The 57671-nt window shown below is 38.5% G+C and carries 57 protein-coding genes and 3 tRNA genes (2 of these 60 only partly in view); 44 read left to right on the plus strand and 16 right to left on the minus strand.

Translation table 11 applies throughout. The features are described from left to right. Positions 1–193: the 3' end of a hypothetical protein gene (locus IW22_RS09535; RefSeq protein WP_034726007.1), read on the plus strand. 2534 nt of this gene lie to the left of the window's left edge; only the last 193 of its 2727 coding nucleotides appear in the window; the start codon falls outside the window, past its left edge; its stop codon occupies positions 191–193. Between the two features lie 33 nt (positions 194–226). Here the strand turns inward: IW22_RS09535 and IW22_RS09540 are convergent, their stop codons facing one another. The 9 genes from IW22_RS09540 to IW22_RS09580 form a co-directional block, all read right to left on the minus strand. Continuing rightward, positions 227–724, minus strand: coding sequence for a low affinity iron permease family protein (locus IW22_RS09540; RefSeq protein WP_034726009.1), 498 nt, complete (start codon positions 722–724; stop codon positions 227–229). A 275-nt stretch (positions 725–999) separates the two neighbouring features. Continuing rightward, positions 1000–2229, minus strand: coding sequence for a PepSY-associated TM helix domain-containing protein (locus tag IW22_RS09545; RefSeq protein ID WP_051891173.1), 1230 nt, complete (start codon positions 2227–2229; stop codon positions 1000–1002). A 264-nt stretch (positions 2230–2493) separates the two neighbouring features. Then, positions 2494–3111 (minus strand): hypothetical protein, encoded by a 618-nt coding sequence (locus tag IW22_RS09550; RefSeq protein ID WP_034726011.1) that lies wholly within the window; start codon positions 3109–3111, stop codon positions 2494–2496. 18 nt (positions 3112–3129) lie between these two features. Next, on the minus strand, positions 3130–5304 hold the full coding sequence (locus IW22_RS09555) for a TonB-dependent siderophore receptor (protein ID WP_034726013.1): 2175 nt from the start codon (positions 5302–5304) through the stop codon (positions 3130–3132). A gap of 452 nt (positions 5305–5756) precedes the next feature. Beyond that, entirely contained in the window at positions 5757–6062 is a 306-nt protein-coding gene (gene rpsJ / locus IW22_RS09560; protein WP_002661363.1) for a 30S ribosomal protein S10, read from the minus strand. A 17-nt stretch (positions 6063–6079) separates the two neighbouring features. Beyond that, positions 6080–8197 carry an elongation factor G gene (fusA, locus tag IW22_RS09565; RefSeq protein WP_034726015.1) on the minus strand — a complete coding sequence of 706 codons (2118 nt, stop codon included), beginning with the start codon at positions 8195–8197 and terminating at the stop codon, positions 6080–6082. Positions 8198–8203: 6 nt separating this feature from the next. Beyond that, a complete protein-coding gene (rpsG, locus tag IW22_RS09570) occupies positions 8204–8680 on the minus strand; it encodes a 30S ribosomal protein S7 (RefSeq protein WP_034726018.1) in 477 nt (158 codons plus the stop codon). 23 nt (positions 8681–8703) lie between these two features. Beyond that, positions 8704–9117, minus strand: a complete 414-nt coding sequence (gene rpsL / locus IW22_RS09575; protein ID WP_002983146.1) for a 30S ribosomal protein S12 — start codon at positions 9115–9117, stop codon at positions 8704–8706. A gap of 204 nt (positions 9118–9321) precedes the next feature. Beyond that, positions 9322–10908 carry a hypothetical protein gene (locus IW22_RS09580; RefSeq protein WP_034726020.1) on the minus strand — a complete coding sequence of 529 codons (1587 nt, stop codon included), beginning with the start codon at positions 10906–10908 and terminating at the stop codon, positions 9322–9324. Between the two features lie 121 nt (positions 10909–11029). Between IW22_RS09580 and IW22_RS09585 the strand changes: the two genes are divergently transcribed. The 15 genes from IW22_RS09585 to IW22_RS09655 all read left to right on the plus strand — a co-directional run bounded on the left by IW22_RS09585 (position 11030) and on the right by IW22_RS09655 (position 23158). Continuing rightward, the gene (locus IW22_RS09585) at positions 11030–11506 is read left to right on the plus strand and encodes a Dps family protein (RefSeq protein ID WP_034726023.1); all 477 of its coding nucleotides are present in this window, start codon (positions 11030–11032) and stop codon (positions 11504–11506) included. Positions 11507–11599: 93 nt separating this feature from the next. Then, entirely contained in the window at positions 11600–12778 is a 1179-nt protein-coding gene (gene pncB / locus IW22_RS09590; protein WP_034726026.1) for a nicotinate phosphoribosyltransferase, read from the plus strand. Positions 12779–12832: 54 nt separating this feature from the next. Next, the gene (locus tag IW22_RS09595; protein ID WP_034726029.1) at positions 12833–13303 is read left to right on the plus strand and encodes a YciI family protein; all 471 of its coding nucleotides are present in this window, start codon (positions 12833–12835) and stop codon (positions 13301–13303) included. Between the two features lie 73 nt (positions 13304–13376). Next, positions 13377–13748, plus strand: coding sequence for a helix-turn-helix transcriptional regulator (locus IW22_RS09600; RefSeq protein ID WP_034726033.1), 372 nt, complete (start codon positions 13377–13379; stop codon positions 13746–13748). A 27-nt stretch (positions 13749–13775) separates the two neighbouring features. Continuing rightward, a complete protein-coding gene (locus tag IW22_RS09605; RefSeq protein WP_051891174.1) occupies positions 13776–14240 on the plus strand; it encodes a hypothetical protein in 465 nt (154 codons plus the stop codon). Positions 14241–14267: 27 nt separating this feature from the next. Beyond that, on the plus strand, positions 14268–14834 hold the full coding sequence (locus tag IW22_RS09610) for a cysteine hydrolase family protein (protein WP_034726037.1): 567 nt from the start codon (positions 14268–14270) through the stop codon (positions 14832–14834). A gap of 139 nt (positions 14835–14973) precedes the next feature. After that, the gene (locus tag IW22_RS24240) at positions 14974–15210 is read left to right on the plus strand and encodes a hypothetical protein (RefSeq protein ID WP_131401716.1); all 237 of its coding nucleotides are present in this window, start codon (positions 14974–14976) and stop codon (positions 15208–15210) included. A 370-nt stretch (positions 15211–15580) separates the two neighbouring features. After that, complete coding sequence (locus tag IW22_RS24245; protein ID WP_131401717.1) at positions 15581–15817, plus strand: hypothetical protein; 237 nt, start codon at positions 15581–15583, stop codon at positions 15815–15817. Between the two features lie 262 nt (positions 15818–16079). After that, a complete protein-coding gene (locus tag IW22_RS09625) occupies positions 16080–17684 on the plus strand; it encodes a GEVED domain-containing protein (RefSeq protein ID WP_034726042.1) in 1605 nt (534 codons plus the stop codon). Between the two features lie 126 nt (positions 17685–17810). Further along, on the plus strand, positions 17811–18566 hold the full coding sequence (locus tag IW22_RS09630) for a DUF5995 family protein (protein ID WP_034726044.1): 756 nt from the start codon (positions 17811–17813) through the stop codon (positions 18564–18566). A gap of 121 nt (positions 18567–18687) precedes the next feature. After that, the gene (gene rmuC, locus IW22_RS09635; protein WP_410492840.1) at positions 18688–20190 is read left to right on the plus strand and encodes a DNA recombination protein RmuC; all 1503 of its coding nucleotides are present in this window, start codon (positions 18688–18690) and stop codon (positions 20188–20190) included. A gap of 4 nt (positions 20191–20194) precedes the next feature. Next, positions 20195–20620 (plus strand): hypothetical protein, encoded by a 426-nt coding sequence (locus IW22_RS09640; protein WP_034726047.1) that lies wholly within the window; start codon positions 20195–20197, stop codon positions 20618–20620. Between the two features lie 18 nt (positions 20621–20638). After that, positions 20639–21487, plus strand: coding sequence for a LytTR family DNA-binding domain-containing protein (locus IW22_RS23635; RefSeq protein ID WP_051891175.1), 849 nt, complete (start codon positions 20639–20641; stop codon positions 21485–21487). A gap of 91 nt (positions 21488–21578) precedes the next feature. After that, positions 21579–22364, plus strand: a complete 786-nt coding sequence (locus IW22_RS23640) for a CPBP family intramembrane glutamic endopeptidase (RefSeq protein WP_051891176.1) — start codon at positions 21579–21581, stop codon at positions 22362–22364. Between the two features lie 26 nt (positions 22365–22390). Further along, positions 22391–23158 (plus strand): TrmH family RNA methyltransferase, encoded by a 768-nt coding sequence (locus tag IW22_RS09655; protein ID WP_034726050.1) that lies wholly within the window; start codon positions 22391–22393, stop codon positions 23156–23158. Between the two features lie 144 nt (positions 23159–23302). Here IW22_RS09655 and IW22_RS09660 read toward each other — a convergent pair whose 3' ends face one another. Beyond that, on the minus strand, positions 23303–23644 hold the full coding sequence (locus IW22_RS09660) for a hypothetical protein (protein ID WP_034726052.1): 342 nt from the start codon (positions 23642–23644) through the stop codon (positions 23303–23305). A 182-nt stretch (positions 23645–23826) separates the two neighbouring features. Here IW22_RS09660 and IW22_RS09665 point away from each other — a divergent pair, with 182 nt between their 5' ends. Both IW22_RS09665 and IW22_RS09670 read left to right on the plus strand, forming a co-directional pair. Then, a complete protein-coding gene (locus IW22_RS09665; protein WP_034726055.1) occupies positions 23827–25008 on the plus strand; it encodes a hypothetical protein in 1182 nt (393 codons plus the stop codon). Beyond that, the gene (locus IW22_RS09670; RefSeq protein WP_051891177.1) at positions 24992–25573 is read left to right on the plus strand and encodes a hypothetical protein; all 582 of its coding nucleotides are present in this window, start codon (positions 24992–24994) and stop codon (positions 25571–25573) included. The genes IW22_RS09665 and IW22_RS09670 overlap by 17 nt, the downstream gene beginning before the upstream one ends. Here the strand turns inward: IW22_RS09670 and IW22_RS09675 are convergent. Further along, a complete protein-coding gene (locus IW22_RS09675) occupies positions 25522–26097 on the minus strand; it encodes a 5-formyltetrahydrofolate cyclo-ligase (protein WP_034726058.1) in 576 nt (191 codons plus the stop codon). The genes IW22_RS09670 and IW22_RS09675 overlap by 52 nt on opposite strands. A 48-nt stretch (positions 26098–26145) precedes the next feature. Continuing rightward, a complete protein-coding gene (locus IW22_RS09680) occupies positions 26146–27516 on the minus strand; it encodes a rhodanese-related sulfurtransferase (protein WP_034726061.1) in 1371 nt (456 codons plus the stop codon). Between the two features lie 391 nt (positions 27517–27907). On the opposite strand from IW22_RS09680, the gene IW22_RS09685 reads away from it, so the two are divergent. The 15 genes from IW22_RS09685 (at position 27908) to pcaF (ending at position 44471) form a co-directional block, all read left to right on the plus strand. Next, complete coding sequence (locus IW22_RS09685; RefSeq protein WP_034726171.1) at positions 27908–29434, plus strand: trypsin-like peptidase domain-containing protein; 1527 nt, start codon at positions 27908–27910, stop codon at positions 29432–29434. A 257-nt stretch (positions 29435–29691) separates the two neighbouring features. Next, on the plus strand, positions 29692–30582 hold the full coding sequence (locus tag IW22_RS09695; protein ID WP_034726065.1) for an AraC family transcriptional regulator: 891 nt from the start codon (positions 29692–29694) through the stop codon (positions 30580–30582). 141 nt (positions 30583–30723) lie between these two features. Then, positions 30724–31845, plus strand: a complete 1122-nt coding sequence (locus IW22_RS09700; protein WP_034726068.1) for a muconate cycloisomerase family protein — start codon at positions 30724–30726, stop codon at positions 31843–31845. Between the two features lie 2 nt (positions 31846–31847). Continuing rightward, positions 31848–32138: a muconolactone Delta-isomerase family protein gene (locus tag IW22_RS09705; protein WP_034726069.1), complete on the plus strand. Its 291-nt coding sequence runs from the start codon at positions 31848–31850 to the stop codon at positions 32136–32138. Positions 32139–32170: 32 nt separating this feature from the next. Further along, positions 32171–33100: a dioxygenase gene (locus tag IW22_RS09710; protein ID WP_034726070.1), complete on the plus strand. Its 930-nt coding sequence runs from the start codon at positions 32171–32173 to the stop codon at positions 33098–33100. A 134-nt stretch (positions 33101–33234) separates the two neighbouring features. Further along, complete coding sequence (locus tag IW22_RS09715; RefSeq protein ID WP_034726073.1) at positions 33235–34584, plus strand: Rieske 2Fe-2S domain-containing protein; 1350 nt, start codon at positions 33235–33237, stop codon at positions 34582–34584. Between the two features lie 11 nt (positions 34585–34595). Further along, positions 34596–35081 (plus strand): benzoate 1,2-dioxygenase small subunit, encoded by a 486-nt coding sequence (benB, locus tag IW22_RS09720; RefSeq protein ID WP_034726074.1) that lies wholly within the window; start codon positions 34596–34598, stop codon positions 35079–35081. 12 nt (positions 35082–35093) lie between these two features. Continuing rightward, positions 35094–36104: a benzoate 1,2-dioxygenase electron transfer component BenC gene (benC, locus tag IW22_RS09725; RefSeq protein ID WP_051891178.1), complete on the plus strand. Its 1011-nt coding sequence runs from the start codon at positions 35094–35096 to the stop codon at positions 36102–36104. A gap of 40 nt (positions 36105–36144) precedes the next feature. Then, positions 36145–37506, plus strand: a complete 1362-nt coding sequence (locus IW22_RS09730; RefSeq protein WP_051891179.1) for an MFS transporter — start codon at positions 36145–36147, stop codon at positions 37504–37506. 16 nt (positions 37507–37522) lie between these two features. After that, on the plus strand, positions 37523–38308 hold the full coding sequence (locus IW22_RS09735) for a 1,6-dihydroxycyclohexa-2,4-diene-1-carboxylate dehydrogenase (RefSeq protein ID WP_034726077.1): 786 nt from the start codon (positions 37523–37525) through the stop codon (positions 38306–38308). A 12-nt stretch (positions 38309–38320) separates the two neighbouring features. Further along, a complete protein-coding gene (locus IW22_RS09740; protein ID WP_034726078.1) occupies positions 38321–39652 on the plus strand; it encodes a hypothetical protein in 1332 nt (443 codons plus the stop codon). Positions 39653–39670: 18 nt separating this feature from the next. Then, on the plus strand, positions 39671–41077 hold the full coding sequence (locus IW22_RS09745; protein ID WP_081873925.1) for an MFS transporter: 1407 nt from the start codon (positions 39671–39673) through the stop codon (positions 41075–41077). 4 nt (positions 41078–41081) lie between these two features. Continuing rightward, positions 41082–41861, plus strand: a complete 780-nt coding sequence (gene pcaD / locus IW22_RS09750) for a 3-oxoadipate enol-lactonase (protein ID WP_034726081.1) — start codon at positions 41082–41084, stop codon at positions 41859–41861. Positions 41862–41863: 2 nt separating this feature from the next. Next, a complete protein-coding gene (locus IW22_RS23995) occupies positions 41864–43210 on the plus strand; it encodes a 3-oxoacid CoA-transferase (RefSeq protein WP_034726083.1) in 1347 nt (448 codons plus the stop codon). A 52-nt stretch (positions 43211–43262) separates the two neighbouring features. Further along, positions 43263–44471: a 3-oxoadipyl-CoA thiolase gene (pcaF, locus tag IW22_RS09760; RefSeq protein ID WP_034726084.1), complete on the plus strand. Its 1209-nt coding sequence runs from the start codon at positions 43263–43265 to the stop codon at positions 44469–44471. Between the two features lie 338 nt (positions 44472–44809). Here pcaF and IW22_RS09765 read toward each other — a convergent pair whose 3' ends face one another. The 3 genes from IW22_RS09765 to IW22_RS09775 form a co-directional block, all read right to left on the minus strand. Then, positions 44810–45265: a hypothetical protein gene (locus tag IW22_RS09765; protein WP_034726085.1), complete on the minus strand. Its 456-nt coding sequence runs from the start codon at positions 45263–45265 to the stop codon at positions 44810–44812. Next, on the minus strand, positions 45265–45645 hold the full coding sequence (locus IW22_RS09770) for a RidA family protein (protein ID WP_034726087.1): 381 nt from the start codon (positions 45643–45645) through the stop codon (positions 45265–45267). Before IW22_RS09770 ends, IW22_RS09765 begins: the two co-directional genes overlap by 1 nt. 142 nt (positions 45646–45787) lie before the next feature. Beyond that, on the minus strand, positions 45788–48373 hold the full coding sequence (locus tag IW22_RS09775; RefSeq protein ID WP_034726090.1) for a putative LPS assembly protein LptD: 2586 nt from the start codon (positions 48371–48373) through the stop codon (positions 45788–45790). 53 nt (positions 48374–48426) lie between these two features. Between IW22_RS09775 and IW22_RS09780 the strand changes: the two genes are divergently transcribed. The 11 genes from IW22_RS09780 (at position 48427) to IW22_RS09830 (ending at position 57037) form a co-directional block, all read left to right on the plus strand. Then, complete coding sequence (locus IW22_RS09780) at positions 48427–49716, plus strand: N-acetylmuramoyl-L-alanine amidase (RefSeq protein WP_034726093.1); 1290 nt, start codon at positions 48427–48429, stop codon at positions 49714–49716. A gap of 58 nt (positions 49717–49774) precedes the next feature. Further along, positions 49775–49849 (plus strand) — tRNA-Glu (locus tag IW22_RS09785). 11 nt (positions 49850–49860) lie between these two features. Further along, positions 49861–50181: a hypothetical protein gene (locus tag IW22_RS09790; protein WP_034726095.1), complete on the plus strand. Its 321-nt coding sequence runs from the start codon at positions 49861–49863 to the stop codon at positions 50179–50181. 67 nt (positions 50182–50248) lie between these two features. Continuing rightward, positions 50249–50503 (plus strand): 30S ribosomal protein S20, encoded by a 255-nt coding sequence (gene rpsT, locus IW22_RS09795; protein ID WP_034726096.1) that lies wholly within the window; start codon positions 50249–50251, stop codon positions 50501–50503. A 10-nt stretch (positions 50504–50513) separates the two neighbouring features. Continuing rightward, positions 50514–50585, plus strand: a tRNA-Glu gene (locus tag IW22_RS09800). A gap of 100 nt (positions 50586–50685) precedes the next feature. Further along, positions 50686–50757 (plus strand) — tRNA-Glu (locus IW22_RS09805). Positions 50758–51170: 413 nt separating this feature from the next. Next, on the plus strand, positions 51171–52208 hold the full coding sequence (locus IW22_RS09810) for a helix-turn-helix domain-containing protein (protein ID WP_034726097.1): 1038 nt from the start codon (positions 51171–51173) through the stop codon (positions 52206–52208). 120 nt (positions 52209–52328) lie between these two features. Further along, positions 52329–53981, plus strand: a complete 1653-nt coding sequence (locus tag IW22_RS09815) for a serine hydrolase domain-containing protein (protein WP_034726098.1) — start codon at positions 52329–52331, stop codon at positions 53979–53981. A 187-nt stretch (positions 53982–54168) separates the two neighbouring features. Further along, complete coding sequence (locus tag IW22_RS09820; RefSeq protein ID WP_034726100.1) at positions 54169–54825, plus strand: FadR/GntR family transcriptional regulator; 657 nt, start codon at positions 54169–54171, stop codon at positions 54823–54825. Between the two features lie 55 nt (positions 54826–54880). After that, positions 54881–56086: an MFS transporter gene (locus tag IW22_RS09825; protein ID WP_034726102.1), complete on the plus strand. Its 1206-nt coding sequence runs from the start codon at positions 54881–54883 to the stop codon at positions 56084–56086. A 177-nt stretch (positions 56087–56263) separates the two neighbouring features. Then, complete coding sequence (locus IW22_RS09830; protein WP_034726104.1) at positions 56264–57037, plus strand: T9SS type A sorting domain-containing protein; 774 nt, start codon at positions 56264–56266, stop codon at positions 57035–57037. Between the two features lie 125 nt (positions 57038–57162). Here the strand turns inward: IW22_RS09830 and IW22_RS09835 are convergent, their stop codons facing one another. Further along, a protein-coding gene (locus IW22_RS09835) for a DUF5074 domain-containing protein (RefSeq protein ID WP_034726106.1) crosses the window boundary here: on the minus strand, positions 57163–57671 show its 3' end. The gene runs 1771 nt beyond the window's last position; the window shows 509 of its 2280 coding nt (coding positions 1772–2280); its start codon lies beyond the right edge, outside the window; its stop codon occupies positions 57163–57165.

Genomic DNA, 57671 nt, shown 5'->3' on the forward strand with positions numbered 1-57671 from the left:
TGAAAAGACTATTGATTATTCAGATCCTAAATATTCTGAAAAGGAGCAGGCTCACCAGACTGAACTGGATAATATCAGAAATGAGAAATACAGAACGTATTTTGCTCAGCTGAAATCTCAGTATGCAGATACGGAAACACTGAAAGGACTGTCAGGAAGCTGTAGTTATTTCGGGTACTTTCTGAGAAAATAATTTTCAACACTTACTAATATAAAAAAGGAATCATTACGATTCCTTTTTTTGTTGCTGTTTCTGAAGCCATTCTTCATGTTTATGTTTAAAAAAATCATGCTTATAATTCTGATTTCTTTTGGCGGCATCTATAGAATGTGAGGTGTGAATATCATCATCTTCTTCTGCAAAATCGGCGAGCTTTTCATAATAACAGTGAAGCTGATCCAGTTCTTTTTCTGTGAGGTCTTCAATATCAACAATTCTGTTGCTGGCTTTTTCATTGGCGGCTAGAAGTTCATTCAGCTTGATTTGTATCGCTTTGGAGTCTTTGTTCTGTGCTTTCTGAATTAAAAAAACCATCAGAAAAGTAATAATCGTAGTTCCGGTATTGATCACGAGCTGCCACGTTTCGGAATAATGAAAAACAGGTCCTGAAGCCGCCCATATCACGACTACGAGTACAGCTCCGATAAATGCATAGGAGCTCCCTGTAAATTTAGTTGCCCAATCTGAAAATTTTTCAAAAAGATTATTGTTCTTATGGCCCATGGTTTCAATTCTTTTAATGAATAAATGTATTGAATTAACTTGAATCGGGGATAAGAAAATTGTGGATATTTTTTTGATGGAAGATGGGAATTTGAGGATGGAAGTACTATTTCACGGTGAGTGTCTGTCTGTCTTTTGATGGATTTTTTGTTTTTTATCTCTCGCGGATTGGGCAGATGAGGCGGATTTTTTTATTCCGCTTATCAATATCCTTGACAAGATTTTCCATTACAATTGAAAGGAGCGGTAAAGCAGTTTAAAAAGCGGGCCGGATATTATTTTGACTTTGATAAACTTCCAGCTCCCATCTTCCCACTTCCTTTCTTAAACCTGTGCCACCAGATCAGAAATCCTGTCACGGGTAAAGAGCATCCAATCATTGAAACGATGAAATAGAGAATGACACTCGGCAGTCCCATGATTTCTCCTGTGTGGAGAGGTTTTGCTAAAGCGGTGAACTGTTTATTCAATGGTTTGTCTGAAAATAATTCTTTGGTTTTAAAAACTCCCGTTTTATCGAAGGTGATTTCATCCGGAAGCATCATGCCCAGGAAATTTTGGGTATTGGTCTTGATAACTACATAGCGTGGATTTTCTTTGTTGGGAAGTTCGATGCTGGTCACCGCTGTATAAGGAAGCTGTTTATTAGATAGCTCAAGAATCTTGTCTATAGATGCTGAAGCTGTGTTTTTAAGGTTCTTCTTTTCGTCCTGTTTCTGCAGCATATCTTTAAGGAGACCTCCGAAAGGATCATCACCGCTTTTCTCTTCGGCAATACGATCAATTGAGGAACCGCCTAAGCTGACAATAAGACCATTCTTTACCCAAGGATATGTGACATACAATCCTGTAACCGCAATAAAAAAAAGCATGAAAAAGGTATAGAAGCCCAATGTATTGTGCAGGTCGTAATTCACACGTTGAAATTTCGCTTTAAATTTTACGGTGAGTCCCTGCTTCAGGAACTTCAGTTTTTTGGGCAGCCATAGAATCAATCCGGAAATTAACAGTAAACAAAATATCAGGACAGATGCTCCAACAATCTGCCGTCCGGCATTTCCCATCATCAGGTTTCTGTGAATATCAAGAACAACTTCAAAAAAACGGTTGGCTCCTGTATCAGCCTGTCCCAGGATCTGCCCTGTATACTGATTGTAATACGAACTTTTATCAAGGTGGTTTTCACGGTAGGAAACGACATAGCTTCTGTTTTTACTGTCTGGAATGAGAAGTCCCGTAAGTTCTTTTCCGGTTTTCAGCAATCCGGCCTGGATCTGATCCGGAGTATGGGAAGTTTGCGAACCTGCAGTAATATAAACCAGGTCTTTATTGTAAAGGTCTATGATCTGATTTTTGAAAGCGTACAAACTTCCGGTAAGACACATCACAAACACAACAAGACTCGACAGAAGCCCCAGCCAAAGGTGGATGATCCACATCAGATATTTGATAAGGGATTCATTTTTTCTTCGTTTTCGGTAAAGACTTTTAAATAATGATTTCATTGAGTTTGGTGTACGGGTTTCGAGTTTTAGAGTTTGAGGGAGAGTTTGGTTGCTAGTTGTTAGTTGCCGGTTGGATGGTTTACAAAATTGATTATAAAAAGATCTCATGTCTGAAATCTGGCATCTTGGTTCTCGGTTCTTGAATCTCAAATCAATTATTCACTAATCCCTTTAACAGCAAAAACATTAAGACAGGAAATACTGCCTTAATGTTTTCTAATTAAAATTTGATATGAATGTTTCTTAGTTTTAAAGGAAGCTTAATTACTTTCTTCCCTTAAACTTAATATCTTTTACGATCTCTTCGAATTTCGTATAATGTTCCGGGGTAAGTGCGGTCTTGATCGCTGCTTTTCTCTGGGCATCAAATTTATCCCAGTATTCTTTAGCAAGATCATTGTTTCCGTGGTAGACATCGTGCGCATCGTTAAATGCTTTTTCGAATGCATCGTTGGCTGCATTCACTACTTTGAATTCATCTTCTGAAAGCTGGCCCTCAGTTTTGATTCTTTCAAGAAGTGCATTGTCATATCTCGGTCTTTTTCTTGAGTTTTCATCAACGAATTTGTTGAATCTTTCCATCTGGGTAGCATCAAGTACTTTGGCCATGTCAACAGACTGCTGTGCTCTCAGCTCTTCATTTTTGATTCCCAGTGCTACACGGTCCATATTTCCTCCCTGTGCTTTTGCTGCCTGGAAGTTCTGTTCCTGAAGGTCCTGGTATTTCTTAGTAATCTCGTCAAAGCTTTTCACCTGATCCGGGGTAAGCTGTACTTCAGTTTTGAACTGATTATAGTCGATTCCTTTCTTTTTGTCTCCTGAACATGCAACGGATATTGCAACAAGAGCAAAGGCTAAGAAGAATGTTTTTACGCTTTTCATAATGAATAAATTTGCTGATTAGAATTTATAGTTTACCTGTACGGCAAAGTTTCTCGGTTGAATCTGATCGATATAGCCCCCTCTGAAGTATGAGTTGTACCCTACGGAATCAAAAATATTGTTGAAGAAACCTCTCAGTCCCAATCCGTTTTTGAAAGTGTACCCGATCTGAGCATCTACAGTAGTATATTCCGGCATATTGAAAGGTTTTTCACCTGGTTGTGTTCCGTTTACGTGGCCATTGTCTGCATTGGTATACGTTTGCTTGAAATCATCAACTGGTCTTGTTCCTACGTAATAGATTCCTGCCCCCACATCAAGTCCTGTCAGAGCTCCTTCGTTAAATTTATAATTCAACCATGCATTCGCAGAATGTTTTGGAGTATTGATAGGAGCTGAACCATTTACAAATGACGGACTATCCTTATACTGAGCATCTACATACGCCCATCCTGTCATCACCTGAAGGTTTGGAAGAATTTTCCCAATCAATTCAATCTCCATTCCTTTTCTTCTTAATTCACCTGCCATTGCATAGATTCCTGTACTGTTTCCGTCTTTCAGAAGTTCATACGACAAGTTATCGGTGTTAATATCAAAGAATGTCACATTGAATCTTAATCTTTCATTCAGCCAGTCAGATTTAATTCCGGCTTCCCATTGTTTGGTTGTAGAAGCGCCTACAGTTCCACCTCCAGCTAATCGGTTATTAGAACTTCTCAATGCTGTGGTACTTGTATAGGAACCAAAGACGTTCATATTTTCAATAGGAGAAATCATAATTCCTAATGAAGGATTCCATGCATAATCTTTTTCCTTATCAGAACCGATTAATCTGCTGTAACGAAGTCCTAAATGGGCTTTAATATATTTGTTGAAAGTAATAACGTCCTGTGCCATTACTCCCATAGTAGGCGCTACTGCGTTAATAGCTTTGGCTGTTGCAAGGTCGATATTAACTCCTGCAGGAAGAATATTGCTTACTTCTTCAAGAACATTGATCTTATCGATAACTTTAGTAGCATCGTATGAAGTCGTGGTCACATTAGATTCTTTCCAATCGAATCCTACCTGGAAAGTATGTTTCATAAAACCAGTCTTCACATCTGCCCCGATAAAATCAAACTGAAAGACTTTGTTCAAATCTTCTCTGTCGGATCTGGTTAATGTTCTATTACGGAATTCAGTCGGGTTATTTCTATTTAGAGGCGCCAAAGCTGCACCAATAATCTCAGACTGATAAGATGAGCTCATGTAAGCTGCTCTTAACTTTAATTTTTCAGTAAGTTTTCTTGTTACCGTTGTAGAGAAATTGAAGGTTTCGATTTTTGCATTATCTGAAGCAAAACCAAGGAACTTTCTTCCCGGCATTCTGTATATGGCTTCCACATCTCCTTTGGCAAGGTTTACTGTTCCTCTGTCGGGCGTGGTATTGTTGTGCATATAATCCATCTCCACTACGATCTCCGTCTTATCATCAGGACGGAATGCAATAGATGGGTTTACATAAATACGGTCTGTATTGATAAATCTTCTGAAACTGTTGTTATCCTGGTAAGCAGCATTCAATCTTACAGCTACTTTCCCCTGAGAATCCAGAACTCTCTGGAAATCTGCTGTAGCTCTGTAAAAATCCCAGCTTCCATATCTGAAGCCAACATTGGTTTCGTTGATAAACTTAGGAACCTTCGTCACTACGTTGATAACACCTCCTGCAGAACCAAGTCCGTCACCGATTCCCTGCGTTACTGCAGCAGAACCTTTAATCACCTGAATACTTTCCACACCCTGCATGTCTGTAAGCATCGCTCCGGTACGGAAATCCGAATCCATCTGAACCCCGTTCTTTAAAACAGGTACTCCACGATACCCTCTGATAGACATACTTTCTCTTGTTCCTCCATAGCTTCCGAACTGGGTAACTCCAGGGATGTTTTTAGCAACATCTGTTACAGTCAGACCTCCAAGATCTTCAATTACTTTATAGGAGATCACGGAAATACTCTGGATCTGGTCTCTGGTTTTCAAAGGAAGTCTGGTAATGGCTTCAAGGCCTACCGGCTGTTTCTTTTTTTCACCAAATAATTCTACTTCATCAATCTCTTTTGATTTTTTAATAGAATCATTCACTTGCTGTGCGTTTACAAAAACCCCACCTAATACAAGCAGAGAAAAGGATACTACTTTATTCATCTGATAATTTTTTGCAAATTATTATTTTTAATGATTCTAAATAAATAAACACAGGTGACATATCTCACGTCGATATGACTAATCATTATCAGATTATAAATGAGTCTGCAGATGTGGTAGAGATCCTTTAACGATACCGTAGCATCATTAAAGGTACCGGGAAAAAGTGGACTTATGGGTGTAAAAGATGAATTGTGAATTGTGAATTTTGCTGCGCAAATGAATGGTGAATAATTGATTTAAGATTCAAGAACCAAGAGTCAAGATGCTAGATTTCAGATTTCAGACATGAGACTTTTAGGGAATGGTTTAGATTAAAGTTAAGAAACTTGAATGGTGAATTTTGCTTCGCAAGTGAATGGTGAAATTTTTAATAATACCTATAGTTTAAACAAAAAAAAATCCGTCCCTAAAAAGGAACGGATTCTTTTATATTGCAAAGTATGCAGTTATCACACTTTAATTTCAACGTCTACACCGCTTGGTAACTCTAACTTCATTAGAGCATCAACAGTTTTAGAAGAAGAAGAGTAGATATCCATCAATCTCTTGTGAGCTGATAATTGAAACTGCTCTCTAGCTTTCTTGTTTACGTGTGGAGATCTCAACACAGTGAAGATTCTCTTATTTGTAGGTAATGGAATTGGTCCGTTTACAACAGCACCAGTAGCCTTTACCGTTTTTACGATTTTCTCAGCAGACTTGTCTACCAAGTTGTAATCGTAAGATTTTAGTTTTATTCTGATTCTTTGTGACATTTCTTTAATTTAAAAAATTAACCTTTTGCTTTAGCAATGATATCTTCAGCAACGTTTTGAGGAGTTGCTTGGTACTTCTCTAATTCCATAGAAGAAGTAGCTCTTCCTGATGAAAGTGTTCTTAGAGTAGTTACATATCCAAACATTTCAGAAAGTGGAACAGAACCTTTGATTACAACAGCTCCGTTTTTCTCTTCCTGACCACTGATCGTACCTCTTCTCTTGTTAAGGTCACCAATGATGTTACCCATGTATTCTTCCGGAGTTACAACTTCCAGTTTCATAATAGGCTCCATAATTACTGGCTTAGCAGCACGTCCCGCTTCTTTAAATCCTAATTTAGCTGCCATTTCGAAAGAAAGTGCATCAGAATCCACCGCGTGGAAAGATCCGTCTTTAAGAATAACTTTAATACCTTCAACTTCGAAACCAGCCAAAGGACCGTTTTTCATTGCAGCTTTAAAGCCTTTTTCAATAGCAGGAACAAATTCTCTAGGAACGTTACCACCTTTGATCTCATTAATAAATTCAAGACCTATTTTACCTTCGTCAGCTGGTCCTAGTTCAAATACAATATCAGCAAATTTACCTTTACCACCAGATTGTTTTTTGTAAACTTCTCTGTGCTGAGCAACTCTTGTAAGATTTTCTTTGTATTCTACCTGAGGTTGACCCTGGTTAACTTCTACTTTGAATTCTCTTCTCATACGGTCTACAAGAATGTCAAGGTGAAGTTCACCCATTCCTGAGATAATCGTTTGACCAGAAGCTTCGTCAGTTTTAACCTGGAAAGTAGGATCTTCTTCAGCTAGTTTAGCCAGAGCGTTACCCATTTTATCCTGGTCTGCCTTAGTTTTAGGCTCAACAGCAATACCAATTACCGGATCAGGGAAAACCATCGATTCAAGAACGATTGGGTTTTTCTCGTCACACATTGTATCACCAGTTTTGATAGATTTAAAACCTACAGCTGCACCAATATCTCCTGCTTCAATATATTCTACAGGATTTTGCTTGTTAGCGTGCATCTGATAGATTCTAGAGATTCTTTCTTTATCACCTGAACGGGTGTTCAAGATATAAGAACCTGCATCAAGTCTTCCAGAGTAAGCTCTGAAGAATGCTAGTCTTCCCACGAACGGGTCAGTAGCAATCTTAAATGCTAAAGCTGCGAAAGGCTCGTCTACAGATGGTTTTCTTGTAATATCAAGATCTGTTCTTGGGTCAGTACCTTTGATATCATCTTTATCCAATGGAGAAGGAAGGTATTTACATACCGCATCCAACATAAACTGTACTCCTTTATTCTTAAATGAAGAACCACAAGTCATTGGGATAATAGATAAATCGATAGTAGCTTTTCTAAGAGCTTCGTTGATTTCGTCTTCTGAAATTGAATCCGGATCTTCGAAGAATTTCTCCATCAAAGTATCATCATAATCAGCAACAGCTTCAACTAATTTCTCTCTGTATTCCAGAACTTCAGCCTTCATGTCTTCAGGAATTGGCACTACTTCGAAAGTAGCTCCTTGTCCTGCTTCGTCCCAAACGATAGCTCTGTTTTTAATTAAGTCTACTACACCTTTGAAATCTTCTTCAGCACCGATTGGTAAAACGATTGGAACTGCGTTTGATCCTAACATCGTCTTAACCTGGTTTACCACGTTAAGGAAGTCAGCACCTTGTCTGTCCATTTTGTTTACGAATCCCATTCTTGCAACTTTGTAGTTGTCAGCAAGTCTCCAGTTTGTTTCAGACTGAGGCTCTACTCCATCTACTGCAGAGAATAAGAATACCAATCCATCTAATACTCTCAAAGATCTGTTTACTTCTACTGTGAAGTCAACGTGTCCCGGTGTATCGATGATGTTGAAGTGGTAAGACTTACTTTCAGGTAACATTTTACCTTGGTCAGTCGGGAAGTTCCAGTTACAAGTAGTCGCTGCAGAAGTAATGGTAATACCTCTTTCAGCTTCCTGCTCCATCCAGTCCATTGTAGAAGCTCCATCGTGAACTTCACCAATTTTGTGGTTTACTCCCGTATAGAATAAGATTCTTTCCGTAGTAGTAGTTTTACCAGCATCAATGTGCGCAGCAATACCAATATTTCTTGTAAATTTAAGATCTCTACTCATTTCTAATTAGAATTTAAAGTGTGAGAAAGCTTTGTTAGCTTCCGCCATTTTGTGAGTATCAGATTTTTTCTTGTAAGCAGCACCTTCTTCTCTTGAAGCGGCAACTACTTCATTAGCTAATTTCAAAGCCATAGACTTATCATTTCTTTTCTTAGAATAGCTAATTAACCATTTCATTGCCATAGAAATTTTTCTATCAGCTCTGATTGGCATAGGAATCTGGAAGTTAGCTCCACCTACTCTTCTAGAACGTACTTCTACGTGAGGCATAACGTTAGTTAATGCATCTTTCCAGATTTCAAGGGCTGTCTTTTCAGTTTCTCCTTTTTTAGTTTCTACGATTTCTAAAGCATCATAGAAAATTTTGAATGCGATTGACTTCTTACCGTCAAGCATTAGGTTGTTTACAAATCTAGTTACCAATTGATCATTAAACTTCGGATCTGGTAACAACGGTCTTTTTTTCGCTTTTGTCTTTCTCATTGCTTCTGTACCTTATTTAATGATTATTTTTTCTTTCCTTTTGCTGGTGCAGCAGCTGCCTGACCTGGCTTAGGTCTCTTAGCTCCATACTTCGATCTTCTCTGTGTTCTTCCATTTACACCTGCAGTGTCTAAAGCACCTCTTACGATGTGGTAACGTACTCCCGGTAGGTCTTTCACCCTTCCGCCTCTCACCAATACTATCGAGTGCTCTTGAAGATTATGTCCTTCGCCCGGGATGTAGGCGTTGACTTCCTTCCCGTTAGAAAGTCTTACCCTTGCAACTTTTCTAAGTGCAGAGTTAGGTTTCTTAGGAGTGGTAGTATATACTCTCGTACATACACCTCGTCTTTGTGGACAAGAATCAAGGGCAGCCGATTTGCTCTTCTTGGCAAGCGTGGCTCTTCCTTTTCTTACTAATTGTTGAATAGTAGGCATTTAATTGCTTTTTATTTTAGGGTGCAAAAATAGGAATATTTTTCCAATCTACAAAAACTTATAGAAAAATTAAAATCAAACACTTACACCAAAAAGACATTGCCCCTGAACGGCCAAATAACAGACCACCGATATACATTGAGAAAATGTGAAATTGGAAGGTGGTATTTATCTTATCAACTCTATATTAAATAATTGTAAAACTTATTCAATTATTTTCACATCTACATTTTTATTCCAGTCAAAGCTTTTTATATTCTGAATCAAAGCATTATGAATCTCAGGATTGATAGAATAAATGGTCACTTTGGTATCTCCCAGCACCGCATTTGCACCTCTAATTTCAAGTACAGCAGCCTTTTTCCAGTTGCTGGGAACGTGTCCGTCCAGCCAGCCTTCATATATAATAGCCAGCTGATAATGGTTCTGGGTAGAGTATTCAGTTAAAAACTTTTCAAACTTGGCATCTGTCCCATTTTTTTTAAGTTTAAAAGGAACCATCTCTGCTGAGCCTAATCCTGCGGTATCCAGCAAATGAATATCTGTAAAGTAACAGATGGCACCAATATCATTCGCTACCACTTTGGAACTATTGTAATATTTTTTCAGAAATCCTGCCGACTGAATCTGCTGTTCGTAAATATTGCGGCTTCCGGTAATAATTAGTGTATTGACGAGACTCATTTTCAAAACGAACACCATACCTATAAGTAATAAAAGAATGACAGCACTTCTGCTTTCTTTTAATAAATAAGCTCTGTTGACAAAAAGATTCTTCAACATAGGGATAATAACCATAGCAAAAGCTACAAGCAAATAGGCTTCGTAACGGTAAAAATTGGTAAACTGCCCAAAAGCTCCCTGAACAAATAAATTAATCACCAGCACAATCAGTAGAAAATTATGAAGAATGATTTCTCTGAAATTTAATTTATTCTTATAATCTTTAAAAATCAAAAGAACAGCCAAACAAAGCGGAAATAGTCCTGCCAAATAAAAGTAGGGCTTCAGTATTATTTTATTTAATACAATATTCTTCATCTGCAAAAGAAGATCTCCTGAAAAGTCAAATTTTGTCCCCTTTACAATCACAGAGTTTGGAAAATAATATCCTGTTTTCTGATAGGTAAAATAGGCAAATATGAGAAGGGGTATAAAGCCGGACAATAGTACGATAGCACTCTGCTTCCCTTTTCTCACCAAAAGAAAAACAAACGCAAGTCCGAGGAAATAGAACATACTTTCAAACCTGATCAGCCCCAACACCGCAATGGTAGCATAAAACCAAACTGAATACGGAGACTTTTCAAAATCAGCAGCCCTCCATTTTTCGAAACAATAAACATTGACCACTACGACCAGTACCTGAAGCACATGCTCCATTCCTGAAAAAACAAGCAAATGAACGGAACCAAAAAGAAGCGTAAAAAGACCGGCAAAAACAACAGATTTAGTTTCCTTAAAAAAATCCGAATAGTATTTGTTGAGAAAATAAATGAGTAGAAAAGCACACCCCAGATTAAAAATCAGAGGAATCAGCTGATGATTTCCAAAACAATAAATCAGTCCTGCTAAAACAAAAGTAAAAACCGGGGATGAAGAAGAAGAGGAAAAAGAATGTTCTGTTACACCCCACACGCCATGAAGCGCAAAATTCTTGGCCATTGCCAGATGAATATAAGCATCATCTAATATATAGGTGAAATTATTCTCCGTTTCAGAAAGCATGAACAGGATGTATACCAAACACATCCCGAAAAACACCGCTGCCGTTGTCAGTAAACTTTTCATTTCACTGCAATATTAATACTTCCAAACTATTTTAAAAAATTTTCTTATAGTTATCTTCTATTGACATTGAGGGCTTTTCGGCACAATATTTTCTAAATTTGTTAACATAAAAAATAAACGTATGAAAAATGCAAGCATTATCGGCTTAAAAGAGGCCGATTGTAAAAACATTTCAGAAAAATTAAATACCCTTTTAGCCAACTATTCCATATTCTACCAGAACACAAGAGGTTCACACTGGAACATCAAAGGAGATCAGTTCTTTACGCTTCACCCGAAGTTTGAAGAACTGTACAACAGCCTGGTATTAAAGATCGATGAGATCGCAGAAAGAATTCTGACATTGGGAGCAACTCCTGCCCACAATTATTCAGATTATCTGAAAGTCTCCACCATTAAAGAAAGTAAGGAAGTAAGCGATGGTACAAAGAGTGTAGAGAACATTCTAAGTTCATTTAAAGTGGTTCTGGATTTACAGAGAGAACTTCTTGATATTACAGATGCAGCAGGAGATGAGGGAACCAATTCTCAGATGAGCGACTACATCACGGAACAGGAAAAAGAAGTATGGATGTACAATTCTTATTTAGGGAAGTAACCAACAGAATTCCACTGATAAATAAAAAAATCGCCTTACATTTAGGCGGTTTTTATTTTAAATGATTATATTTGCGTTAAAATTACACATATTATGTACGACGTTCGATTAAACTCTATCCTGGATAACGATTTCTATAAAATAACGATGCAGAATGCGGTGGTAAAATTATTCCCAAGCTCCATTGTAAAATACGAATTCATCAACAGAGGAAAGCACCAGTTTCCGGAAGGATTTGCGGCAGCTTTAAAAGAAGCAGTGAATAAAATGGCCGAACTGAAACTGACCAAGGATGAAAAAAAATTCATGGCAAGAACCTGTCCTTATATAGACCTGCCCTACCTGGATTTTCTGGAAGGTTATCATTACGATCCGTCTGAGGTAAAAATTCATCAGGAAGGAAGTGAACTTTCCGTAACGGTGGAAGGGCTTTGGTACAGAACGATTCTTTGGGAAGTTCCTTTACTGGCTTTGATCAGTGAGCTGCACTACGAAATGAATCATATGGAAAGAGATTCCAATGAGATTGTGATGAACAGAACTTTGGAAAAAGCAGATTCACTGGCAAGACTTGGAGTTAATTTCGCAGAATTCGGGACCAGAAGAAGACATTCCTATAAAGTACAGAATCTGGTCATGGAAGCTTTAACGCAGAATAAAGAATCCACATTTATCGGAAGTTCCAATGTGCATTTTGCCATGAAGTTCGGGGTAAAACCAATCGGTACCCATGCGCACGAATGGTTTATGTTCCACGCAGCCGAATACGGATTCAAAATGGCTAATGAAATGGCTCTTGAACATTGGGTAGATGTTTACAGAGGTGATCTTGGGGTTGCTCTTTCAGACACGTATACCACTGATGTTTTCTTCCAGCAGTTTGACAAGAAGTTCGCTAAACTTTTTGACGGCGTACGTCATGACAGCGGTGATCCTTTGGAATTTGCAGACAAAACAATCGCACACTATAAAAATAACGGGATCAATCCTTTATTTAAATACATCATCTTCTCTGATGCTCTGAATCTTGAAAAAGTAGAAGAAATCACGAATTATTGCAGAGGAAAGATCGGCGTTTCTTTTGGAATCGGGACCAATCTGACCAACGATGTAGGCTTAAAACCTATGAATATCGTCATGAAACTGATTGGCGTACAGGCTCCAAACAAAGAATGGATCCCAACGGTAAAACTTTCCGACGAACACGGAAAATATACAGGAGATCCAAAAATGATTGAACTGGCTAAGGAATTTTTGAGAATAAAAGATTAGATTAGATTCTGGATTTCAGATTTCAGATAACAGACTCACCATAAAACCATTGCTATGAAATTAAAAATTTATGTATCCCTAAGTCTTTTAATGGCCATTGTATCTTTCGCCCAGGAAAAGAAAGCAGAAAAAGCAAAATTCAACCAGGAACTGGCAACCTCTCTGGGTGCAGATCAGTATGGTATGAAAGCCTATACCATTGTGATGCTTACCACAGGCAGCACAAAAATTGAAGACAAAGCCAAAATGGGCGAAGTCATGAAAGGTCATATGACGAATATCGGAAAGCTGGCAGATGAAGGGAAAATAGTGGTGGCCGGTCCGTTTTTAGAGAAGAACAAAGAAAACTACCGCGGTATGTTTATCTTCAATACAAAATCTAAGGAAGAGGCTGAGCAATGGGTAAAAACAGATCCCGCTGTGCAGGCTGGCGTTTTCAGTTATGAAATTTTCCCGTGGTACGGATCCGCTGCGCTGCCTTTATATTTGAAACATCATGAGGAAATATCTAAGGTGAATCCATAAGGACCTGTTCAAAAAATATTCAACAAATTTTGAAGGATCCAATTAATTTCACACTTTTGTAAAAAGACCTATTATGGAAAAAGAAAAATTACGCAGAGTAAGAAAACAAAAAGGCTTCACCCAACAGCAGATTGCTGATATACTGGCAACTGATGTATCCAACTACAGCAGAAAAGAGAGCGGTGGTGTAAAGATTATAAAAGAGGAATGGGAAAAAATTGCAAAATTTCTCGACGTTCCTTTGGAAGATATTTACCAGGAGGAAGAAGCCACTATGATCATAAATAATGAATATAATACGGTAAATGATCAGGCTGGTTTTTATAATCTAAATGGAAACAACACTAATAATTATAACATCCCAAACTCAGTAATAGATAATCTTCAGGACTATATTGCATTGCTGAAAGAGGAAATCGAAAAACTAAAAGAAGGCAAAAAATAAGCGTTAAATTTCTTTAAAAAGAAACAAATGGGCCTACTATCCAACATTCTATGGGCTTTTCAAAAGAAAGGCTACAGTAGCATTGAAGATTTCAATAAAGAAATCACAGACTACCAGACCCGTATTTTAAAAGAAAAAGCATCCTGGGAACCTTCTGCAATAGTCATAGACGCCCCTGAAATCAATGTTTCCTATGAAGCATGGATTAAAGGGAAAGAAGATATTGCAGATAATGAAACCATAATCGGTGATGAAAATGAGGCATTCAGCGAAGCCAATACTGACTACGGTATGTTTCAGGTGGAATTTTGTGCAAAACTGAAAGCAGCCAACGGAGCCAACTTTACAACTCTTGACCTGATGTATCAGCTACACAATCAGGTCAGCCAAAAAGAACTTGGTGACCATATCTTTTTTGAAGGACTCACAGCAGATGATAACGAAAAACAGGAAAATGACATCCCACTCTACCTTATGTACTTGGGAAGCTAATCTAATTTCTCTATAAAATCAACACCTATGAAACTTCGGGATAAAAAACCAGCCCTACTTTTAATTGATATTCAGAAAGGATTTCTTGATGAACAGTATTGGGGAGGAAACAGAAATAATAAATCAGCAGAAGAAATCAGTGGAAAATTATTAGAAAAATGGAGAGCATTAAACTTACCCATATTCCACATCAGACACAGCTCATTAAATCCTGATTCAAAACTGTATGAAACCCATACCGGATTTGAATTCAACGATGATGTACTTCCAAAAAACGACGAACCTGTCATTACAAAAAATGTCAATAGTGCTTTTATAGGAACCAATTTAAAAGAGCAACTTGACCAACAGCATATCAATTCTTTGGTTATTATTGGAATAACGACCAATCACTGCGTTTCCACCACCACAAGAATGGCAGGAAACTACGGATATGAAACCTATGTCATTTCAGATGCAACCGCAACTTTTGACAGAATAGGAATCCATGGAGAAAAGTATGATTCAGAATTAATACATCTGACCAGTCTCGCCAATTTAAATGATGAATTTGCCACGGTGTGGAGTTCAGAAAAATTATTAACCGAATTATAGAAAACTCAGGTCTCACTTAAAAAGATTCGATAAAAATTAATTAAATCATTATGTAACGTCATAGTGATTTAATTTTTTAGTACCTTAGGGGTTCATTTTCAGAAATATACAAATTAAAACCATCAAAAAAATTAATTCCATGAAAAAAACGAACCTATCCAAACTATCGAGAACGGAACTGAAAGAAGTATTCGGAGGAACACTGTATCCCGCACCATGTCCGGGAGGATGCCCTGGGGAAGCCATGATCAGATGTCCTGACGGCTCTACCACGATGACTAATTTTATATGCATGGGAAACAGATGCGAACCGGCCGCAATGTGCAAACCATTGGTCCTTGAGCCTTTTCCTGATCCGATTATCGTCACTCCATAATCTGACCAATAAAAATAAAGTGAGCTTTTCCGGTTCACTTTTTTTATGTTCAGATTGTCATGAAATTTTGATTTCAAATAACAAAACATCAGAATCAATAAGCAATTTATCCCGAACTCAGATTATTTAAATAATACTGAGGGAGTCTGAATGTGCTTCGATTCTATGAATATTTACATCGCTGCACCTACTTCAGTATTTCCATCTCAATTTCCCTATCCTTATCTATTACTCCTTATTCTAAACTGGAACTCACGCTGCACTAATAAAATAAATTAATATATAACAATACAGTGATTTAATTTTTCAGTACCTTAGGCCTTCATTTTCAGAAAAATATAAATTAAAACCATCAAAAAAAATTAATTCCATGAAAAAAACAAATCTATCCAAACTTTCGAGAACAGAACTGAAAGAAGTTTTCGGTGGGTATTTATATCCGGCACCATGTCCGGGAGGATGCCCGGGTGAAGCCCTGATCAGATGCCCTGACGGCTCCACTACCATGACTAATTTTATATGCATGGGAGGAGGATGCGCAGCGGCCGCGATGTGTAAACCATTGGTCCTTGAGCCTTTCCCAGATCCGATCATTTTCACACCGTAATTTGATCTACAAAAATCAAGTGAGCTTTGCGGCTCACTTTTTTATTTTCTAACTGGTAAAAATGAAAAAAGAATTAGTCAATACAGTCTTTGTCAAAAACTTCTTTTTTTATAGGAAAAAAAATCAGCATCATTTTTAGATCACCCATTCTAATAATATAAAATTCTCTATATTTACGACACAATAGACTGAATTTCAAATTAAATACCACATTTTGATTTCAATTATTTAAAATATTATTATATTAGTAAAAAATTATCCTATGAAAAAAACATTACTTTTGAGTTTTATGGCACTTGCAACTATGGGCAGTGCACAGATTTTAGTTACGGAAAGCTTTGAAAATGCAACCTATCCGGGGTTTGTAGTAAGTGGAGGGTATGCTGATGCACAGGGCACTACTTTCGGCACTTATATCAGCGGTGCGTGTGACGGTACGGTATCCATTGGAGCTGAGGCATATGGATCAAGTGTTGCCAACAGAACTATCAACTTAATATATACAAAACCAGCCAGTATTACTGCCAATGGTAAAAAAATCGATATTTCCTTTTCATACTCCACAAGTCCTTTCGATGCAACAAGTAGCATAGGAGGTACCATTACTACAGCTTACTCTACAGATGGAGGAACTACGTATCTGCCGGTTGGCTCACCAGTTACCTTAACGTCTGCAGCTCAAGCATGCGCAACATTTACAGGCACAATTCCAGAAAGTGCCAATGTAAACGGAAATTTCATGCTTCGTATTCAGACTGTAGGAACATCCGGTACTGCTTATGATTTTTACAGTTTTATAGATAATGTTAAAATCAAACAGGAAGTGACAGCACTTCCCGCCTGTACAACAATAAGTAGCCCGGTAAGCGGAGCAACTGGTGTTTCAGTACGCCCACAAATAAGCTGGGCAGCAACAGCAGGTGCAGAATTTTACAAAATAAAAATAGGAACTACTTCGGGAGCATCAAACGTATATACGGGAATTACAACCGGTACTTCATTCACGCCTCCATCTACAGAAGTACTTCCTCAAAATACACTTCTTTATGTTTCTGTAACACCAACCAACGCTATAGGTGATGCTACAGGATGTCCGGAAATCTCTTTCACCACAGGTGCCAATCCATATACACCTTATTGCGGATCTCTTGTTTCTAAACTTGGCGTATATCCTATATCCAATGTTGTTCTGAGCAATATGACCAATGCATCCAGCGCAACTGCCAATACAGGTGACGGTCATGAAAACTTCACCAGCAAAGTAGCCACTGTTACCAGAGGGACTTCTTATCCTATAACGCTTACAGGAACAGGGGTAACCACCAACAGATTTGGCTTTACCGTATTTATAGACTGGAACCAGAACGGAAGTTTCGCAGATGCAGGAGAAGCCTACTTCGTAACTTCAGATTTTGCAGGTTCTACAGGAAATACAGTAACTGTTAATAAAACTATTGCAGTACCAGCCACTGCAGCGCTTGGAAACACAAGAATGAGAGTGAAGTATCAGTTTAACAGCTCTACTACCAGTGTAAGAGCAGAGCTATCCAGCCCTTGTACTGATCTTAGCCAGGGACAGGCCGAAGATTACACCATTACTGTACAGAAAAATGTATTGGGAACTTCAGAAGTGAATGCTGACAACAAAGCCATCTCTCTATACCCTAATCCATTCAAAGACATTGTGAATATCTCTGACATAAAAGACGTGAAATCTATTGTAGTAACAGATGTTTCAGGCCGTCAGGTGAAAACAATGAAATCCAGCACAGAAATTAATCTTTCTGATCTGAGCGCAGGTCTTTACCTTGTTTCTCTTCACATGGAAGACGGAACAGTAAGAACTTTAAAAGCGATCAAGAAATAATATATCTTACATAAAATTCATTTTTAACATAAAGCGGCGGTATTTTATACTGCCGCTTTTATTATTCTGCCTATTAAGAAAAAATGAATCCGCTTTTCAGTATATTTAAGTAAAACTAAAAACAGTATGAAAACCATCGAAGAAGTTCTTAAAAAACTGGATGAGATCATCATCTGGAGCAAAGAAAACCAAAGCCCGGCTGGATATTTTGCCTGCACATACCGTATTATGACCGCACAGGTGCTGAAAGGAATTCAGCAAAAAAAATTTGAAGACAATCCAAGAATGGTCTCCTTAGATATTGCTTTTGCCCAAAGATATCTGGAAGCCTGGGACAATTACAGTAAAGGAAAAAAATGTACCCAATCCTGGTACACAGCTTTTGAAGCCACGAAAAATAAAAACCTTTTGATTTTACAGCATATTTTTCTTGGAATGAATGCCCATATTAATCTGGATCTCGGAATTTCCGCAGCCTCAGTAATGCCCTACCGGAAAATAAATCCTCTTAAAAAGGATTTTGAAAACATCAACACTGTGATCTCCTCGATCAATCAGCAGGTTCAGGACTCACTGAATACAATATGTTATCCCGTCAATCTTATTGACAAAATTTCCAATGGAAAAGATAATGCCGTTCTGGATTTTGCCATTTCCAAAGCAAGAGAAACTTCCTGGGCTACAGCAGTTATTGCATCTAACACACCCAACTTCCTCAGAGAATCAGTGATCCATATTGTAGATTATGCCGCCGCAAAAGTGGCAGCTCAGATTTTAAACCCTAAAATAATGACTCCAGCTTTAACGAAAGAGCTGAAAAAGTGTGAGAGCAATGATGTGGTAAAGAATATTGACATCTTATCTGGAACGAAAGTAGTTTAAAGCAAAAAAGATGAAGAACGAAAAAGAGAAGTACAACTACAGCATACACTAACTTCCCTCCTCCATCTTCCAATCCCTCATTTAAAGTATAAATTAATTTTTCTTTTTGTAATTTTGAAACATGGAGATGACCTATTTAATTATTGGATGTATTGCCGGCGGAGTTCTGGGAGCTGTTATTTTGTATTTTGCCTTAAAATCGTCTACGGTTTCAAGAAGTTCTTATGATGAGCTGAATAATCTGCATATCAAAACACATTCAGATCTGGAAAATCTTCAGCTGAAAGTTTATGAACTGAGCCAAAATATTGACAGGGAAAAAGAACAGAACCAATTACAGACCGACCTTCTGAATGATCTGAAAAATGAATACGCAAAAATTTCAGCAGAACATTCTTCTCTAAATTCTCAATTTTTAGAACAAAAGCAGCTCAATTCCAAACAGACTTCTCAAATAGAAACGCTGATCACTGAAAAGCAGCATATTTATGCTAAAAATTCTGAGCTTTCTGCTAAAAATGAGAGCATGCAGCATTCTCTTGATACCCAGAAGGAAGAAATTACCAAAATTCAGGATGAATCAAAGCTGCAGTTTGAAAATCTGGCCAATAAAATTTTAGAAGAAAAAACAGAGAAATTCACGACTCTAAATCAAAATAATTTAAAAAATATTCTGGACCCTTTTCAGGAAAAAATCGCTGATCTTAAAAACAGGGTAAACGAGGCCTACGAAAAGGAAAATAAGGAACGTTTCTCTCTTGCAGAAAAAGTAAAAGAACTGGCAGAACTGAACCAGCAGATCTCCGAAGATGCGAAAAAACTGACAAGAGCTTTAAAAGGGGAAAGCAAAACCCAGGGAAACTGGGGTGAAATGATCCTTGAAAGTATTCTTGAAAAATCAGGACTTGTTAAAGGAAGAGAATATTTCCTGGAACATGAGCTTCGTGATGAAGATAACAAAGCCCTCTTCTCTGAATTTTCAGGAAAGAAAATGCGCCCGGATGCCGTTGTAAAATATCCGGATGAAAGAAATGTGATCATTGATTCTAAAGTTTCTCTCACAGCCTTCACCGAACTGGTAGATGAAACCGATCAGGATGTGTACGCCATAAAACTCAGCCAACATTTAGGCTCGATCAAAAACCACATTCTGCAACTGAGCCAGAAGGCGTATGACGACTATGGAAAATCGCTGGACTTCGTCATGATGTTTATTCCCAGTGAACCCGCTTATATTGCCGCCATGCAGGCAGACCAGAATCTCTGGAACTTTGCATATGACAGAAGAATCCTTCTGCTCAACCCGAGCAATCTGATCACTTCTCTGAAGCTTATTGCAGATCTTTGGAAGCGCGAATATCAGAACAGAAACTCTATGGAGATTGCTGAACGTGGTGCGAAACTGTACGATAAATTTGTAGGTTTCGTGGAGAACCTTGAAAAAGTAGGAAAAAACCTTGATCAGGCTAAAAATGTTTACAATGATGCCTACAAACAGCTTTCCAGCGGTAATGACAATCTTGTGATCCAGACTCAGAAACTGAAATCTCTGGGTATTAAGAACAAAAAAGACCTGCCACAAAGTCTTATCGACAATGGCAATTTTTTAGAAACAGAAAACTAACCGCATGAAAAAAAGTCATATCATTTTAATCATCAGCGTGGCCGTTTTTGTAATTTCTCTGGCTTTGCCCGCAGTTTTCACACAAAAAGGCAGCGAGATGTATGGTCTTGCTCTTTTTATGTTGGGATGGGCTGATCTTTCCGGAGACGGAACTTCATGGCTGGCCAATCCTATTCTTCTTTTCTCCTGGATATTTTTATTAGTTAAACAACCGAAAATTGCCGCTTTTTTAGGCTTACTTTCTGTAGGGGTCGCGCTTTATTACTTTAGTGAAACTGAGATAACCGTTAATGAAGCAGGACATAAATCCTCTATTACGTCTTATGGTCCAGGATATTATCTTTGGCTATTGAGCTGTGTAACTATGTTTGTTGGCAGTTTACTACTCTTGCGTTCCAAACCGGATCCTCAGACCGGCTTGAAAAATTAACCCTTAAAGGTTCACGATATGTTTTCCTTTGCAGCCTATCCATTTCCCAAATCTGATTCTTACAAAGAGATTCTGGTGTCGTCAATGGTTGCAGGTCTGCTATTTTATATATTCCTGATTGTTTTTCAGCCTTTTGGAACAGAAAACTTCCATCATCAGTATAAATATCTGTTGCTTTTTCCCTATTCTCTCATCTTTGGAGTCGCTTTCTTTATTGGAGATCTCTGCATTATCCGTTTCAAAGACTGGAGCATTGGCCTCGAACTACTAAAACTGATCGGAATTTTTTTTTTAGCCTCTATCCTGTCTTATTTTTACAATAGTTTATTCATCAGCCATGTTAAACTGAGCTTCATCAACTATCTTTATATGTTTTTGTACTGCCTGGCATTGGGAATTCCTATTTCCACTATTTATATATTGTCAAGGTATATTTATTTAAAAAACATTCACGAAAAAACAGCAGATCAGGTCTCAAAAAAACTGGCTGAGCATCCTCAACCTACAGATCATAAACTCAATAAAACCCTTAATATATCTGCGAATAATATCAATCTGCAGTTCCCCGAAAACCATTTCCTCTGTGCACTGTCTATGGAGAATTACTGTTCGGTGTATTTTATAGAAAATGATCGGGTGAAAAAAGTATTGATCAGAATCGGTCTTTCCAATCTTCTGAATCAGGTTCAGACAGATTGTATAAAAAGATGTCACCGTTCATATATTGTCAATCTGGATCAGGTCAAAAACATTAAGGGAAACGCACAGGGTTACCGGCTTTTTCTTTCTGAAATTGATTTTGAAATTCCTGTTTCCAGAAGCTTTATTTCATTGATCATTCCCAAATTGAAAGATTTAAAGGTTTAACATTTGTGATCCGTCACTTTTTCTTTGTCATTGATCACTTTGATTTGGACAAGCTCATCACAAGGTGCAATTTTGTTCAAAATTTAAAACAATGAACAAGCTTATCTCCTTCTTTTTCTTTTTTATTTTCGGATTTTCCGTTTATTATTTCCTTGATCTCAATTACTTTAAGACCATACAAACCTTTGTTAAAGAAATATCGGGAAGCAAGGCCTTAGCTCATGTCGCAGCCTATTCTGTAACCCTTATCCCTTTGATCATTACTTTAAAAATTCTGTTTCCTAAAAAGAATATTACAGATCTTTTCTCAATGAATAAACCGGTCTCAAAAGGTTTTAGCCTGGCTTTCATAGGTACACTTCCTATGCTCGTAGGTTATTTCATCAATTTTAATCTGATAGACAGAATAGATATACAATCCCTGTTTATCAATACCATTTCATCTGCATTTTTTGAAGAGATTATTTTCAGGGCATTTCTTATCGGCATCCTTTACAGGTTTACCGGGCTGGGATTTATTACATCCGCATTATTCGGATCATTACTGTTTGCGCAGGTGCATTTATATCAGGGAAGCAGCATAACAGAACTTATTGAGATATTTCTCATCACATTTTTCGGCTCGGTATTTTTCTCTTGGGTTTATTTTGAGCTGGATTTTAATCTCTGGGCAGCCATATTTCTTCACATTTTTATGAATCTGTATTGGGAAATTTTTAATGTTTCGGAAAATGCATCAGGAAATCTGTTCGGAAATTCATTTAAGATTTTATCCATTCTGCTGGTTATAGCCATGATTATCTATAAAAAATATGAAGGTAAAATACCTTTTCAGATCACCGGAAAATTCCTTTTCCTGAAAACTAAACCGGCCTAATCACAAATTTTGCATAATTTTGCAGCATGTTGATAGAAAGTTTTCAAAACGATAAAATAAAAAATGTCACCAAACTTCTGGCTGACAACAGGTTTCGTAAAAAATCAAAGGTTTTTGTTGTAGAAGGGCAGCAGGAAAATGAAAGGGCATTACAGTATGATTTTGAACCCGTAGAGTTTTTTATCTGTGAAAACATCTTTAAAGGAAAGCTTCCTGAGAGCAAAATTCATCAGGTAAGTGAAAAAGTATACGAAAAAATCGCGTACAGAGGAAGCTCGGAAGGGATTATCGGGATTTATAAAACCAAAGATAATATGCTTTCGGCGTTTGTTCCTAAAGAAAACTCGACGGTCATTATTGTAGAGGGCGTTGAAAAACCTGGTAATTTAGGCGCAATCCTTAGAAGTTGTGAAGCTTTTGGAATAGATGCCCTGATTGTTGCAGATGGAAAAGCAGATTTTTATAACCCCAATGTGATACGCTCAAGTGTCGGATGTCTGTTCGGAATGGAAGTTTATGATGCGGAAAATGAAGAAACCCTTGAATTTTTACAGAAAAACAAATTCAATATCTACACGACTCTTATGGATGAGACTGCGGAAGATCTGTATAAAAGAGATTTTAAACAGCGTTCTGCGGTATTATTCGGAACTGAGCATTCCGGTTTAAGTGATTTCTGGGTTGGAAAAGGAAAAAATACCTTAATCCCTATGGCGGGAAGCATAGATTCATTAAACTTAAGTAACGCAGTAGCTATTACCTGTTATGAATCATTGAAGCAGAAGAAAGGATAGTAGTTGTAACGGAAAGGAAACTGGATGTTGCAAGAGGGAAGATTCTGAAAAGTTATTTATCTTCTGAATCTTCTTCATTATAAAGCATAAAAAAACCGTCTCACCAGGCGAAACGGTTCTTTTATTGTTAAGCTTAAGCTAGAATTATTTCTTAGCAGCGTCTTTAACTTCTTTAGCAGCATCTTTAGCAGCTCCTTTAGCAGCATCAGCAGCACCTTTAGCAGCGTCAGCAGCAGCTTCAGTTGTAGCTTTAGCAGCATCAGCACCAGCAGCAGTAGTTGCAGCAGCAGCGTCTTTAGTTGCGTTAACAGCAGTAGTAGCAGCAGAATCGATTACTTTAGCAGCAGAATCAGAAACTACAGCAGCAGAATCAGCTACGTTAGCAGCAGCAGAATCAGTTGCTCCTTCAGTAGAAGTAGCTTCAGTTTTTTTACAAGCTACTAGAGAGATTGCAGCGATAGCAGCTACGAATAATGACTTTTTCATAATAAATTAAATTTAATTTTGTTAATATTGTTTTTATAAATTTTCTTCTGTTCTGTTATTTGAACAAGACAAAGGTAGATCAGATAAGAAAGTTGTTTATGAAAAATAATTGTAATACATTTGTAAAATAGTTTTACAAATAAATAAAGCTGATAATCAACAATTTAATTATTTTATAAAAATTGACAGATTTAGATCTATTGCATTTTGAACAGCTCAAAAAAGACGTTCAGACCGAATATTTAAAAAGATCCACCCCTTCCCATGATGATATTTCAAAATGGAAGGGGATAGATATTATATATTTCCAGGAAGACCTTCGCAAAAAAGCCAAAGGCAACATCAGTGAAAAGTCATTTTACACCTATTTCAAAACTTCACCGGTTACCAAATTACCAAGAATTGACATGCTCAATTTATTGAGTATTTATGCAGGATACGAGTCATGGTACGACTTTAAAAAACAACATCTTTTTGCAGGAGAATTGCTGCTGGAAAATGAAGATCTTGAAGAGGAAGAAATCGCCGAATTGGAAAAAACAGTTTCCGAAGCCCCGGAAATTCCAAAAACTGAAATTCCAACCAAAAAAATCGAATTCCAGCCACAACAAAACACCGATTTACAAAAATCAAATACTGATAATCAACTAAATACACAAAATACAACCAATATATCTCAGGTAGAAATACAACCTCCGGTAACGAGAAAAAATTTCTTTAAAAAGAACGCCTGGGCTATTGTTACTTCTATTTTAGTTACCATTACCGGAATTCTTGGTTTCAAAGACACTCTATTTTCAAAAACTTATAAATATTGTTTTACGGACAAAGACCGTGGGGTTTCCGTGATCAACACCCTTGAAATAAGAGTGATCAAAGAAAACGAATCTCCGCTTTTCTATAAAATCAAACCCGGAGAATGTTTTTATTACTCGACTAAGGATAAAAACATCAAAATGCAGATCAGCGCTCCGTTCTACGAGTATCTGGAAGTCAACCGAAATCTTGAAAACGCTCCTGAAGAGGAAATGATCGAGCTGAAACCGGATGATTATAAGATGGCAGCCTATTATTTCTCCATTAAAGATGTAAAAGGTGGAAACCCGGAAGAACAGGTGGCATTAATCAAACAGAAAAGAAACCAACTGGAAAACCTGATCAGTAACAGCGCTGTTATTTACCAGGTGTACGACAACAAAACGTACGGCATAGAAAGACTTGATAAACAGAGATACATTACACTGGTAACCACCCCTACTACATCTCTGAAGAATCTTAATGTCATAGAGATGAAGAAAGACAGTAAAGGAAAAATCGTATCTATTAAATTTAAAATTGCATCCACAGATGAAGAGAATAAATAAGTTTTTAATTTTCGCAGTACTTTTTTTAGCATTTGTTTCCTGCAATAATAAAAAGACAGAAGTAAGCGATCTGGATAAACTGAGAAACAGCACCAATGTAAAAAGCTATCCGGCAGTACAAATGGACAGCATGCAGGCCATCAATTCCATTACGAAGCAGAAAGTGCAGGAACTTCTTGACCTTTCTACTTTATATTTGTCCGGCAACAGAAATACTGAAATAGATACCGTGATTTTCTCGCAGATGGAAAGCTATTTCCACAAACCGGATTCTGTGACGTTTAAAAAGCTTTTAAGAGAACTGGACAGCCTGAAAGTAAAATCTGTAAAGGTAAACAGCCTGAACGTCTACAAAGAATTCTATAAAAAGGACACACTGGATTATGCTAAATTCAATCTGGAATATTTTGATGCAAAAAATAAATCTCTGGGAACTTTTGAAAAAAATGCCCAATACATTTTGCTTTCAACCCCGATGATTAAAAAGGAATTTAAATTTTATTTCCTGGATTTCTATTCAACGCCGTTGAAGAAGGACAGTACTTCAGTAGGCGTCACCAAATAGTCTAAAGGAATATCATTCTCCCAGACATCGTCAATAGATTCGTCCGGATTAAAATAATTAGCACCAATCTTTTTGGATGCGGAAGAAATACTTTGGAAAAACCCGTCGTAAAAACCCTTTCCGTAGCCTACTCTATTTCCTTTATGATCACAATAAAGTAAAGGCGTGATCACAAAATCAAAATGAAGTTCTCCGGAATCTTCATTGGAAACAGGTTCGGAAATCCCCCAGCTGCTGGTTTCAAATACGGTGTTTTCAGTAATCTCTACTGCGATCAGATCATCTGAAACCACTTTAGGCACGAAAACACGGATGCCTTTTTCTAAAAAAGTATCAATAAATAACTTTGTGTCTATTTCATTGAACTTTTTGATAGGCACAAATACATGCACCTTCTGCCCTTTTTCAGGCTTGAAATAATCAAGAAAATGGTTTAATATTTTCTCAGATAACAGGAAAGCCTCATCAATTGACAAGGCTTTTCTTTTCTGCATGTATTTTTTTCTAAGATCAGCTTTTAGCATGACTCTATTATTTTTACTGAAATCAATTAATACAGGTTTGCTATTCTTCTATGCATTTTCAGCAGGCTTTATAATCTTATATAATTTGTCTGACAAACGGACTCTGAACGGAACTTCAAAAGTGATCTGATCTCCTTTCTGAGCGGTTTCACAAGGCCCTCCATCCACATAAATTTCGGTTATTGTAAATTCCTGCTCACCGGTTGTAGGTCCTGAAATCAAAACTTTATCCCCAATTGAAAGTTCTTTATTCTCAATTAAAAACTGTCCGATCTTCGATTTTGTATAATAATGTTCTGCCTTTCCAACCAATACTTTCTTGATGGCTATTTTCTGGCGGATGTTTTTTGTTTCTACTTTCGCTAAAGGTTTATCAGGTAAATCCCCTGAGTTTTTAAATTTCAAAGCATCGGATTTTCCTTTTCTGAAAACTTTATTTCCAACCTTTAATCCTTTTCTTAATTCTAACTGTTCAGCCAAAGGTAAATGGATGATCTCCTGGCATTCTGTAGAACAACAGTTTTCCATCGCTTCTTTACACTCATCACACTGAATAAACAATAAATGACAGGCATCATTGGAGCAGTTGGTATGGTTGTCACAAGGCTTGCCACATTGGTGACACTGCGCAATAACATCTTCTGTAATTCGCTCTCCTAAACGGTGGTCAAACACGAAGTTTTTTCCGATAAATTTACTTTCTATCCCTTCTTCTTTAATCTGGCGGGTATATTCAATGATTCCGCCTTCCAGTTGGTAAACGTTTTTGAAGCCCTGATGTTTGAAGTAAGCACTGGCTTTTTCACAACGAATTCCGCCTGTACAGTACATCAATAGATTTTTATCTTCTTTAAAATCCTGCAGCTGCTCGTTGATAATGGGTAAACTCTCTCTGAAGTTTTCCACATCAGGAGTGATAGCTCCTTCGAAATGTCCTACTTCACTCTCGTAATGATTTCTGAAATCAACCACAATCGTATTGGGATCTTCAAGCAGATTATTAAATTCCTGCGCCTTTAAGTGAATTCCTTTATTGGTTACATCAAAAGAATCGTCATTCAAACCGTCAGCAACGATTTTATGTCTGACTTTGATGGTCAGCTTTAAAAAAGAATAATCATCCTGATCCACCGCTACATTCAAACGGATGCCTTTCATAAAGTCGTAAACCTCCAGTGTATCGCGAAAAGCCTCAAACTGATCCGCCGGAACACTCATCTGAGCATTAATTCCTTCATGTGCCACGTAGATACGGCCAAGTGCATCAAGGGCGTTCCAGGCTATAAATAATTCGTCGCGAAATTTTTTGGGATCTTCAATTTTGGCATACGCATAGAAAGACAATGTAAGGCGTTCCTTACCAGCTTCATCAATAAGTTGAGCTCTTTCTTCTGCGCTTAAGGTGTTATACAGTTGCATGCTATAAACGTTTTAAGTGAGAAAAATATTTTTGCAAATATAAGGATTTTTCAATTGAATCATCCCGCTATGACATCAGTCATAGATAATAGGCAGAGATCAGTAAGTCGTCAAATCATAATGAATGAAGGACTTTCAGATAAATTGTCGTATCTTAATCATGACATTTTTACTGCTCTCAGGTTTACAAAATGTCACATTTTTCCTTTAATATTTTTTTAAGTTTTGTTAATACACAGGATCTAATTATGACATAATGCATAAAATGACATAATAGCCGTTAAATTTTAGTTAAAATTGAAACATAGCATGCTAATTGCTTACTTATTTAACATTAAATTTGTTTACGATAAAACAAAAAAAATCAATAAATAAAAAAGAAAGATATACAATGAAGAGTACTTTAAAAAAACTATTACCATTTGCAGTAGTGGGCGTTGTCTCAGGAGCTACTACCGTTGGGACATTACAATATTTCGGTAAGCATAACAATAATGCTGACCAGTCTTACTTCACCGCTGCGGCGCCTAACGCCTCATTCGTAGGAATGAATACAGCAACTGTGGGCGATGATTTCGTAAAGGCATCAAAAACGACCGTTCCGGCCGTAGTAACCATTAAAAATTATCAGAGCAGATCTACGAGCAGGGCTTCAGAACAGGATTTGTTTGATTTCTTCTTCGGAGATCCTTTCGGAGGAAGAGGACAACAGAGACAGAAGCAGCAGGCTCCGGACAATATGCCATCAGGAATGGGATCCGGGGTGATTATTTCACCGGACGGATATATCATTTCGAACAACCACGTGGTGGCAGGAGCGAATAAACTGGAAGTTGTTTTGAGCAACAAAAAGTCTTATATCGCAACGCTTGTAGGTACTGACCCCAATACAGATATTTCCTTACTTAAGATTGAAGAAAAGGGACTTCCTTATTTAAATTTTGCGAATTCAGACAATATTGAAGTGGGACAATGGGTGCTTGCCGTAGGAAATCCACTTGGATTGAACTCTACAGTAACAGCAGGTATTGTTTCTGCTAAAGGAAGAGGAATCGGGATCCTGGGAGGTCAGGGAAAAGCTACCAATCCAATTGAAAGCTTTATCCAGACCGATGCTGCGATTAACCCGGGTAACTCAGGAGGAGCGCTGGTAAACGTTAATGGTGATCTTATCGGGATCAACTCTGCGATTCAGTCTACTACAGGTTACTATCAGGGATATGGATTTGCTGTTCCGGCTAATTTAGCAAGAAAAATTGTTGAGGATATCAAGAAATTCGGAATTGTACAGAGAGGATTCTTAGGCGTTTCATCGTTAGACCTTTCCAGCGATCAGCAGGTAACGGCTTACAATAAGCAGTTTAAAACTACTCTTAAAGTAGGTTCAGGAGTTTATGTGACAGGATTTGGAGATAACAGTGGTGCTGAAGATGCAGGATTGAAAAAAGGAGATATCATCACTAAAATTGATACGTATGACATTACAGATTTCGCGGATCTTTCCATGTCTATCGGAAGCAAACGTCCGGGAGATAAAGTTCAGGTAACTTACTCAAGAAACGGTAAAGAAAGTACGACTACGGTAACGCTTAAAGACCAGAAAGGAGGAACTACGACCAGAACAAAAGCTGATCTGAGTGTCACTGAAAAAATAGGAGCTGACTTCGATCCGCTTACCGAAAAATTCAAAACAGAATACGGACTGAACAGCGGTGTAGTAGCTAAAAACGTAAGCGAAGGAAGCGAAATGGCTAAGATCGGAATTGTAGATAACTATATCATTATAGAGATCAATGGCAAGCCGGTGAACTCACAGAAAGATGTAGAAAAAGTACTGGATAAATACCAGGGGAATGTACAGGTGAAGTTTGTGGATGACTACGGAAGAATCTATACCAAAGGATTCAGAATGCCTTAATCAATATATAGAACTTTAAGTCTGTTCGGCAATAGCAAAGCGTCGGCCTCAAAAAATGAGGCCGACGCTTTGTCTTTTATATGGAACGCATAAAAATAAAGAGTTGAGATTAAATAATGGTCATTTGTATCTGAACTGATTTCCAATATCATATTGAGCAATACATCTCTGAGAGGGAGTATCTGCTTTCTTATAAACAAAATCCCGACATTATCATAAATTGTTATATTTACCCCAAACACAAAGATTAATTATTTATGAAAAATGTCGTCCGTACTTTTTTCGAGGGATTGTATGGAAAATCTAAAATTGAATTTGTAAAAGGTTTGGTCTACATCTATCCTTTCGGCGTTATCGGAAAGGAAAACAACAATAAGGTAAAACCTCATATCCACAACAACCAGTTTCAGATTTTTCTCATTACCGAAGGCTGTACCAAGCTGATATATGATGGAGAAGAAATTATGGTATCTGCCCCGGCCTTTATTACCGTTCCAAAAAATACAGAACATGGTTTTGAACATCAGACCCTCATGAAGGGATGGATCATCAGTATTTCCGATTCCATGGCAGAACATATGATCAAAAGACAGTCAGATGTTATCAATGCCATTGAAACTTTTCAGATGACTCCGGTTACAAAATACAGTGATGCAGAAACCGTATTTGAATCCATGCTTCAGTGTGTTGATGAATACTTCCAGGAAAACATGGGCAAACACTTAATGCTTGAATATATGATAGGTAAAATTATTGTACAGCTCAGTCGCCTCCATAAAGTCTCTCAGCAATGGACCATTAATAAGGATAATGCATCCGTCATTTATTTCAGAAGATTTTCACAGCTAATCCGTGAAAGTCATAACTATAAAAAAACCATCGAAGATTACGCCGGCGAGCTGAATATCACTACCGGGCATTTAAACAGAATCTGCTCCTGTGTCGCCAAACAGTCTCCCAAAGAGGTCATTATGGATTATTTCTTCACAGAAGCGCAGCTTTTATTAGCTGATATGGATAAAAGTGTCAATGAGATCTGCTACAGCATAGGTTTTGAGGATCCAAGCTATTTTTCCAGAATATTTAAAAAGAAAACCGGTCTTACTCCCAACGAGTTTCGAAAGAAAATTGGCTTCAAAAATAATTAACGCTTTTTTAACGTCAATGCAATATTTGTGACAGTAATAAATTAAAAGTCCTATTCCCGAAATAGGATTTCAAGGTAAGTTTGTACCCAATGTGAGCCAAAACCCACCAGGGCAATCAGCTACTTACTTTATAATTAATTTATGTCACAGATAAAAATTACCGGAGTAGAAACAGTCATTGTAGATCTCCCCACTATAAGACCTCATCACTTATCCATGGCGGTGATGCGAAGCCAGTCCATGGTGATAATCCGTATTTTTTCCACCGATGGTATTGAAGGAATTGGAGAATCTACCACCATTGGCGGAATTTCCTATGCTGACGAATTTCCGGAAGGAATCAAACTTGCAATCGACACTTATTTTACTCCGCTACTCATTGGACAAGATCCTGCCAAAATAAATACCATCATGGAGATTCTCGATAAAAAAATTTCCGGGAATCATTTTGCCAAGTCCGGAATTGAAACAGCTCTTTTGGATGCACAGGGTAAAAGACTGGGAGTTCCCGTTCATGAACTTTTTGGAGGAGCTATGCAGGAAACACTTCCTGTACTTTGGACACTTGCAAGCGGCAATACCGAAAAAGACATCGAAGAAGCAAAACATCTTATCTCCCAAAAAAAACATAACATTTTTAAATTAAAAATCGGCAGAAAAGACTGGAAAGAAGACGTTATCCATGCTTCCTCTATCAAAAAAGCACTGGGCATTGACATCAAAATAACGGTAGATGTCAATCAGGCCTGGAGCGAACAAACGGCCAGAAAAGCCATTGATCAACTTCAGGATGCCGGAGTTGATTTAATAGAACAGCCTTTGGCAAAATCCAATTTCGACGGATTGGCCCGTCTGACGTCTTATTTCGAAGTGCCGGTTATGGCAGATGAAGCCGTAGCGACGGTTCAGGATGCTTTTAAACTGGCAAAAATTCATGCCGTTTCCGTTTTCGCACTTAAAATTTCAAAATCCGGCGGTCTGACCAATATTGCAAGACAGGCAGCCATTGCTTCTGGAGCCGGTATTTCTCTTTATGGAGGTACTACTCTTGAAGGTACAATTGGAACAGCCGCATCCGCTCATATTTTCTCCACATTAACGAATCTGGATTGGGGGACTGAACTTTTCGGTCCTCTTCTCCTCACCGACGACATTGTGAAAAAACCCATCCAATTTGAAAATTTCAGTTTTGGAATTCCTTCGGGACCGGGACTGGGAATCGAATTGGATATGAATCAGATAGAAAAATACAAAAGAAAATAAATATGGTATATGTAATAGAAATGGATGTTCGCATCCCTGAAACATGGAGCGGGGAAAAGATCGCAGATTATATCACACGGGAAAAAGAAACCTCTCAGAAATGGCAAAAATCAGGAAAATGGATATATCTGTGGCGGGTTGCCGGAAAATATTCAAATATTTCAGTTCTCGAAGTCGAAAGTCCGGATGAGCTTCACAAAATTATAAGTTCGTTACCACTATTCCCTTACATGACCATAAAAGTCACCAGCATTACCAAACACCCGAATGCTGTAAAAGAACTATTGATTTAGCCTCATAAATCCTTAACAATAAACATAAAAACATGAATAGAATAGAAATTGACCAGATACTGAGCAAGATTCAGGCTACTGAAAAAGAAGGAGCGGGTAATCCGAGAGTGAAAGAAATCTTTAACCGTCTCCTGAGAGATTTATTTTATGCCATTGAAGACCTTAATATTACGGATACAGAGTTGTGGATGGCTTTAGATTATTTAAATAAAGCAGGAAGAGAAGGAGAATGGGGACTTTTGTATGCAGGAACAGGTTTAGAACATTATATTGATGAAAGGCTGGATTGGGAAGATGCACAGGCAGGTTTGATCCCAAAGACTCCAAGAACTATTGAAGGACCACTTTATGTGGCGGGTTCCCCGGAAACTCAATCTTTTGCACACCTGGAAACAGTTCCTGAAAAAGATGCCGAAAGACTGTATATGCAGGGATATGTTCTGGATGAGAGCGGTGCTCCGGTAGAAGGAGCTTTAATTGAAGTCTGGCATTGTAATTTAAAAGGGATGTATTCCCATTTCGATTCCACTCAGCCAGAATTTAATTTACGCCGTGCCATCCGCACCGGTAAAGACGGTAAATATCAGTTCAAATCATTTTTGCCGGTTGGATATTCCTGTCCTCCGGGAGGAAGCACAGATCTATTGATGACCGCTCTGGGAAGACATGGCTCACGTCCGGCACACATTCATTTTTTTGTGACCGCTCCAAAATTCAGGAAACTTACCACACAAATCAATATTGCAGGTGATCCTCTGTTAGGTCAGGACTTCGCTTTTGCAGACAAAGACGGATTGGTTCCTGAGATTACAAGAATCTCTTTGGAGCAGGCAAAAGAAAATGGGATGGATGAGCCTTACGCCAGTATTGATTTTAACTTCAATATTGTTCGTGAAAGAGACGGAATTGCTCTGGGTGAAAACCACAGAAAAAGAGCTTCTGCAGATCCTCAAAATGCATAAACGAAAGCTTCTGAAGTTAGCTTTCAGGAATTTCATTACTACTTTTTCCATCTGTTTAGAGTAGTATATCATCATACTGCACGTTGTCTTACTGTCCGAATTGAATTAAAGAATATTTTCATAAATCATTTACAATGAAAACATTAACCCAACAATATTTAGAAGAGCTTCTTGTACATGACAAGGAAGCTGGAATATACCAGCACAGTCGGGAATCTTTTACAAATCCTGACCTGTTCGAGCTGGAAATGAAATACATTTACGAAGGAAACTGGATTTACCTCGCCCATGAATCCCAAATCCCCGGAATCAATGATTATTTCACAACTTCTATAGGAAGACAGCCCATTGTCATCACACGAAACAAAGAAGGTGAACTGAATGCTATCATCAATGCCTGTACACATAAAGGAGCCATGCTTTGCCGGCACAAAAAAGGGAACAAATCCACTTTTACATGCCCTTTTCACGGCTGGACGTTTAGCAATTCCGGGAAGCTGCTGAAAGTAAAAGATCCGCGTGAGGCCGGCTATCCGGAACAGTTCAACTGTGAAGGTTCCCATGACCTGAAGAAAGTCGCCCGATTTGAATCTTACAGAGGATTTTTATTCGGAAGCTTATATCCTGATGTTCCTTCTCTACAGGACTATTTAGGGGAAACTAAAATCATCATTGACCAAATTGTTGATCAGGCTGAAAACGGACTGGAAGTATTAAACGGCAGCTCTACCTACGTCTACAACGGAAACTGGAAACTGCAGATGGAGAACGGTGCCGATGGCTATCATGTCAGTTCTGTACACTGGAATTACGTAGCTACAATGGGACGCAGAAATTATGAAAAAGAAGGTACTAAAGCTATAGATGCCAACGGATGGTCTAAATCCATTGGCGGAGTTTACGGGTACGAAAACGGGCACATTCTGCTTTGGACAAGAAAACTCAATCCGGAAGTAAGCCCGAACTATGCTTTAAAGGATCAGCTGCTGGAAAAATTTGGGGCCATAAAAACTGATTTTATGGTGAACTTCACCCGTAATCTTGGAGTATATCCGAATGTTTTCATTATGGATCAGTTTTCTACTCAAATCCGGGTTGTGAGGCCTGTTTCTGTAGACCAAACCGAAGTAACGATATATTGCTTTGGACCTAAAGGAGAACCTGCAGAAGAAAGAGCGACACGTATCCGTCAATATGAAGACTTCTTTAATGTAAGTGGAATGGGCACTCCCGATGATCTCGAAGAATTCCGTTCCTGTCAGATTGGCTACAAGGGTATCGAATTGAAACATAATGATATGAGCCGCGGAGCCGCACATTGGATAGACGGTCCCGACGATTATGCAAAAAAAATGGGTATGAATCCAAAACTCAGCGGAATTAAATCCGAAGACGAAGGTTTATTCATCATTCAGCACGAATACTGGCAGGACAGAATGAAAGAAGCTTTAAACAAAGAAAACAGCACTGCAGTAAACACCTAATAACCATACCAATGAGTGATATTAATAAAATACAAAACTTTCTATACTCGGAAGTAAGATTTCTGGATGACAAAGAATGGGATGAGTGGCTGAGACTGTATGATGAAGGATGCCGCTTCTGGATGCCAGCCTGGACAGATGAAGATCAGCTGGTAACCGATCCTTTTTCAGAAGTATCCCTTATTTTCTACCCCAACAAAGGTGGATTGGAAGACCGTATTTTCAGGATTAAAACAGAACGTTCCAGTGCCTCTATGCCAGAACCAAGAACCATTCACAATGTTTCCAATGTAGAGGTTATGGAGGAAAATGAAACTGAAATAAAAATCCGTTTCAACTGGAATACCCTGAGCTACCGCTATAAAACCGTGGATCATTATTTCGGAGTCTCTTTTTACACTTTAAAAAAAACAGAAGAATCCTTCCTGATTTCCGATAAAAAAATTGTACTAAAAAACGACTGTATCCGCCAGGTAATCGATGTTTATCACATTTAAAAACAAAAAATCATGCACAGTATAACTCTGAATTTTGAAGATGGATTAACCCGTATTATTGATTCCCTTCCTCATGAAACTGTTGCAGAAACAGCATACAGACACCGTTTGAACATTCCTTTGGATTGTGCCGACGGAGCCTGCGGGACCTGCAAATGTTTTTGTAAAACCGGAGATTATGACCCAGGAGATTATATCGAGGATGCGCTTTCCGACGAAGAAGCAGAAAAGGGATATGGCTTAGCCTGTCAAATGAGGCCTAATACCGATCTTGTTATTGAAATTCTGGCAAGTTCGGCAGCATGTAAGGTAGAAGTTCAGTCATACTCATCAATTGTAAAACAGGTGGAATTTCTCTCTTCCGAAGTAGTAAAACTTCAGGTGGAAACACTTGAAAAAATCGATTTTTTACCCGGCCAATACGTCAATATTGAAATTCCTGGTACAGGCTATACACGTTCCTATTCATTCAGTAATAAACCCGGACAAAACCTGGCAGAATTCATCATCCGATTGATTCCTGACGGCGTAATGAGCAGCTTTTTACGAAACGGAATCAATGCAGGCCAGAAACTCAGAATTAAAGGACCTTTGGGAAGTTTCTATTCCAGAGATCTTGTACGCCCTACTCTGTTTTTCGCAGGTGGAACCGGAATCGCTCCCTTTCTTTCTATGCTGGAAAGTATGAAAGAAAAAGGAAATACACTTCCTATCACTCTATTTTATGGAGCCACACTGGCAGAAAACGTTGTGGAAATAAACCGTCTTAAAGCTTTTTCAGAACATTTTCCACTGAAGATGTACACCTGTGTATCGGGTGAAGAGACCAAAGCATTCGCAAAAGGATATGTGAATCAATGGATCAATAAATCGGAGCTAGCCGAAGAAGATTACGACATCTATATCTGCGGACCCAATGCCATGGTAGAAGCAGTAAAGCAGTCTTTACATGAACATGATATACACCACTCCAATTTTTATTTAGAAAAATTTCTCCCTTCCGGAGAAACTATGACGAGTTAGGAATTCTTTGGAATTCAACAATCCATAAACCCCTTATATTATGAAAACAATTAATGTACAGGAGATCATTGATCAGGCAAGATTTAATGGTTTCCACAAACTCCTCGTGTTCTGGTGCTTCATTATGATCGTTTTTGACGTTTATGATTTAGTCGTATTCGGAGTCGTGCTTCCCGTATTAATGGAAGAATGGAACCTGACACCGGTGCAGGCCGGAGCCCTAGGAAGCTATGCTCTTTTCGGAATGATGTTCGGAGCTTTTATCTTCGGAGCCCTTTCAGACCGGATTGGACGTAAGATATGCATCGTTATCTGCATGCTTACATTTACCATTTTTTCCTTCCTGGTTGCCTTCTCAACAGGGCCAGCCAGCTTCGGGATCATGCGCTTTGTTGCAGGATTCGGAATCGGTGGCTTAATGCCCAATGCTGTGGCACTCATGACCGAGTATGCTCCCAAGAAAATAAGATCTTTACTGACGACTTTAATGTTCAGCGGCTATGCTGTTGGTGGAATCCTCGCTGCATGCTTAGGAATCTGGTTAATCCCCGATTATGGATGGAAGTCACTTTTCTACATTGGAACACTCCCTATTCTCCTGATTCCTTTGATCATCAAATCCATTCCGGAATCCATCGGGTTTCTGGTCATTAAAAACAAAAAGGACGAAGTTCAGAAAGTTCTGAAAAAGATCGAGCCCAATTTTATTCCGCATTCGGATGATCAGTATTATATCCCCGGTAAAACAGCGAAGGTAAATATCGGACAGCTGTTCAGCAATGGTCGGCTTATTAGTACCCTCATGTTTTGGATTACATTTTTCATGTGTCTGCTGATGGTGTACGGCCTTAATTCCTGGCTGCCTAAACTGATGACAAAAGCAGGCTATCCTTTAGGGTCCAGCTTATCCTTTTTGCTCGCTCTGAACTTCGGAGCCATGATTGGAGCTATAGGAGGAGGATGGCTGGGAGATAAATTTCACTTGAGAAAAGTGCTGATTATTTTCCTCTCCATTGCAGCCGTTTCATTATTTCTTTTAGGTTTTAAAGGAAGTACAATTGCGCTGTATGTACTCATTGCCATTGCAGGAGCTACAACCATTGGCACACAGATTTTACTTTACACTTACGTAGCTCAGTTCTATCCCATGGATGCCCGTTCAACCGGAATCGGGTGGGCCTCAGGAGTCGGTAGAGTCGGTGGAATTGTAGGACCGTTATTGGGTGGATATTTAATAAGCATGAATCTGCCGTTCCAGTACAATTTTCTGGTGTTTGCCATTCCGGGAGCTATCGGGGCCCTGGCCATCTGTTTCGTAAGTCTGAAATACGCATTCAAAAACAGTGTCCAAAGCAATGAACATCCAAACCTACAGACACAACCAGTCCATCCGAATACTTAAAATTAATATCAACAAAATGACTCGTTCGAACAGGTTTAAAGATAAAACGGTTATAGTGACCGGCGCAGCACAGGGAATCGGAAAATCCGTGGCATTACAGACAGCAGCAGAAGGGGGAAATGTAGTACTGGTAGACCGATCGGAATTGGTGAAGGAAGTTTTCGAAGAAGCGAAAAAATCCGGTTACAAAACCGCTTATTTCTTAGCAGATCTCGAAACCTTTCAAGGATGTTCCGATACAATGAAGTTTGCCGAAGAAACCTTTGGGAAAATAGATTTACTGATCAACAATGTAGGAGGAACTATTTGGGCAAAACCATATGCATATTATACAGAAGAAGAAATCATCAAAGAAATTCATCGCTCTTTATTTCCTACGCTTTGGGGATGCCGTGCTGTACTTCCCTATTTTCTAAAAAAAGGAAGGGGAAACATCGTCAATATTTCTTCCATTGCAACCCGGAGCATCAACCGCGTTCCTTACGCTGCGGCAAAAGGAGCCGTAAATGCGATAACAGCTTCTCTTGCTTTCGAATATGCATCTCATAACATAAGGGTAAACGCAGTGGCCACGGGAGGAACGGAAGCTCCTCCAAGAAAAATCCCCAGAAACCCGAAAGAGCCATCTGATCAGGAAAAAATATGGTATCAGCAGATTGTCGATCAGACCGTGGATTCCACTTTCATGAAACGCTATGGTACCATACAGGAACAGGTGAATGCTATTCTTTTTTTGGCTTCGGATGAGTCGTCCTACATCACAGGAACAGTGCTTCCGGTTGGAGGTGGTGATTTAGGGTAAAAAACAAACAATATGAAGACATTACAACGAATCAATATATCAATATTAATTCTGACTGCAACGGCGATGTGTGCACAGAATACACAGGAACCCAAAGTGGATTCCCTTGAAAAACGCAAAATAAAACCAATCGTACAGGAAATCCTGGGAGAACGTGAATCTGAATTTAAAATTTATGGATTCATCCGCCATGATGCAATGTTCGACACCCGGCAGATGGTGGATGTGCGTGAAGCTTCTGTTATCATGTGGCCGGCCGATGTCAAATACGACCAAAACAGAAAAGACATCAATGCAGCGTCTCAGTTTCATATGCTTTCGATATTGTCCAGAACCGGGATCAGAGCATCTGTTTCAAATGTTTTGGGAGCCAAATTAACAGGGGTTCTGGAAGGTGATTATTTCGGGAATGCAGAAACAGGAATCAACGAATTCCGGCTTCGTCATGCCTGGCTGACTATGGACTGGAAAAATACCCAATTAGGATTCGGACAGTTCTGGCATCCGCTTACCATTCCTGATGTTTTCCCGGGAACCGTTAATTTCAGCGGAGGAGCACCCTACATGCCCTACAACAGGAATCCGCAAATCCGTTTAACACAAAAATTAAGCGAGAAAGTAAAACTGGTTCTTGCTGTACTTTCCCAGCGTGATTTTACGGCCAATACCGCACCCTATATCAACAGCAGTATCCCGGCAGGACACGTACAGTTACAGTACAAATCTGATAAACTGTTTTTTGGAGTGGCAGGGCATTTTGAACACATTCGTCCGAAAACCAGCTCAGGAACATTAAACTTAGCGTCCAACGAACGGCTGAACAGTCTCACAGCAATGGCTTTTGCCAAAGTAATTACCGATCCCGTGACTATAAAAGCTGAAGCTACACTTGCCCAAAATGCAGGATCCTTCATTATGTTGGGAGGATATGTAGGCTATACTCCAAACGACGGGGGTCTGGAAACCTATAAAACAATGAATACTCAAGCCTATTGGATAGATATTGCAGGAAACGGAAAAAAATGGGTGCCGGGAATTTTTGCCGGATTTAGCCGGAACGGAGGTGTGAGAAATCCTGTTACAGGCAATGGACAGACAGCTCTTGCTTATGGGTTCCCGGCAGCTGTCACCGGCATCGGAGCAGGGAAAGGAAGCAGAACCATAAACCATATTTATCGGATTGCTCCAAGAATAGAATACAACCTGAAAAGACTGAAATTCGGCTTCGAGCCAGAATATTCTGTAGCAGAATGGGGCGATGGAGATTTTGACGGAAGAGCCACCAACAACGTAGAAAAAGCCGAAAACCTAAGATTCATTTTTGCGACAACATTTACATTCTAAAACATAAAATTGTAAGAGATGCATTTATCCCGGAATAGATTTTTCCATTTATTTATAGTACTTTTTGCCCCTTTACTTTCTGTGGTTGATGTCTACATTGTGAATATGGCACTCCCTGAAATTAAAGCGCAATATCATACGACCCATGGGATGACTGAACTGGTCATTAATTCCTATCTGGTAGGATACTGCGTATTCCTTATTACAGGTGGAAGAGCAGGTGATTTCTTTGGAAGGAAAAAAACATATGTGACCGGAATGTTTGCTTTCACCCTCTTTTCCGCACTATGCGGTTGGGCGCAAACCATAGATCAGCTTCTGTTTTACCGTTTTTTTCAGGGAGTTTCTGCAGCCATCATGATTCCACAGACTCTGGCGATTATCCAAATCGAATTCCGTTCTGCAAAAGACCGGGTCAAGGCATTTGGCTCGTTTGGAATTACCCTTGGCATTGCTTCCATTTTAGGCCAGTTTTTAGGCGGTTATTTTATTTCTACCACTTGGATGGAAGAAAGCTGGCGCCTGATTTTTTTGATTAATCTTCCTTTTGGAATTTTAAATATCCTGCTTGCCTCTTGTTTTTTAAAAGAAACCAGACACAATGAAAAAGGCAGATTCGACTGGTCAGGGGTTATTCTTCTTACCTTTTCTCTAAGTTTCCTGGTGTATGCGCTTACGATGATTCCGGAAGAAGGTTTAACCTCATTCATTATGACCCTGCTCGCTCTGTCTGCAATAGGATTCTACTTTTTTTGGAGAAATCAAAAAAGGAAAACAAACAATGAAGCCAATCCGTTGATGAATACCACTTTATTCAACATCAAAAGTTTCAATTTTGTGTTGCTCATCGTGCTTTTCTTTTTTGGAGCACACAATTCTTATTTACTGATGTGTGCCATTCAGTTTAAAAACACATTACATATATCTTCTCTAGCGGCTGCACAGTATTTTACATTTAATGGGATTGGCTTCTTGTTTTCCTCAATCATTGCATTTAAATATTTAAACAAATACGGAATTTCACTTTTGATTGGCGGATGTATGCTGATGCTTACCTCTGTCGTTTGCCAGATCTTTTCATTGGTGAATCCCGAAAATGCCGGCTACATTCCTCTTTTCATGTTTATTTACGGATTAGGACAGGGTACTTTATTGCCCTCTATTCTGAATTATGCATTGCGGAAAATTCCTTACGAATTCTCTGCTCTGGCAGGTGGTGTTTATTCTACGGTACAGCAATTTTCCTCTGCGTTGGGAATGTGCATCATCGGAAGCCTCTTTTTTTTCTCGCTAAATAACGGTTTCAATGCCTATCAGATCGGGATGGGAATGGTCGCCGCTTATTTGGCTGTAGTCGGAATTTTGCTTTACAGACTTTCAAAATTTAAGACAGTATCAGGTACTGCAAAAACCATAAACGAATAATAAAATGCCAACAATACCATTAAAAAATTTCGACTGCCATTATTCCCATGAATATTTCGGCCAGGAAGAAACCATTGTTTTTTCCAATTCTCTGGGATGCGATCTGAGTATGTGGGAAGAAAATATTGACATATTAAGTCATCATTTCAATGTGCTTCGCTACGATACGCGTGGACACGGAAAGAGTTCCATTAATCAGGATCATATTACCGTAAAAGAATTGGCAGAAGATGTTATCGGACTTTTGGATTATCTGAATCTGAAAAAAGTCATTTTCTGCGGTTTGTCAATGGGTGGATTAATCGGACAACATCTTGGAATTCATTATTCCAGTCGTTTTTCAAAAATCATTCTTTGTAATACTGCTGCTAAAATAGGAACCCGGGAAGGCTGGAGTTCAAGAATAGCACAGGTAACGCAACACGGGCTTTCCAGTATTCTGGATGGAACTGCCGAACGCTGGTTCACAGAAGAATACAGAGAGAAATATCCTGAGAAAATAAAAGAAATACTCCATGTTTTTTCTACAAATTCACTTCAGGGATATACTGCCTGCTGTGCAGCGGTAAGAGATGCGGATTTCCGTGAAGAATTACGCAAATTAGAAGTTCCGGCAATGATCATCAGTGGAACGAAAGATCTGGTTACAACGATAGAAGACGGTAATTTTTTACAGCGGGAAATTCCGGTATCAAGTCATGTTTCTATGCGGACAGCGCATCTTTCCAATAAGGAAAACCCTGAAGAATTTTCGAAATATATTATATTCATTTCAGAACATTAATTATGAAAACAGTACCACAAATTACTCTGGAAGAGGCGGTAAAGCTTGTAAAAGATGGCGATACGCTTTTGCAGGGCGGTTTCGGAATGACCGGAAATCCAGTTCACCTGATGCATGCTTTGGCAGAAACAACGGTTAAAAATTTAACGTTTATTGGAAACAACGTAGGCGAAGCGGGAATTGGAGGCGGAAGGTTATTAAGAAACGGGCAGCTCAAAAAAATGATCGGTTCGTTTTTCACATCCAATCCGGAAGCCGTGAAAGCAGCACAGGATGGTATCGTAGAATACGAATTACTTCCGCAGGGAACTTTAGCAGAAGCTTTGAGAGCAGGTGGTGCGGGAATCGGCGGTTTTTTCACCCCTACGTCTGCTGGAACTGAAATCGCAAGAGACAAAGAAACCAAAATTTTAAACGGAACAGAACAGGTTTTCATTCCGGGAATCCGGGGAAATGTAGCTTTTATTAGAGCTGCAAAAGCCGATACAGCAGGAAATCTGCAATATAGAATGACCGAGCAGAATTTTAACAGAGCCATGGCAACGGCGGCTGATCTGGTTATAGCCGAAGTAGAAGAAATTGTTCAGGTTGGAGAAATAGCACCTGAAAACATTCACACTCCCGGATCTTACGTAGATTATCTGGTTCAGGCTACTCTGACGTTGGAAGATCTGGGAAGTTCCGCAACGGTTTCTTCCAGCAAAAAAGTTTCGGAAACCCGGCTGAATATGGCAAAAAGGGCTTTAAAAGAACTAAAAAAGGGGGATGTCGTTAACTTAGGAATTGGAATTCCTACTTTAATTGCTGACCTGATTTCAGAGGATGACGGAATTATTCTCCACACTGAAAACGGAATGCTTGGTGTAGGTTCTACTCCAACTGATGGCGGTGGCGCAATGGATTATCCTGTAAATGCCGGAAAAGTTCCGGTTACCGCTTTAAAAGGAGCTTCTTATTTCGATTCTGCAGATTCCTTTGCTATGATTCGCGGAAAACATATTGATGTTGCGGTAATGGGCGGGCTCCAGGTTGATGAAGCGGCCAATCTTGCTAATTGGGCAGTTCCGGGCCAGCCTTTATTAGGGGTTGGCGGTGCGATGGATCTGGCTTCCGGTGCAAAAAAATTAATCATCACGATGATGCATAACGAAAAAAATGGAGATGCAAAAGTGGTTCCTTTCTGCGATCTCCCTCTTACCGCTTTAAAAGCTGTGGATATAGTTATTACAGATAAAGCTGTCTTTGAATTTATTGACGGGCAAATAACCCTCACTGAAATAATGCCGGGAGCAGAATTGGAAGATATCAGAGCTACCACCAGCGCGCAATTTGTGGAACAGCTATCATAAAAAAAAATAACAAAACACAATAAAGTATATGAAACCTGTAAGAGCATAAAAAATGAATAAAGAAGCTTATATAATAGATGGTATACGGACTCCAATTGGCAGTTTTGGCGGCACTTTGGGAGCTGTGCGTGCAGATGATCTTGCCGCACTGGTTATACAGGAACTCGTTAGAAGAAACCCTTCGGTCCCTAAAGATGCGGTGGACGATGTTATTTTAGGATGTCACAATCAGGGAGGTGAAGACAACAGAAATGTAGCACGAATGGCGAGCCTCCTTGCAGGTCTTCCCGTAACAGTTCCGGGAGAAACAGTGAACAGGCTGTGCTCTTCTGGAATGTCTGCCGTTATACACGCCAACAGGGCGGTTAAAGCAGGAGATGGTGATATTTTTATTGTGGGAGGTGTAGAACATATGAGCAGAAGTCCACTTGTGATTTCAAAATCTTCAAAAGGATTCGGTACAGATTTCAAAATGGAAGATTCTTCGTTTGGATGGCGTTTTATAAACCCTAAAATGAAAGAAAAATACGGCGTGGATCCTATGGGAATAACTGCGGAAAACTTAGCTGAGATGTACTGCATTTCAAGAGAAGATCAGGATATTTTTGCTTTAAATTCTCAACTTAAGGCCGCCGAAGCAAGTCAAAACGGAAGATTGGGAGAAGAGATTATGCCGGTGGTTATTCCTCAAAAGAAAGGCGAACCATTGATCTTTGATAAAGACGAATTTGTAAAAGCGAATTCTACACGGGAAGGTCTTGCAGGATTAAAACCAGCCTTCAAAGAGTTTGGAACTGTAACGGCAGGAAATGCCTCCGGACTTAATGATGGTGCGGCGGCTGTTTATATAGCATCAGGTGAAGCAGTAGAAAAATACAGTCTGAAACCTTTAGCCAAAATTGTCTCTTCCGCAGTTACGGGCGTTGAACCAAGAATTATGGGAATAGGTCCGGTTTCGGCAACACAGAAAGCATTGGAAAAAGCAGGTCTCAGGCTGGAGGATATAGGTATTATAGAGCTTAATGAGGCTTTTGCAGCTCAGGCGTTAGCCTGTATCAGAGCATTAGGACTGAAAGATAACGATCCAAGGATCAACCTCAATGGAGGAGCTATTGCATTAGGGCATCCTTTGGGAATGTCCGGGACAAGAATTACGTATACGGCAGCTTTGGAGATGTCTAAAAGAGATGTAAGATATGCATTAGCCACTTTATGTGTCGGGGTTGGACAGGGTTACGCCGTGATTCTGGAAAAAATGTAATAGAAACATCATTTTAATCAGGGTTCAGGATAAGACATTTTTGTTTTACCATTACGTAAGGAAGTCAGAAGCTCGAAGAGGGAAGTTATCTAAGTTTTGGCTAAAGCCTTCTTCAATCCGTATATCTTCTAAGCGGGCTTCAGCCCGCTTACTATTGAATCATAGGAAGCTATTCAGGAATATCCGGCCAGTGCATGAAGATGTTCAGCCCTCATAAGGATAAGGTAGTAATTGTCATCCGACCTTTTACGGTCTTGTCATCTTAATTTTCTTATCCCAAGCTCAGGGTAATATTGTAAGATAAAACGGGCTGCCTCAAAGATGAGACAGCCCGTTTCTTATTTGGTTTTGTTCATTTTCTCAGCGATCCTTTTCTTTTTGTTCCGTTCATAAATGACTTCTACGATCTTTCCTCCGATCCACGAGAACGGGAAAAATGTAAGGAAAATAGAAATCTTATAAAACGTAGGATGGTATGGAAATATAATAACATCCAGCATGGCAATGAAAAGCATGATGAAACCGATAAGAATCGCATAAGCCACCTTAGCGTACTTCACGATAAGAGCAGTAGCCACTCCTCCAATCGTAGATCCCAGCCCTGAAATAAACAGCAGAAATCCGAAAAACGCATTATCGTTTTTCATGCTGAAAAGAAATCTCTGCCAGTGCTCAAAAGGGGCAAAAGCTTCGAAAGTGATCCATTGCGGAAAAACCCTTATACCAAGAGTGATAATAAGCCCCGCTATACCAAGGCCTACCAGAACCGCAACTGTATTTCTAATAAAATTCATTAATCCTGATGTGCAATCATAGAAATTTCAATATCCACATTCTTAGGCAGACAAGAAACCTGTACTGTTTCACGCGCCGGGTAGCTGTTTGCATCAAGATATGAAGCATAAATATCATTCATTACAGCAAAATCATCCATGCTCTTAAGGAAGATGGTGGCTTTTACTACATTTTTAAAGGTCATTCCGGCTTCAGTAAGGATCGCCTCAAGGTTTTTCATTACCTGATGTGTTTCCTTCTCAATTCCCTCTACCAATTTACCAGTTGCAGGATCTACAGGAATCTGTCCGGAAATATATAAAATTCCGTTGGCCATATTAGCTTGTGAATAAGGACCGATTGCTGCAGGTGCATTAACTGTGTTGATTATTTGTTTCATATATGGGTATTTATTTTTTCAAAAGTCATATGCCATCACTATTTACGGTATTCGTTTGTTAACAGATTCCGTTAACAGTGATTTCATTGAATTTATTTTGGTTGCAAATATAAAATTTATATTTACAATAGTCAATCTGATATTAGAAAGGTGCGTTAGGTTGTGTAAAACTTCTGTCTTTGTACTTCAGTGCATCACTTAAGATATTGGCTTTGATACCGATAAAGAAGTCATATACTTTATACTGTCCGAAAGGCACCCAGTTAAAGTTGATCGTAAAACTTCGCTGGTCTCTTGAGAATCCGATTCTGGTATACGCCAGATCTTTCGTCACCAAGTCAAAATGCGTACTTCCGTTGATATTCCAGTAAGGCGTAAGCTTAATACTACCATCCAGACCTACAGAAGCAATTTTGGTTCCAAGTAAGGAAGTTCCCTTTGAATAGGCATAGTTTGCATTGATATTTAAAGTCCAGGCCTGATCGAAATGGGCATAATTATCATCATCAAAATAATAATTTTCATTCCTCACTTCTCCTTTTGCAGGATACTTTTTAGCATAATCTGTTTTCTCGCCGAAAATCTCGCTGCTCAAAGGATAAGAAAGCTGTACGTTGAATCCCTGTACACTGAAATGACCGAACTCTTCCGTTCTTATTCCCTGGGTAGCACCCGGAGCAAAATCAATTCTATAAGGATCCAGTGAAAGACTGGTGTTTACGTTTAACTTATTATTAAAGAAAGAAGACTGTCCGTTGATACTGAATACAGACCACGGGTGATCTTTTGCAGCAAAGTTGTAATTCCCTGACAAGCTAAGGGATTCGAAGATTTTAATTTTCTTCACTCCCGTAGAGTCACTTTTAGACTTCACCTTCATTTCAATATTGTTCCCGATATTGAAACCTAAAGCTCCCACTACTCCACTTGACGGGCTTCCCACAATTCCTTTATCAAAAATAGAATAAGGGGTCAAAGCACCTTCCGCATTATAATAGCTTTTATAGTATCCGAAACCGGGGCTTGAAAAATCCGGTGAATAAGTAAAGCTAAGACTCGGTGTCATCATGTGTCTTACCGCTTCAATGGCAGCTCCTTTTTTGAATTTCAGCATTCCGTAAAGAGTGGTCTGAAGACTGGCAGAAGTAGAGAAAGTAGAATATCCTGCAATATTTTTCTGAACTTCATCTACATCAACCGTTTTTATCGGATCGTAGTATCTTTTAAGGGTTTTTGTCGTTAATGCGTTGTCAATATTGGCACTTAAACTGAATGTGAAATATTTCGCTACCGTTGTATTGGTTCCTAAGGCAATATTATTTTTAAGACCTGTCTGCATTTTATCCCACATCGCCTTTGTAAAAAGCTCATTTTCCTGGGTACTTGCAAAGTTGGTCAGGTTGAAACCTGTATTCACCGTAATATTCTCAAGAAGTCCCTGTCTTACCCCTGTTTTAGATTTAAACAAATAAAACTGATTGATCGCTACGTTCATCTGAGGAAGACGAAGATCCGCCAGTCCGGTGGCAAAGTTTTGAGCGTATGATGCAGATCCTGTAATCGTAATCGGCAGTTTCAAAAATCTTTTGGTTATCGTTACCGCTGAATTCTGCTGGGTGTTCAGAACGTTCTGATTGAAAATATAATTATTGTTCAGGTTATTGTTGTAAAACTTCGTACTTACGATATCTACGGAAGCACTGAAAGTCAGGAAAGGGTTGGATTTTGAATCCTGAGTGTGCGTCCAAGCAATTCTGTACGTACTGTTTTTGGTATAATCATCAAGCCCTTTGATTCCACGTACCATGGTCCCGACGTCTGCTGTAAACGTCCCGGAATACCGGTATTTTTTCAGATAGTTCATCTGCGGCCGTATGTTCCAGCTTCCTTTGGTGTAAATATCGGCAAGCACCTTAAGGTCGAAATGTTCTCCTATCGGCTGATAATACCCCAGCCCGTTGAGGAAAAACCCGACATCTTCCCTTTCCCCGAAACTCGGGATCAGGATACCAGCAGCCCTCTTGTCTGAAAACGGAAGGATCGCAAACGGCAAAATCAAAGGAGTGGGAACCTTTTCGATATACATCTGGATAGGTCCGGTGACGATCTGTGATTTATTTTTAGTCTTGATCAGCTTGATATTGGAGGCACGCATAAAATAATCCGATGCCGTATCTTTTTTCTTGATATAATACTCATCCGTCGTATAATCTGCGTTCCTCATCGCGAAGACAGAATCGTTATACTTTTTTGTTTTCTGTGCGGTGATGACCCCTTCGTTTTCTTCGGTTCTCGCATTAAATGCAATAGCCTGCTTCGTTTTGGTATTGTAGCTGAACTCGTTGGTTTCGTATTTTTTTCCCGCCTGAGTAGTAATTACAGGCTCAATAATCTTCCCCAGAGAATCTTGTTTTCCACGGGCATAGATGAGACTTTTATTGTCGTCGATAGAAATATAATCCGCATCAATCTGCATATCCTGGTATTTTACCTGGGCATTTTTGTTGAGGAATGTCATTTTCTTTGGGATGTCTCTTCGCTGATCATCCGCTTTTGTGCGGAGAATATCATCTAAAGATTCCTTTTTTACAACAATGGTATCCTTTTTGGAAATAGTATCATTAACCACATTTTTAGGCAATTTTTCAGGTGTTTTCTGTGCTAAAAAATTGTTAAAAATTAGGATAATTAAAATTTGTAATATATTTTTGAGGACGGTTTTGGCCAATTTTGTTCTATATAATTAAGGCTCAAAATTAATATAATTTTTAAAACTGTAAGATGCACAACCAAAATTTTAAAATAATTTTATCATTTCTCCTTATTTTTTCGAGCACTTTAATATTTTCGCAAAAGAAGTTTACGATCGTTTTAGATGCTGGTCATGGGGGAAGTGACCATGGAGCGAACCGATCTTATGCAGACATTGGAAGGGTTGCAGAAAAAGACGTTACGCTTGCCGTTACCTTAAAAGTAGGGGCAATGTTGGAGAAAAACAGAGATTTCAAAGTAATATACACCCGTAAATTTGACGAATATCCTTCTCTTTCGGACAGAACCAACCTGGCGAACAGAAGTAAGGCCGATCTTTTTGTATCAATTCACTGTAACTCTTCGCAGAGACCTACCGCTTACGGAACTGAAACCTATGTACAGGGACCCAATCAGAACGACGAAAACCTGGAAGTAGCCAAAAGAGAGAACGACGTGATCTTTCTGGATGAAAAAGACAGACAGACCTTCGGTTCTTATAACCCAAGCTCTCCGGAATCTCTTATCGCGCTGAAACTGCAGCAAAATAAATATCTGGAGTCCAGTTTACTGCTTGGCGGATTGGTGGAAGATAATTTCGTGAATAAAGATAAAAGATTTTCAAGAGGGGTTTTCCAGAAAAACCTTCACGTTCTCCGTATGAATGCCATGCCTTCCGTACTGATAGAGACCGGATTCATCAACCATCCTGAAGAAAGTCACTATCTGGCCTCCGAAAAGGGTCAGAACGAAATCTCAGAAAGTATCTACAACGCCATTATCGATTATAAGAAAGCGATTGACCGAAAAACAGGAGGTTCATCCATGGCTGTAAAAAAACCTGAGCCTGAAAAGCCTGCAGAGTCTCCTCTCAAAAATGATTTCAGAATTTTACTGCTGAGTTCACCTGTAAAATACAATGATGGAGATCCTGCTTTAAAAGGTCTAAACTATATTCTCCCTCTAAAAGATAACGGCCAGTACAAATATTATTACGGGGTTACCAACATGGCTTCCGTAAAAGACATCAATTTAAAAACAGCAAAAGATGCAGGGTTTAGAAATGCGTATGCCGTAGGATTTATGCCTAATCAAAAACTGCTTTCAGGCTACTATACTATTGAGGTTTACACGGGCGAAAAGCTGAACGGAAACTCATTTATCTTACAGACACTGAAGGATGTAGAACGAAATAAAGAGAACGGAGTTTTCTATTATACGTATGGAAAAGTATTCACTTTAGAGGATGCCGTAAAGCTCCAAAAAGACCTTGAAACCAAGGGAATCAAGAATACGATTATTCAAAAAGTTTTTAAATAATTTGAAAAATAATTTTGAAGTTAAAAAGTTAATCATTACTTTTGCAACCTCAAAATTTGGCCTATTCGTCTAGTGGTTAGGACTCAAGGTTTTCATCCTTGCAACAGGAGTTCGATTCTCCTATAGGCTACCAAATTTGATATCATGCCGGATTTAAAAATACAAGAAGCTAAACTTCTTTTTAAGAAAATCCACTCTAACCCAAAAAGTTACGATTTACAAATCAATGAAGACGGGATTACAGGCAGGGATGATAAAATAAGTTTCAGACTTTACAGGACTGGAGAAAGGGTCGCCTTTGAAGTAACAATTGATGGACTTACCTTCACCAACACGACTGGAGAATGGAACAACGCAATGATTATGTTAAGTAGCACAATCAAGAAATTAGAACGAGAACAAGAGAATTTAAAAATAGAACAAGCAATAGATAAACTCAGAAAATACCTGTCAGAAGAAAATTGAAAAATTTTAAAAATAAATTTGGCAGATTAAAAAAAAGTTTATAGTTTTGCACTCACATTTGAACGATATGGCAAATCATAAATCAGCACTAAAGAGAATTAGACAAAACGAAGTTAGAAAAGTTCGTAACAGATACTACCACAAAACTGCTAGAACAGCAATCAAAGTTTTGAGAAATGAGGAAGATAAAGCTTCAGCTACTGAGCAACTTCCAAAAGTTATCGCTTTATTGGATAGATTAGCTAAGAAAAATATCATCCACAAGAACAAAGCTGCTAACTTGAAGAGCAAATTGACAAAGCACGTTAATAAATTAGCGTAATAGTATAGTTGGCCCGTTCGTCTATCGGTTAGGACCTCAGATTTTCATTCTGGTAAGAGGGGTTCGATTCCCCTACGGGCTACAAAACTTAATCACTACTAACCGGGTGATTAAACTAAGAGTTGAAACTTATAAAAACAAAACACTAACCCTGTAGGTATTTTATTTACAGTTTGGTAGATGGCCCGTTCGTCTATCGGTTAGGACCTCAGATTTTCATTCTGGTAAGAGGGGTTCGATTCCCCTACGGGCTACTTAACAACAAAAAAACTCTGGTATTTTTATCAGAGTTTTTTTGTTGTTTAATGTTAATGAGTCACTTGGATAAGCTTTTCAGGTAATATCGGATCAATTTCAAAACCTGGGGAGCAAGCTTTTTAACATTAAGATCTTAAAAGAGCGTGCTTAAAGAACTTAAAAAAAAATCAATTTATTGATTTCTTCATTCATAACAATAAGCATACTGCTTAAATCCTTAATGTTTAAATTAAGAAATAAACTAAAGTTTATTGAGGTTAAGAAAATTAAGGTCAATTTTAAACAGACTATTATAGGTTTGATTGTATTTATTTTACTACCAAAGTTTTGTAATTGCCTGCTTGATCTGCATATTAATTCTCAGAAGAGAAAGTATAATTTGTAGTTTTGTAGCATTCAAAATAAAAACATGGCATTCATTAACGATTTAGGTAAGATTATTGTTTTTCTGTTTTTACTGTTAAGTGTTTTTCTGATTACTGCAAAATCTGAAAGAAAATTGCCTGATTATTTATTTGCTGCTTTTCTTCTTGCATCTGTGATAGATTTTTCCGGCCTGTTCCTATCGCCTCCCGAATCTAAAATAATCAAAGGAGGAAAACTCGCCAGCGTTCTGCTGCAGATGCCTCTGTATTATTTATATGTCAACTCGGCCTGTTATTATAATTTTAAACTTCAGAAAAAACACCTTTTGCATGGGCTTCCGTTTTTATTCGTTTTTTGCTTCTTCAGCGTTACAGGAATTTCAGAACAGGGTTACAAAGTATTTGATGTGATCTCTATCATTCAATATTACTTTTATATCATTGCTGTATTTGTTTTGTTGAGAAACTTCAGAAAATTATATCAGGAAAATTATTCCAGCAATCATCATCTTACCTATAAATGGCTGATGCAAACCACTGTCCTTTTTCTGATAGGAAATATCTTTGTTCTTATCCGAGGTTTCGTTGGAAACGATAGTCCTATCTATAATTACTTATTCACCTTTACCTCCGTTTTTGTCTTATTTGTGATCACCTGGTTTGTGCTGAATGCTTTATACCGGCCTAATCTCTTTGCGGGAATCAATAAAGACCTGGTTCCTGTACAATCTGATAATGAAGTAAAAGAACAACCGGAGCAATTGAAAAGTCTTCTCCAATTCATGGAAACTGAAAAGCCCTATTTGGATGATAAACTGACATTGCAGAAATTAGCAGAACAGATTAGCTTACCCGAAAAGCAATTGTCGCTTTTGATTAACCAACATACCGGAAAACATTTTTTCGACTTTATCAATGAGTTCAGAATTAATGATGCCAAAACTCTTCTGAAGGAACAATCGCAACTAACCGTACTGGAAGTATTGTACGAAGTGGGTTTCAACTCAAAATCGTCATTTTATACGGCGTTTAAAAAGGAAACCAACTTAACCCCTACTGATTACAGAAAATCAATCATTTAATAGTGTCCGATTTTAAGTCGGACTATTTTTATGTTTTAAAATCAGTCCGGTTTCCGATAGTCGGATGTTTTTCTTACTGTAAATTTTCAGATTTGCTTCATCATTTAAAAATTAAATCAAATGAAGCTATCAATCCAATGGGCATTGTTCCTTTTTACTTTATTGAGTTCCGGACCATGCTCCGCCCAATCCAGACCAACTGATCCGATCAGAAGAACAGACTCTCTGCTGAATGTCTATCAACAGGAAAATGAGCCGGGAATGGCCATTGCCATTATAAAAGACGGAAAAGTAATGTATAAGAAAACCTACGGACTGGCTAATCTGGAAAACAAAACTCCGATCACAGATTCCACGGCGTTTAATATAGCCTCCGTTTCCAAACATTTTACCGCATTTATTACTCTTTTAGCTGAAAAGAAAGGAAAGCTATCCTTAGATGATGATATCAGAACTTACTTACCGGAACTGAAGCATCTGCCTCATAAAATTACGATCCGTCAGTTAGCCAACCATACCCACGGATTACCCAATTTTTCTGAAATAAAAAAGCTTCAGGGTTTTGGAGATGAATTTAAAGTGACCAATGAAGAAGGAGTACAAACTCTTCTGGGCATTAAAAGCATCAACTTCTCTCCCGGAGAAAAGTACCAATATAACAATACAGGCTTCACACTCCTCGCTGACATTCTCCACAGAATTTATAAAAAGGATTTTAACGAAATCGCAAAGGAATATATTTTCAATCCTTTGCACATGAAAAATACGATAGCATTAGACGATCCTGATAAAATCATTCCCAATGTGGCAGAATCTTACCGCCCAAATGGTAATACTTTTCTAAAGTTTCCTATTGCACAAATGGTGGATGGCTCATCCAATATTTATACAACGCTGAATGATTTGAGTCAATGGGCTATCAATTTTCAAAATCCAGTGCAGGGAAGCCATGAGCTCTACAATACAATGCAAAAAAATACTGTACTCAATACGGGCAAAACCATAGAATACGGATTGGGTCTGCAAACTGAAAAGTATAAAGGCTTAGACATTATATTTCATGGTGGTGGTACAGTCGGCTATCGTGCCTATATCCTACATGTTCCTTCACAACAGTTTTCTATTGTCATGTTAGGCAACAAGCAGGGCTTTGAAGGTTTGCAGATTGTGTATCAATTGGTAGATTTCTTTCTCAAAGACCAAGAAACACTTCCTCCGTTACCGCAAAAAACAACTTATACTCCTGCTGAGCTTAAGAAATTTGAGGGAGTGTATGAATTCAGTCCTGGAAATTTTCTTGAAATATCTACGGAAGGGAAAGACCTATCTGTAGGAACCTATAACCGAAATGGTAAGGAACCGCTTCAGATCATCGGTGACGGAAAATTTAAAATTACCTCTATTCCTACAGCAAGCTTAACCTTTCATAGCGGATCGGTTACCCTTAGAATTGCTGATTTCACCTATACTGCAGAAAAGATAAAGTTGAATCCTCCTAAATCTGATAAATTGGTTTTAAACAAATTAATTGGTTTTTACAGAAATGAAGAATTTAATACAACCTATCAACTAGTCGTTGAAAATAATAAGTTGATAGCCAAACATCCTTTGAATGGTGATATTGAACTCCATCCGTTAACTCCTATCAGCTTCTACTCCACAACCGATTATTTCGGACAGCTAGATTTTAAGTATAACCAAAATAATGAAGTCACTGAATTTATGTTATCGGGATCTAATCTTTTTAATATTGAATTTAAAAGAATAAAATAGTTTTATCTTCCTTAACTACTGAGGTTATTTTCAGTGTTTAACCATGTTAAGGTTTTGAACCTTGACATGGTTTGCTGAACTACTCATCCATCGTATCCTTTTTCAGGTAAATAAAATCCTTTTAGAATTTATGATTAAATATTTAAAAAAAGTCATACCTTTGCATTCATCAGATGATAAGATGTTTATGCAAATTCAAAGAAAATCATTAGCTCAGGAAGTCGCAGAGAGATTAATTCAGGGGATTACCAATGAAGAATATGCTGTTGGTGATAAACTTCCGATTGAACCGGAACTGATGAAAATATATGGAGTCGGCCGGTCCAGCATCCGTGAGGCTATAAAAATTTTATCGATAAAAGGAGTTCTGAGTGTACAGCAAGGTGTGGGTACCTTTGTAACTTCTAAAAATATTCAGGAATCACTGGAAGACCAGATCAATAATGCGGAATTCAATGAAGTTTATGAAGTTCGCTCTCTGTTAGATTCAAAGATTGCAGCGAAAGCGGCTACTAACCGAAGTGAAAAGGAACTGGAGACGATTAAAATGTACCTGGACCTCAGAGATCGGTTTGCAAAAGACAACCAGGCACTGGAATGTTACCAGGCAGACATTAATTTTCACATATCTATTGCCGAAGCCTGTGGCAATACCCTTTTGAAGGAAATCTACCGCATTGCCAGTAAGCATATTCTCAGAACTTTTGAAGCCAGTCACAATAACAATACAGACTCTTTCAAACTTTCTCAAAAAATACATACTGATCTTTATACTGCTATTGAAAATAAAGATTCAGACACGGCTGCGCGTATTGCTCAGCTCATTGTTGAAAAAGTATATTAAATATTAAATTTATAATCAAATTCATCAGATGACCTGACGAATTAAAGACAACATTATGGAAAAGGTACAGACACAAACTATTGATACCACTAAAATTGTTTATCCTATTTTATTTATGATCAGTTTTTCACATTTGCTGAATGATCTGATTCAATCTACGATTCCTTCATTATATCCTATTCTGAAAGGCGAATTCAGTTTATCCTTTGCACAGATCGGAATCATTACGCTGGTGTTTCAGCTTACGGCATCTATTTTACAGCCGTTTGTTGGAATTTACACGGATAAAAAACCCAACCCAAGATCTTTAGCTATAGGAATGGGCCTGTCAATGGCCGGTTTATTACTTCTGGCAGCCGCTCATCAATATTATGTCATTCTGATTGCCGTTGGACTGATTGGGATGGGATCTTCTATTTTCCATCCTGAAGCTTCGAGGGTTGCTCAACTCGCATCCGGCGGTCAAAAAGGACTGGCTCAATCGATCTTTCAGGTGGGTGGAAATTCGGGAAGCGCTATCGGGCCTTTACTGGTTGCATTAATTATACTTCCTTTGGGACAGGGTTATGTTGCACTTTTTGCGATTGCTGCTTTTATAGGAATCATTGTTTTGTGGAGAATCGGAAACTGGTATGCAGAAAGGTTATCCCTTAAGAAATCAGCGAAACATCCGGATAATATTATTGATATCCAGCTGTCCCGCAAAAAGGTAATTTTTTCTATTACCATCCTATTGGCTTTGGTATTTTCCAAATACATCTATCTGGCATCCATGACCAATTATTTTACATTCTTTCTGATTGATAAGTTTCATATTTCGGTGCAGGATTCCCAGCTGTATTTATTCATGTTTCTTGCCGCAGTGGCGATAGGAACTATTCTGGGCGGAAAACTGGGCGATAAATACGGAAGGAAAAAAATCATTTGGGCTTCTATCTTAGGAGCAGCGCCTTTCACACTTTGTCTTCCCTATCTTCCTTTGGGATGGACCATTGTATTTGCTGTTTTAATAGGATTAATTATTGCATCTGCGTTCTCTGCCATATTGGTTTACGCTACCGATCTTATGCCCAACAAGATTGGATTGGTGGCCGGATTATTCTTCGGGTTTATGTTTGGGATGGGAGGAATTGGGTCTGCTGTTTTAGGAGCTGTAGCCGATGATACCGGAATTGAATATGTATTCAGAATCTGCGCATTTTTACCTCTGATCGGGATCATAACCGCTTTCTTGCCTAATATAAAAGGACGAAAAAAATAAGCTGGAAATAAAGATATAAAAACATATGTACGGATTTCAGATCAAATTATTTTCTGATAATCAACATGTTCAACATTAAGGAATTATTATATATTTCACATTTTATAGAGATAATATTGTATACATATACTTTTATGCTTAAATTTGGTTAAAACATTAACCTTAAATCTCTATAGTATGAAATCTATTCTACTTTCCAAGAGCCGCCTTTTCCAGGCCGCATTGTTTTTAGCATTTTTATTCCAATCGAGCAATACACAAGCACAAAGCAGGATCTACGCCAATGACCAATACTCCAATGTGTACGGAGTATGTCTGGGATGTGCCGTACAGAACCCTCTGAATGCCGTGGGTGACAACGAAGACAACTATTCTACCATGGTCATGGGTACCGTTTTATTGGGAGGCGTTGAACAAACCCTGAGATTCCCTGAAGTGAGAATCAACACCAAATTAGTAATCGGTATCGGAACCAATAACATTCCTCTGACCGTTCAGCTGTTAAGCGGTGTGTATATAGAAACGATCAGCGGAACGACGTCTAATAATGACAGTCAAATGATCACCGCAAGTTTACTGAAACTGGCAGACACTCCTAACAGAGCAACGATTGAACTTACTCCTGCGAGCTCATACAACGCCGTTAAAATAAGACTGAGTGGTGGTGTGTTAAGTCTGGGTGGTGGATTCAGAGTGTATTATGCTTATCAGGATCCTCTTGCCACGATCATGGCTTACAGCAAAGCCGGACAGATTACTCTGGGTGGTACCGTTCCGTTAGAAGGGGCTGAAGTTTCTCTAAGAAATACTTCAGGAAAAGAAGTACACCGTTCTACCCTGAAATCAAATACTTTTGAACTGTCTACTCCACAGCCTGAAGGCGTTTATATCCTGACCGTGGAAGCAAAAGATAAAAAGACTTACACCCGTAAGATCAGAATTACAAACTAAGTAAAAGGACATATTAAAACTCCGGCAGGCTTTCAGCCTGCCGGAGTTTTTTTGCCATTAAAGTGGCAAAAAAATCGGCGGCCCGCAGGGCCGCCGATTCATTGAAATAAAATAGACTGTGAAAACTATTTTTTGATTAATTTCTGTTGGTAAACTGCTTTATCAGTTACAGCCTTCAGAATATATACTCCGTTCGGAAGCATGCTTACATTGATCTGGCCGTTGTTAAGCTGCGTATTCACCACTTTTCCGGAAGCATCATAAACGGAAACGTTTAGGATTTTCTCCTGAGTTTTGATGGTCAGAATATCGGTCACCGGATTCGGATAGATACTGAATTCAATTTTCTTCACTTCAGCTGTTGCTAAAACAGAAGCTGTACTGTTTACGGTAAGGGTTTTCTCAACCACTTTTCCGTTTGAGTTAAACGTAATTTTAATATCAGCAGTTCCTGTAGCAATTGGTGTCAGAACAAGTTCGTCATTTCCGTTGATCACTGCAGAAACAGCTGCCGGATTTGAATTCGATTTAATTGATTTTACAATAGCCGATGAAAGGTTATCCTCATCAGAAACAATTGTTTTCAGATCAATCACAGAGGCGCTGTTCACACTAACCTGTGAAGGGAATGTGT

The organism is Chryseobacterium sp. JM1 (assembly GCF_000737715.1).
Lineage (GTDB): Bacteria > Bacteroidota > Bacteroidia > Flavobacteriales > Weeksellaceae > Chryseobacterium.

Bases quoted from the DNA above. Each gene is read 5' to 3' on its own strand.
- IW22_RS09540 (WP_034726009.1), bottom strand. From the start codon at position 724: ATGGGCCATAAGAACAATAATCTTTTTGAAAAATTTTCAGATTGGGCA.
- IW22_RS09545 (WP_051891173.1), bottom strand. From the start codon at position 2,229: ATGAAATCATTATTTAAAAGTCTTTACCGAAAACGAAGAAAAAATGAA.
- IW22_RS09550 (WP_034726011.1), bottom strand. From the start codon at position 3,111: ATGAAAAGCGTAAAAACATTCTTCTTAGCCTTTGCTCTTGTTGCAATA.
- IW22_RS09555 (WP_034726013.1), bottom strand. From the start codon at position 5,304: ATGAATAAAGTAGTATCCTTTTCTCTGCTTGTATTAGGTGGGGTTTTT.
- rpsJ (WP_002661363.1), bottom strand. From the start codon at position 6,062: ATGTCACAAAGAATCAGAATAAAACTAAAATCTTACGATTACAACTTG.
- fusA (WP_034726015.1), bottom strand. From the start codon at position 8,197: ATGAGTAGAGATCTTAAATTTACAAGAAATATTGGTATTGCTGCGCAC.
- rpsG (WP_034726018.1), bottom strand. From the start codon at position 8,680: ATGAGAAAGACAAAAGCGAAAAAAAGACCGTTGTTACCAGATCCGAAG.
- rpsL (WP_002983146.1), bottom strand. From the start codon at position 9,117: ATGCCTACTATTCAACAATTAGTAAGAAAAGGAAGAGCCACGCTTGCC.
- IW22_RS09580 (WP_034726020.1), bottom strand. From the start codon at position 10,908: ATGAAAAGTTTACTGACAACGGCAGCGGTGTTTTTCGGGATGTGTTTG.
- IW22_RS09585 (WP_034726023.1), top strand. From the start codon at position 11,030: ATGAAAAATGCAAGCATTATCGGCTTAAAAGAGGCCGATTGTAAAAAC.
- pncB (WP_034726026.1), top strand. From the start codon at position 11,600: ATGTACGACGTTCGATTAAACTCTATCCTGGATAACGATTTCTATAAA.
- IW22_RS09595 (WP_034726029.1), top strand. From the start codon at position 12,833: ATGAAATTAAAAATTTATGTATCCCTAAGTCTTTTAATGGCCATTGTA.
- IW22_RS09600 (WP_034726033.1), top strand. From the start codon at position 13,377: ATGGAAAAAGAAAAATTACGCAGAGTAAGAAAACAAAAAGGCTTCACC.
- IW22_RS09605 (WP_051891174.1), top strand. From the start codon at position 13,776: ATGGGCCTACTATCCAACATTCTATGGGCTTTTCAAAAGAAAGGCTAC.
- IW22_RS09610 (WP_034726037.1), top strand. From the start codon at position 14,268: ATGAAACTTCGGGATAAAAAACCAGCCCTACTTTTAATTGATATTCAG.
- IW22_RS24240 (WP_131401716.1), top strand. From the start codon at position 14,974: ATGAAAAAAACGAACCTATCCAAACTATCGAGAACGGAACTGAAAGAA.
- IW22_RS24245 (WP_131401717.1), top strand. From the start codon at position 15,581: ATGAAAAAAACAAATCTATCCAAACTTTCGAGAACAGAACTGAAAGAA.
- IW22_RS09625 (WP_034726042.1), top strand. From the start codon at position 16,080: ATGAAAAAAACATTACTTTTGAGTTTTATGGCACTTGCAACTATGGGC.
- IW22_RS09630 (WP_034726044.1), top strand. From the start codon at position 17,811: ATGAAAACCATCGAAGAAGTTCTTAAAAAACTGGATGAGATCATCATC.
- rmuC (WP_410492840.1), top strand. From the start codon at position 18,688: ATGGAGATGACCTATTTAATTATTGGATGTATTGCCGGCGGAGTTCTG.
- IW22_RS09640 (WP_034726047.1), top strand. From the start codon at position 20,195: ATGAAAAAAAGTCATATCATTTTAATCATCAGCGTGGCCGTTTTTGTA.
- IW22_RS23635 (WP_051891175.1), top strand. From the start codon at position 20,639: ATGTTTTCCTTTGCAGCCTATCCATTTCCCAAATCTGATTCTTACAAA.
- IW22_RS23640 (WP_051891176.1), top strand. From the start codon at position 21,579: ATGAACAAGCTTATCTCCTTCTTTTTCTTTTTTATTTTCGGATTTTCC.
- IW22_RS09655 (WP_034726050.1), top strand. From the start codon at position 22,391: ATGTTGATAGAAAGTTTTCAAAACGATAAAATAAAAAATGTCACCAAA.
- IW22_RS09660 (WP_034726052.1), bottom strand. From the start codon at position 23,644: ATGAAAAAGTCATTATTCGTAGCTGCTATCGCTGCAATCTCTCTAGTA.
- IW22_RS09670 (WP_051891177.1), top strand. From the start codon at position 24,992: ATGAAGAGAATAAATAAGTTTTTAATTTTCGCAGTACTTTTTTTAGCA.
- IW22_RS09675 (WP_034726058.1), bottom strand. From the start codon at position 26,097: ATGCTAAAAGCTGATCTTAGAAAAAAATACATGCAGAAAAGAAAAGCC.
- IW22_RS09680 (WP_034726061.1), bottom strand. From the start codon at position 27,516: ATGCAACTGTATAACACCTTAAGCGCAGAAGAAAGAGCTCAACTTATT.
- IW22_RS09685 (WP_034726171.1), top strand. From the start codon at position 27,908: ATGAAGAGTACTTTAAAAAAACTATTACCATTTGCAGTAGTGGGCGTT.
- IW22_RS09695 (WP_034726065.1), top strand. From the start codon at position 29,692: ATGAAAAATGTCGTCCGTACTTTTTTCGAGGGATTGTATGGAAAATCT.
- IW22_RS09700 (WP_034726068.1), top strand. From the start codon at position 30,724: ATGTCACAGATAAAAATTACCGGAGTAGAAACAGTCATTGTAGATCTC.
- IW22_RS09705 (WP_034726069.1), top strand. From the start codon at position 31,848: ATGGTATATGTAATAGAAATGGATGTTCGCATCCCTGAAACATGGAGC.
- IW22_RS09710 (WP_034726070.1), top strand. From the start codon at position 32,171: ATGAATAGAATAGAAATTGACCAGATACTGAGCAAGATTCAGGCTACT.
- IW22_RS09715 (WP_034726073.1), top strand. From the start codon at position 33,235: ATGAAAACATTAACCCAACAATATTTAGAAGAGCTTCTTGTACATGAC.
- benB (WP_034726074.1), top strand. From the start codon at position 34,596: ATGAGTGATATTAATAAAATACAAAACTTTCTATACTCGGAAGTAAGA.
- benC (WP_051891178.1), top strand. From the start codon at position 35,094: ATGCACAGTATAACTCTGAATTTTGAAGATGGATTAACCCGTATTATT.
- IW22_RS09730 (WP_051891179.1), top strand. From the start codon at position 36,145: ATGAAAACAATTAATGTACAGGAGATCATTGATCAGGCAAGATTTAAT.
- IW22_RS09735 (WP_034726077.1), top strand. From the start codon at position 37,523: ATGACTCGTTCGAACAGGTTTAAAGATAAAACGGTTATAGTGACCGGC.
- IW22_RS09740 (WP_034726078.1), top strand. From the start codon at position 38,321: ATGAAGACATTACAACGAATCAATATATCAATATTAATTCTGACTGCA.
- IW22_RS09745 (WP_081873925.1), top strand. From the start codon at position 39,671: ATGCATTTATCCCGGAATAGATTTTTCCATTTATTTATAGTACTTTTT.
- pcaD (WP_034726081.1), top strand. From the start codon at position 41,082: ATGCCAACAATACCATTAAAAAATTTCGACTGCCATTATTCCCATGAA.
- IW22_RS23995 (WP_034726083.1), top strand. From the start codon at position 41,864: ATGAAAACAGTACCACAAATTACTCTGGAAGAGGCGGTAAAGCTTGTA.
- pcaF (WP_034726084.1), top strand. From the start codon at position 43,263: ATGAATAAAGAAGCTTATATAATAGATGGTATACGGACTCCAATTGGC.
- IW22_RS09765 (WP_034726085.1), bottom strand. From the start codon at position 45,265: ATGAATTTTATTAGAAATACAGTTGCGGTTCTGGTAGGCCTTGGTATA.
- IW22_RS09770 (WP_034726087.1), bottom strand. From the start codon at position 45,645: ATGAAACAAATAATCAACACAGTTAATGCACCTGCAGCAATCGGTCCT.
- IW22_RS09780 (WP_034726093.1), top strand. From the start codon at position 48,427: ATGCACAACCAAAATTTTAAAATAATTTTATCATTTCTCCTTATTTTT.
- IW22_RS09790 (WP_034726095.1), top strand. From the start codon at position 49,861: ATGCCGGATTTAAAAATACAAGAAGCTAAACTTCTTTTTAAGAAAATC.
- rpsT (WP_034726096.1), top strand. From the start codon at position 50,249: ATGGCAAATCATAAATCAGCACTAAAGAGAATTAGACAAAACGAAGTT.
- IW22_RS09810 (WP_034726097.1), top strand. From the start codon at position 51,171: ATGGCATTCATTAACGATTTAGGTAAGATTATTGTTTTTCTGTTTTTA.
- IW22_RS09815 (WP_034726098.1), top strand. From the start codon at position 52,329: ATGAAGCTATCAATCCAATGGGCATTGTTCCTTTTTACTTTATTGAGT.
- IW22_RS09820 (WP_034726100.1), top strand. From the start codon at position 54,169: ATGCAAATTCAAAGAAAATCATTAGCTCAGGAAGTCGCAGAGAGATTA.
- IW22_RS09825 (WP_034726102.1), top strand. From the start codon at position 54,881: ATGGAAAAGGTACAGACACAAACTATTGATACCACTAAAATTGTTTAT.
- IW22_RS09830 (WP_034726104.1), top strand. From the start codon at position 56,264: ATGAAATCTATTCTACTTTCCAAGAGCCGCCTTTTCCAGGCCGCATTG.